At 59.3% G+C, this 57,178-nt stretch carries 49 protein-coding genes, 2 pseudogenes and 1 riboswitch (2 of these 52 running past the window's edge); of the genes and pseudogenes, 23 read left to right on the top strand and 28 right to left on the bottom strand.

The window, feature by feature from the left end:
* A protein-coding gene (locus D1224_RS10225) for a zinc-dependent metalloprotease (RefSeq protein WP_182482231.1) crosses the window boundary here: on the top strand, positions 1 to 1,615 show its 3' portion. 779 nt of this gene lie to the left of the window's left edge; the window shows 1,615 of its 2,394 coding nt (coding positions 780–2,394); its start codon lies off the left edge, out of view; the stop codon is at positions 1,613 to 1,615.
* A gap of 3 nt (positions 1,616 to 1,618) precedes the next feature.
* On the opposite strand, the gene D1224_RS10230 is transcribed toward D1224_RS10225, so the two are convergent.
* On the bottom strand, positions 1,619 to 2,431 hold the full coding sequence (locus tag D1224_RS10230) for a hypothetical protein (RefSeq protein WP_233350478.1): 813 nt from the start codon (positions 2,429 to 2,431) through the stop codon (positions 1,619 to 1,621).
* 60 nt (positions 2,432 to 2,491) lie between these two features.
* On the opposite strand from D1224_RS10230, the gene D1224_RS10235 reads away from it, so the two are divergent.
* Positions 2,492 to 3,409 carry a fatty acid desaturase family protein gene (locus D1224_RS10235; RefSeq protein ID WP_119379770.1) on the top strand — a complete coding sequence of 306 codons (918 nt, stop codon included), beginning with the start codon at positions 2,492 to 2,494 and terminating at the stop codon, positions 3,407 to 3,409.
* A 6-nt stretch (positions 3,410 to 3,415) separates the two neighbouring features.
* On the opposite strand, the gene D1224_RS10240 is transcribed toward D1224_RS10235, so the two are convergent.
* From D1224_RS10240 to D1224_RS10255, 4 genes are read right to left on the bottom strand one after another with little or no spacing between them, the layout of a single operon-like run.
* Positions 3,416 to 4,177: an ABC transporter ATP-binding protein gene (locus D1224_RS10240; protein WP_119379771.1), complete on the bottom strand. Its 762-nt coding sequence runs from the start codon at positions 4,175 to 4,177 to the stop codon at positions 3,416 to 3,418.
* Positions 4,170 to 5,162 carry a FecCD family ABC transporter permease gene (locus D1224_RS10245; RefSeq protein ID WP_119379772.1) on the bottom strand — a complete coding sequence of 331 codons (993 nt, stop codon included), beginning with the start codon at positions 5,160 to 5,162 and terminating at the stop codon, positions 4,170 to 4,172. Before D1224_RS10245 ends, D1224_RS10240 begins: the two co-directional genes overlap by 8 nt.
* Positions 5,159 to 6,007 (bottom strand): ABC transporter substrate-binding protein, encoded by an 849-nt coding sequence (locus D1224_RS10250; RefSeq protein ID WP_119379773.1) that lies wholly within the window; start codon positions 6,005 to 6,007, stop codon positions 5,159 to 5,161. Before D1224_RS10250 ends, D1224_RS10245 begins: the two co-directional genes overlap by 4 nt.
* 2 nt (positions 6,008 to 6,009) lie before the next feature.
* Positions 6,010 to 7,887, bottom strand: coding sequence for a TonB-dependent receptor plug domain-containing protein (locus D1224_RS10255; protein ID WP_233350479.1), 1,878 nt, complete (start codon positions 7,885 to 7,887; stop codon positions 6,010 to 6,012).
* Positions 7,888 to 8,010: 123 nt separating this feature from the next.
* Positions 8,011 to 8,200: riboswitch (cobalamin riboswitch) on the bottom strand.
* Between the two features lie 123 nt (positions 8,201 to 8,323).
* Between D1224_RS10255 and D1224_RS10260 the strand changes: the two genes are divergently transcribed.
* A complete protein-coding gene (locus D1224_RS10260) occupies positions 8,324 to 12,877 on the top strand; it encodes a DUF7933 domain-containing protein (RefSeq protein ID WP_182482232.1) in 4,554 nt (1,517 codons plus the stop codon).
* 28 nt (positions 12,878 to 12,905) lie between these two features.
* Here the strand turns inward: D1224_RS10260 and D1224_RS10265 are convergent, their stop codons facing one another.
* The 3 genes from D1224_RS10265 to D1224_RS10275 form a co-directional block, all read right to left on the bottom strand.
* Positions 12,906 to 13,532 carry a response regulator transcription factor gene (locus D1224_RS10265; RefSeq protein WP_119379775.1) on the bottom strand — a complete coding sequence of 209 codons (627 nt, stop codon included), beginning with the start codon at positions 13,530 to 13,532 and terminating at the stop codon, positions 12,906 to 12,908.
* On the bottom strand, positions 13,529 to 14,653 hold the full coding sequence (locus D1224_RS10270) for a sensor histidine kinase (RefSeq protein WP_119379776.1): 1,125 nt from the start codon (positions 14,651 to 14,653) through the stop codon (positions 13,529 to 13,531). The genes D1224_RS10265 and D1224_RS10270 overlap by 4 nt, the downstream gene beginning before the upstream one ends.
* Positions 14,654 to 14,767: 114 nt before the next feature.
* Positions 14,768 to 15,031, bottom strand: coding sequence for a hypothetical protein (locus D1224_RS10275; RefSeq protein ID WP_119379777.1), 264 nt, complete (start codon positions 15,029 to 15,031; stop codon positions 14,768 to 14,770).
* A 278-nt stretch (positions 15,032 to 15,309) separates the two neighbouring features.
* Here D1224_RS10275 and ccoN point away from each other — a divergent pair, with 278 nt between their 5' ends.
* The 9 genes from ccoN (at position 15,310) to hemN (ending at position 24,470) form a co-directional block, all read left to right on the top strand.
* Positions 15,310 to 16,869 carry a cytochrome-c oxidase, cbb3-type subunit I gene (ccoN, locus tag D1224_RS10280; protein WP_407647460.1) on the top strand — a complete coding sequence of 520 codons (1,560 nt, stop codon included), beginning with the start codon at positions 15,310 to 15,312 and terminating at the stop codon, positions 16,867 to 16,869.
* A gap of 14 nt (positions 16,870 to 16,883) precedes the next feature.
* Positions 16,884 to 17,651, top strand: a complete 768-nt coding sequence (gene ccoO, locus D1224_RS10285; RefSeq protein WP_119379779.1) for a cytochrome-c oxidase, cbb3-type subunit II — start codon at positions 16,884 to 16,886, stop codon at positions 17,649 to 17,651.
* An 11-nt stretch (positions 17,652 to 17,662) separates the two neighbouring features.
* On the top strand, positions 17,663 to 17,824 hold the full coding sequence (locus tag D1224_RS10290) for a cbb3-type cytochrome c oxidase subunit 3 (RefSeq protein WP_119379780.1): 162 nt from the start codon (positions 17,663 to 17,665) through the stop codon (positions 17,822 to 17,824).
* Positions 17,817 to 18,701, top strand: coding sequence for a cytochrome-c oxidase, cbb3-type subunit III (ccoP, locus tag D1224_RS10295; RefSeq protein WP_119379781.1), 885 nt, complete (start codon positions 17,817 to 17,819; stop codon positions 18,699 to 18,701). Before D1224_RS10290 ends, ccoP begins: the two co-directional genes overlap by 8 nt.
* Positions 18,702 to 18,712: 11 nt before the next feature.
* Complete coding sequence (ccoG, locus tag D1224_RS10300; protein WP_119379782.1) at positions 18,713 to 20,170, top strand: cytochrome c oxidase accessory protein CcoG; 1,458 nt, start codon at positions 18,713 to 18,715, stop codon at positions 20,168 to 20,170.
* A 3-nt stretch (positions 20,171 to 20,173) separates the two neighbouring features.
* Positions 20,174 to 20,680 carry a FixH family protein gene (locus D1224_RS10305; RefSeq protein ID WP_119379783.1) on the top strand — a complete coding sequence of 169 codons (507 nt, stop codon included), beginning with the start codon at positions 20,174 to 20,176 and terminating at the stop codon, positions 20,678 to 20,680.
* On the top strand, positions 20,677 to 22,887 hold the full coding sequence (locus D1224_RS10310) for a heavy metal translocating P-type ATPase (protein ID WP_233350481.1): 2,211 nt from the start codon (positions 20,677 to 20,679) through the stop codon (positions 22,885 to 22,887). The genes D1224_RS10305 and D1224_RS10310 overlap by 4 nt, the downstream gene beginning before the upstream one ends.
* 1 nt (position 22,888) lies before the next feature.
* A complete protein-coding gene (gene ccoS, locus D1224_RS10315; RefSeq protein ID WP_119379784.1) occupies positions 22,889 to 23,041 on the top strand; it encodes a cbb3-type cytochrome oxidase assembly protein CcoS in 153 nt (50 codons plus the stop codon).
* An 82-nt stretch (positions 23,042 to 23,123) separates the two neighbouring features.
* Positions 23,124 to 24,470 (top strand): oxygen-independent coproporphyrinogen III oxidase, encoded by a 1,347-nt coding sequence (gene hemN, locus D1224_RS10320; RefSeq protein WP_119379785.1) that lies wholly within the window; start codon positions 23,124 to 23,126, stop codon positions 24,468 to 24,470.
* A 30-nt stretch (positions 24,471 to 24,500) separates the two neighbouring features.
* Here hemN and D1224_RS10325 read toward each other — a convergent pair whose 3' ends face one another.
* From D1224_RS10325 to D1224_RS10345, 5 genes and pseudogenes are all read right to left on the bottom strand, one after another.
* Entirely contained in the window at positions 24,501 to 25,646 is a 1,146-nt protein-coding gene (locus tag D1224_RS10325; protein ID WP_119379786.1) for an acyl-CoA dehydrogenase family protein, read from the bottom strand.
* Positions 25,647 to 25,832: 186 nt separating this feature from the next.
* The gene (locus tag D1224_RS10330; protein WP_147372366.1) at positions 25,833 to 31,712 is read right to left on the bottom strand and encodes an autotransporter domain-containing protein; all 5,880 of its coding nucleotides are present in this window, start codon (positions 31,710 to 31,712) and stop codon (positions 25,833 to 25,835) included.
* Between the two features lie 214 nt (positions 31,713 to 31,926).
* Positions 31,927 to 32,163: pseudogene (locus D1224_RS10335) on the bottom strand (S46 family peptidase); the annotation flags it as partial.
* 41 nt (positions 32,164 to 32,204) lie between these two features.
* Positions 32,205 to 32,717 (bottom strand): curlin-associated protein, encoded by a 513-nt coding sequence (locus tag D1224_RS10340; protein ID WP_119379788.1) that lies wholly within the window; start codon positions 32,715 to 32,717, stop codon positions 32,205 to 32,207.
* Between the two features lie 230 nt (positions 32,718 to 32,947).
* Entirely contained in the window at positions 32,948 to 33,460 is a 513-nt protein-coding gene (locus D1224_RS10345; protein ID WP_119379789.1) for a curlin-associated protein, read from the bottom strand.
* 218 nt (positions 33,461 to 33,678) lie between these two features.
* Here D1224_RS10345 and D1224_RS10350 point away from each other — a divergent pair, with 218 nt between their 5' ends.
* The 6 genes from D1224_RS10350 to D1224_RS10375 are packed head-to-tail and all read left to right on the top strand — an operon-like array spanning position 33,679 to position 39,086.
* A complete protein-coding gene (locus D1224_RS10350; RefSeq protein ID WP_119379790.1) occupies positions 33,679 to 33,921 on the top strand; it encodes a hypothetical protein in 243 nt (80 codons plus the stop codon).
* Entirely contained in the window at positions 33,918 to 34,190 is a 273-nt protein-coding gene (locus D1224_RS10355) for a hypothetical protein (RefSeq protein WP_119379791.1), read from the top strand. The genes D1224_RS10350 and D1224_RS10355 overlap by 4 nt, the downstream gene beginning before the upstream one ends.
* A complete protein-coding gene (locus D1224_RS10360; protein WP_233350482.1) occupies positions 34,183 to 35,880 on the top strand; it encodes an N-acyl-D-amino-acid deacylase family protein in 1,698 nt (565 codons plus the stop codon). The genes D1224_RS10355 and D1224_RS10360 overlap by 8 nt, the downstream gene beginning before the upstream one ends.
* The gene (locus D1224_RS10365) at positions 35,877 to 36,839 is read left to right on the top strand and encodes an alpha/beta fold hydrolase (RefSeq protein ID WP_119379793.1); all 963 of its coding nucleotides are present in this window, start codon (positions 35,877 to 35,879) and stop codon (positions 36,837 to 36,839) included. The genes D1224_RS10360 and D1224_RS10365 overlap by 4 nt, the downstream gene beginning before the upstream one ends.
* Positions 36,836 to 38,356, top strand: coding sequence for an FAD-dependent oxidoreductase (locus D1224_RS10370; RefSeq protein ID WP_119379794.1), 1,521 nt, complete (start codon positions 36,836 to 36,838; stop codon positions 38,354 to 38,356). The genes D1224_RS10365 and D1224_RS10370 overlap by 4 nt, the downstream gene beginning before the upstream one ends.
* Before the next feature lie 28 nt (positions 38,357 to 38,384).
* Positions 38,385 to 39,086, top strand: a complete 702-nt coding sequence (locus tag D1224_RS10375) for a TetR/AcrR family transcriptional regulator (RefSeq protein ID WP_119379795.1) — start codon at positions 38,385 to 38,387, stop codon at positions 39,084 to 39,086.
* A gap of 70 nt (positions 39,087 to 39,156) precedes the next feature.
* Here D1224_RS10375 and D1224_RS16855 read toward each other — a convergent pair.
* Positions 39,157 to 39,432 (bottom strand): annotated as a pseudogene (locus tag D1224_RS16855) (hypothetical protein); the annotation flags it as partial.
* 73 nt (positions 39,433 to 39,505) lie between these two features.
* On the opposite strand from D1224_RS16855, the gene cls reads away from it, so the two are divergent.
* Both cls and D1224_RS10390 read left to right on the top strand, forming a co-directional pair.
* Positions 39,506 to 40,864: a cardiolipin synthase gene (cls, locus tag D1224_RS10385; RefSeq protein WP_119379797.1), complete on the top strand. Its 1,359-nt coding sequence runs from the start codon at positions 39,506 to 39,508 to the stop codon at positions 40,862 to 40,864.
* Complete coding sequence (locus D1224_RS10390; protein ID WP_119379798.1) at positions 40,864 to 41,580, top strand: endonuclease/exonuclease/phosphatase family protein; 717 nt, start codon at positions 40,864 to 40,866, stop codon at positions 41,578 to 41,580. The genes cls and D1224_RS10390 overlap by 1 nt, the downstream gene beginning before the upstream one ends.
* Before the next feature lie 118 nt (positions 41,581 to 41,698).
* On the opposite strand, the gene D1224_RS10395 is transcribed toward D1224_RS10390, so the two are convergent.
* The 4 genes from D1224_RS10395 to D1224_RS10410 are packed head-to-tail and all read right to left on the bottom strand — an operon-like array spanning position 41,699 to position 45,890.
* Positions 41,699 to 42,160 carry a response regulator gene (locus D1224_RS10395; protein ID WP_119379799.1) on the bottom strand — a complete coding sequence of 154 codons (462 nt, stop codon included), beginning with the start codon at positions 42,158 to 42,160 and terminating at the stop codon, positions 41,699 to 41,701.
* Positions 42,157 to 44,151 (bottom strand): sensor histidine kinase, encoded by a 1,995-nt coding sequence (locus tag D1224_RS10400; RefSeq protein WP_119379800.1) that lies wholly within the window; start codon positions 44,149 to 44,151, stop codon positions 42,157 to 42,159. Before D1224_RS10400 ends, D1224_RS10395 begins: the two co-directional genes overlap by 4 nt.
* A gap of 3 nt (positions 44,152 to 44,154) precedes the next feature.
* The gene (locus D1224_RS10405) at positions 44,155 to 44,802 is read right to left on the bottom strand and encodes a response regulator (protein WP_233350483.1); all 648 of its coding nucleotides are present in this window, start codon (positions 44,800 to 44,802) and stop codon (positions 44,155 to 44,157) included.
* Positions 44,799 to 45,890: a sensor histidine kinase gene (locus D1224_RS10410; protein WP_147372367.1), complete on the bottom strand. Its 1,092-nt coding sequence runs from the start codon at positions 45,888 to 45,890 to the stop codon at positions 44,799 to 44,801. The genes D1224_RS10405 and D1224_RS10410 overlap by 4 nt, the downstream gene beginning before the upstream one ends.
* 188 nt (positions 45,891 to 46,078) lie before the next feature.
* On the opposite strand from D1224_RS10410, the gene D1224_RS10415 reads away from it, so the two are divergent.
* Positions 46,079 to 46,651 (top strand): phosphoribosyl-AMP cyclohydrolase, encoded by a 573-nt coding sequence (locus D1224_RS10415; RefSeq protein ID WP_233350484.1) that lies wholly within the window; start codon positions 46,079 to 46,081, stop codon positions 46,649 to 46,651.
* Between the two features lie 89 nt (positions 46,652 to 46,740).
* Positions 46,741 to 47,493 carry a hypothetical protein gene (locus tag D1224_RS10420; RefSeq protein ID WP_119379802.1) on the top strand — a complete coding sequence of 251 codons (753 nt, stop codon included), beginning with the start codon at positions 46,741 to 46,743 and terminating at the stop codon, positions 47,491 to 47,493.
* A 129-nt stretch (positions 47,494 to 47,622) separates the two neighbouring features.
* Here D1224_RS10420 and nhaA read toward each other — a convergent pair whose 3' ends face one another.
* The 6 genes from nhaA to D1224_RS10445 form a co-directional block, all read right to left on the bottom strand.
* A complete protein-coding gene (nhaA, locus tag D1224_RS10425; protein WP_119379803.1) occupies positions 47,623 to 48,849 on the bottom strand; it encodes a Na+/H+ antiporter NhaA in 1,227 nt (408 codons plus the stop codon).
* Between the two features lie 84 nt (positions 48,850 to 48,933).
* The gene (locus D1224_RS16490) at positions 48,934 to 49,110 is read right to left on the bottom strand and encodes a hypothetical protein (protein WP_182482233.1); all 177 of its coding nucleotides are present in this window, start codon (positions 49,108 to 49,110) and stop codon (positions 48,934 to 48,936) included.
* A gap of 131 nt (positions 49,111 to 49,241) precedes the next feature.
* A complete protein-coding gene (locus D1224_RS10430) occupies positions 49,242 to 49,547 on the bottom strand; it encodes a DUF190 domain-containing protein (RefSeq protein ID WP_119379804.1) in 306 nt (101 codons plus the stop codon).
* Positions 49,548 to 49,550: 3 nt separating this feature from the next.
* Positions 49,551 to 50,537 carry a sodium-dependent bicarbonate transport family permease gene (locus D1224_RS10435; RefSeq protein WP_119379805.1) on the bottom strand — a complete coding sequence of 329 codons (987 nt, stop codon included), beginning with the start codon at positions 50,535 to 50,537 and terminating at the stop codon, positions 49,551 to 49,553.
* A 139-nt stretch (positions 50,538 to 50,676) separates the two neighbouring features.
* Positions 50,677 to 51,051, bottom strand: coding sequence for a hypothetical protein (locus D1224_RS10440; protein WP_119379806.1), 375 nt, complete (start codon positions 51,049 to 51,051; stop codon positions 50,677 to 50,679).
* Positions 51,052 to 51,148: 97 nt separating this feature from the next.
* On the bottom strand, positions 51,149 to 52,063 hold the full coding sequence (locus D1224_RS10445) for a hydrogen peroxide-inducible genes activator (protein ID WP_119379807.1): 915 nt from the start codon (positions 52,061 to 52,063) through the stop codon (positions 51,149 to 51,151).
* Between the two features lie 488 nt (positions 52,064 to 52,551).
* Here D1224_RS10445 and D1224_RS10450 point away from each other — a divergent pair, with 488 nt between their 5' ends.
* A complete protein-coding gene (locus D1224_RS10450; RefSeq protein ID WP_119379808.1) occupies positions 52,552 to 54,246 on the top strand; it encodes an alpha/beta hydrolase in 1,695 nt (564 codons plus the stop codon).
* A gap of 127 nt (positions 54,247 to 54,373) precedes the next feature.
* Here D1224_RS10450 and D1224_RS10455 read toward each other — a convergent pair whose 3' ends face one another.
* The 4 genes from D1224_RS10455 to D1224_RS10470 all read right to left on the bottom strand — a co-directional run.
* Positions 54,374 to 55,783, bottom strand: a complete 1,410-nt coding sequence (locus D1224_RS10455; protein WP_119379809.1) for an SEL1-like repeat protein — start codon at positions 55,781 to 55,783, stop codon at positions 54,374 to 54,376.
* A 322-nt stretch (positions 55,784 to 56,105) separates the two neighbouring features.
* Complete coding sequence (locus tag D1224_RS10460; protein WP_119379810.1) at positions 56,106 to 56,810, bottom strand: IS6 family transposase; 705 nt, start codon at positions 56,808 to 56,810, stop codon at positions 56,106 to 56,108.
* A gap of 10 nt (positions 56,811 to 56,820) precedes the next feature.
* On the bottom strand, positions 56,821 to 56,973 hold the full coding sequence (locus D1224_RS10465; protein WP_233350485.1) for a hypothetical protein: 153 nt from the start codon (positions 56,971 to 56,973) through the stop codon (positions 56,821 to 56,823).
* A gap of 31 nt (positions 56,974 to 57,004) precedes the next feature.
* Positions 57,005 to 57,178 carry the 3' portion of a hypothetical protein gene (locus D1224_RS10470; RefSeq protein ID WP_147372368.1) on the bottom strand. Its footprint extends 87 nt past the window's final position, so only the last 174 of its 261 coding nucleotides appear in the window; its start codon lies beyond the right edge, outside the window; the stop codon is at positions 57,005 to 57,007.

Raw genomic sequence — 57,178 nt, forward strand, 5'->3', positions numbered from 1 at the left:
TGCCCGCCGCTACCGCCTGCAGAAGAACGAAGCAGGCGAGACGCTCGACCCCATCGTTTTTTATATCGACAGTGGCGCCCCGCCGCAGATACAGGACGCACTTCTGGACGGTGCCCGCTGGTGGGCCGATGCGTTCGCAGCAGCCGGCTACCCTGATGGCTACCGTGTCGAGATCCTGCCAGAGGATGCCCACCCGCTCGATATTCGCTACAATGTGGTTCAATGGGTCCACCGGCAGACGCGGGGCTGGTCATATGGCGGTGGCATCTCCGACCCGCGCACAGGCGAGATGCTGAAAGGCCATGTCATTCTTGGCTCGCTGCGCGTGCGACAGGACCGGATGATCTTTGAAGGTCTTGCAGGCACGGCCGACACGGGTACCGGCTCGGAAACGGACCCGGTTGAGCTTGCGCTCGCCCGTATCCGTCAATTGTCAGCGCACGAGATCGGCCACGCGCTCGGCTTCCAGCATAACTTTGCGGCAAGCACCTATGGCAAAGGCTCCGTTATGGATTATCCCGCTCCGGATGTGCGGGTGCGGCGCGGCGCGCTTGATTTCAGCAATGTCTATGGCATCGGCATTGGCAGCTGGGACAAGTTCACAGCGACCTGGCTCTATGGTGACCTGACAGAGGAAGAGCGCGATGAGCTCGTGCTTGAGGCGCGTGCCGATGGTCTGATCTATGTCGCCGATCAGGATGCGCGCAGCGCGTCGACGGGTCATCCGCTTGGTAATATCTGGGACAATGGTCCAGATCCTGTCGCTGCGCTTCGAGAGGCGCTCGAAATTCGCCGCATCGCGCTGGAGAATTTCGGCGAAGACCGCGTGCAACAGGGCCAGCCTCTGTCCGACCTCAATGACGTCATTGTGCCGATCTATCTATATCATCGGTATCAGACGGCGGCGGCCGCGAAGATCGTGGGCGGCATGAACTTCAATTATGGCCAGCGCGGCGACGGTCAGCCAGCTGCTGAGATCGTCTCGCCGGAACGCCAGCTTGAGGCGCTCGACGTGCTTCTCGAAACAGTGTCACCGTCGCGTCTTGATCTTAGTGATGAGGTTCTCAACCTGTTGACGCCCGGCATGGCGAACTACGCGCTCGCTGATTGGGACCGGGAACGGTTTGCCGGATCGGCGAGCCCCGCTTTCGACCTCATCGCCGCAGCCGATACGGCCGCATCGACGACTTTCGGTATCCTGCTGGAGCCTCGGCGTGTCGCGCGCCTGGTTGAGTTCAACCGCCGTGATCCAGCTAATCCCGGTGCGGCCGACATGTTCGCCCGTATCCAGCAGACAGTCATGGCGACACCGAACTCATCTCGCACGCGCCCAATCGCGGAGGCGGTCCGGGCGCGCTACGCTTTTGCCCTGATGGACCTCGCGGCCACTGACACAACAGCGGCGGTCAAGGCGTCCGCCGCTGCTGGTCTGCGTGATCTTTCGCGGGCGCTTGATAGCAAGCGCGATAATCATGCGGTCTGGCTTAACAACCGGATTGAGGATTTCCTTGATGCACCGGCCGATATCGACCCGCCAGCCGTGACGGCCAAGGCGCTGCCGCCGGGCGGGCCAATCGGCTACACGCCTTACGAAACTTGCTGGCACTGCGACTAGGCATCAGCCCGTCGCGAAGAAGGCCTGCCAGCTCTTCTGGCCCGCTTCATTATAGCGGCGCATGGTTTCGACCATGTTCAGAAACCCCTTCTGATCTGCCAGTTCTGGCGGCAGAAGCGGGTCATAGTTGATGAGGCGGATGACGGCCTGCCCGATGAGCAAGGACTCACGGGCAGCGTCCGGCAGTTGAAGAGAGCCGAGCCGCTGGAGGCTGTCCTCCATGGCCCGGGTCGCCTCGACATAAGTTGCGGCGAGCTCATCGGCGGACCAGAGACCTGGCCAGGCTGACGCATCGGGCATTTCAATCGCATCAGCGTGGAGCAGAAGGATATCTTCATCCGCGCCGATAGCGATCAGTTCGCGCCGATGCTCATCCAGAGGCTTTGACAGGTTCGCGGGACGTGCCCATACGCCTTCCGGCGTGCGTCTATAGCCTGACAGGCCCAATGCGCGCTCGCGGGCTGTGAGCTGCTTTCGGTCGGTTCGTCCGAGATGCTGGGTCAGGGCGATCAGCCAGCCGCCCTTCCAGTGCACAATCTTGCTGTCCACTTTCTGCCAATCCTGCAACCGGCGTACGAGCGAGCGTGATTTCGGACCAGGCTGATAGAGGCCTCGCGATGGACTTTCGAGCAATCCGTCCTTGATCAGCCGGGTGACGGCCACGCGCAGGGTGGATGCCTCAATGTCAAAAAGGCTCGCCGCCTGAATCAGGCGCGAAATTGTCTCCGGCTCACTCCGGCGACTGGCGAGCAGGGACAGCACCATGGCGCGGGCCGTCATGCTGCTTCTGTCGAGAGGCTGAAAATAATACGACATTTGACAGAAGCTGCTTATAAACGTAACAAACGAGAAAGGCTAGGCATCAGGAGTCCGCTCATGCAACAGGGAATGAAGCTTTCGCAAGCGCTGTCAAAGAGTGAGCTGCGAGCCTTTCAGAAGAAATCGGATCTCCGAGCCCTTGGCGGTCTTGCCTTCAATTGGGGTATGATCGTCTTTGCCTTTGCAATCGCGATCAACTGGCCGAACCCGGTAACGATCCTGGCGGGCATCATCCTTCTTGGTGGACGTCAGCTTGGCCTCGGTGTCGTGAACCATGACTGCGCCCACCATGCTTTCTTCAAAAGCCCCAAAGTCGATGAGTTCGTTGGTCACTGGCTGGCTGGCGCGCCCATGAACACCTCGCTGAAGGCCTACCGGGCCTATCATCTGAAGCACCACAAGTTTGCGGGCACGCCAAACGATCCGGACATCGGCTTTGTGAAGAATTACCCGGTTTCGAAGTCGAGCCTGAAGCGCAAATTCATGCGTGACTTCACCGGTCAGACGGGCTTTCGCGACACGATGAATGACCTCAAAAAATTCAAGCTATCGCGCAATTACCCCTGGCTGTTGTTCCACGTCGCGCTGCTTGGCACACTGACACTGGTTGGTGCGCCTTGGGCATATCTCATGTGGTGGGCGGCGCGTCTCTTCGTTTTCCCGGCGATCGTGCGGCTTCGTCAGATTGGAGAGCATGGCACGGCGCTGGACCGCACCAGCCTCGATGCGCGGCTTAATACCGGCACGACCGTCGCGCCGCTCTGGCAGCGTGTGATCGTGGCGCCGAACGATGTGAACTATCACCTGGAGCATCACCTGCTTGCCAGCGTGCCGCCCTATCGGCTCGGCCGCCTGCACAGGCTGCTCAGCGAACGCGGCTATTATGATGGCTATGACTGCATCTCGAAGGATTATTTCGATGTGATCCGACGGGCTGTGCGGCCAGATGAACCGCGCATGGTCGCTGCCGAATAGACAGGCCTAGGCCGCGCCTTCGATCTCGACCGCCCGGCCATTCACTTTCGCCCTGACACCGAACACGTCTGCCATCCGCTCTGCGGTTAGCGTGTCCTCGACCGGGCCGTCGCAAATGATGCGGGTGTCCTTCATCCAGATCATGCGGCTCGCATAGCGGGCAGCCAGCGATATGTCGTGTAGAACAACAAGCGCGCCGCCGCCTGCAGCGACGTATTGATGGATGATATCCATAATGCGGAACTGGTGACGCGGGTCGAGCGCGGCGACAGGTTCATCGGCAACCAGAAGTCCGGCGTCCGACGCCAGCGCGCGGGCAAAGTGCACACGGGCCAACTCGCCCCCCGATAGCGTATCGGTGTGGCGAGAAGCCAGTTCCTTAAGTCCGCATTTCATCAGCGCGCGCTCAACCGCGTCTGCATCCTGGTTGCCGAGCCGTCCCGGCGCTGCTCCATAAGCATAGCGGCCGAGCGCGACGACATCGCGGACGGTGTTTGGCCATGCGAGTGGGCGCTGCTGGGGAAGATAGGCGACGCGCCGGGCCCGCTGCATCGGGGCGAGTTCTGCACAGTTATCACCGTCTATGCTCGCGCATCCACCGTTGGCTTTTTCCAAGCCGAGAGAGGCGCGCAGAAGGCTTGTCTTGCCTGCGCCATTGGGGCCGATCAGCGCGACGAACTCGCCTGCGCCAACGCGGAAATCAGCTTGCGCGACGAGCGCGGTCTTGCCTGCATGGACGCTAAGTTTTTCCGCGACGAGTTCAGTCATGGATCGCGCGCCTTCCCATCGCAATCCAGATAAAGGCGGGCGCACCGATAAGCGCAGCGACGACGCCCAGCTTCAGCTCATTCACGGTCGGAAGAATGCGCACGCCTATGTCGGCGAGTACCAGGATGAGACCCGCGAGCAGGGCCGATGGAATGAGGGAGCGCGCTGGATCATGGCCGACGAAAGGGCGGACAATATGCGGCGCGACGATGCCGACAAAGCCGATGGCGCCGGCAAGCGCCACTGACCCGCCGGTTGCGATGCCAGCCCCCAGCACTGTCAGGATACGCTGATTGCGCAGATTAAGGCCGATGCCACTTGCCGCTTCCTCGCCGAGCGTCAGGGCAGAGAGCCCCCGGCGTGAGGCCAGCAGAATTGCGCTGCCGCCAAGGATGAAAGGGGCAGCAAAACCAAGCTCCCGAAAACTGCGATTGGCGACGGAGCCGAGCATCCAGTTGATCATATCGGACAGGGTGAAGGGCGTCGGCGCAAGATTCATGAGAAGGCTCATCGCGGCGCCTGCGAAGGCAGAAATCCCAACGCCAACAAGGATCAAGGTCACCACCGACCGGGTCTTGATGGCTGCCAGCGCGATAAGTGCTGTCGCTGCCAATGCACCCAGCATCGCTGCAATTGGCAGGACCCAAGGCGATAGCGCAACCAGCCCATAATAGAGCGAGAACGTTGCAAACAGCGATGCTGACGCTGACACACCGAGCACGCCCGGCTCTGCCAGCGGATTGCGCAACAACCCCTGCAGCGCCGCCCCACTGATGCCGAGCGCTGCTCCGGTTGCGAAGGCGGCTAGGGCTCGGGGGAGGCGGATTTGCCAGATGACGATCTGGTCGCTGACGTCGCCGCTGCCGAAGAGGGCGAGTAGGACGCGATCGATGGGCATGGGGGTTGAGCCGAGCAGGCAGGCGATGAAAACCGCTATAATACAAGCGACTAGAAGCGCGGGGGTGAGGGCGCGGTTTGCGGTCATGACGCGTCACTATCGGCCAGGGTTTCGATGGCGTCCATGAGGAACCAGCCCCCGCAAGCGGTCCAGGAACCCGGTACAGTGACGGTGTTTCCACGGTGCAGCAGACGGTGTGCGACAGGGTGGCTTGCGGCGCTCCAGTAATCGGGCGTGAAGCCGCCTTGTTCAGAAAATTGCGCGGGCACCACGATATCAGGTTGTTCGCGTGTCAGCCGCTCAAGCGGGATCGGATTCCAGCCGGGGGTATCCTGAAAATTGCTTAGACCGGCCGCCTCGATCATCTCGTGCACGAGGGAGCCCGGGCCGGAGGTCACACCGCCCGACGCCATGTAGAGCGCGGTCTTTTCACCGCTGCGGGCCTGAACGTCTTCGAGTCGTTGGCGAAACTCCGCGATGAGCGCTTCGCCTCGCTCGCTATGGCCGAGGCCGTCGGCCATTTGCTGGATGACGCCCGGAATTGAGGTGGAGCTCTCTCCGTCGATCGTGGAGGTCCAGCCGACGTTGAGGACCGGAACACCTGCCTGTTCAAAGAAGGCTTCGGCGTTCGGTCCGCCGCCATAAGAGCGGACGATGAGGTCAGGCTTCAGCACGAGGACGCTCTCTGCATCCGCGCGCACCGTCGGGAAGTCTCTGGCGGCTTCGCGCATATAGGAAAAGCTACCGGTGCCACCGGGAGAGATGGCGAGGATCTGCTTCGGATCGGCGAGTTTCAGGACATACTGGTCAGCGCAATAATCGAGGCTGACAATCCGCATTGGACGCTCACCAGACTGCGTGCCGGGCGCCTCAACGGACGCGCTGCAGGCAGCGGCGAGACAGGCCAGAAAGGGGATCGCCAGCCTCATCATTGCTATCTCAGCTTCAGTCCGATGAAGGCACCTGCGCCCGGCCCGCGATAGCCATAGACGTCTGTGACCTGCTCATCGAAGAGGTTGCTGCCGCGCAGGGTAATGGCGAGGCGTTCGGTGACCGGTATCTCTGCCGTAAGGGATGCCAGCGTATACGCGTCCAGTGTCACGCGCCGGGATGGGAATGACCCGAAGTCGAAATCATCCTGCTCGCCGACATAGTCCAGCGCTGCCCCGATGCGCAGGCCATTGTCGTTGACCCGCCAGTTGGCGGCGATGCTGGCTGTGTCTGCAGGGACGCGGATTTCGTCGCTGCCATTATCGGCTTCGCTGTCGATGGAGGTGAACTGCCCTGAAATGTCGAGACGGTCGGTCGGTGTCCATTTAGCCCCGATTTCGATGCCAGAGCGTTTGCTGTCACCCGCCCGGTTGGCGGCGGTCGACATGAAGGTCGGGGTGAAGGCGGTATAGATTTCGTCTCCGAGTTCGGCTTCGAAATAGGTGATCGACGCGCTGAACTGTTCCCATGCCTGGTCCCAGCCGATTTCCCAGCTTGTCGACGTTTCAGGCTCAAGGTCCGGATTGCCGATGAAGCTGCCGGGGTAGAAGCCGAAGAGTTCGGTGAAGGTCGGGTTCTTCACGCCGCTGCCAGCCGAGGCACGAAGGCGCCCGCCAAAGTCGAAGCCATAGGCCGCCCCGGCGCGCCAGGTGACGGCATCTTCGAACTGGCCGTCATTGTCGTCAAAGCGGGCCGATGCGTTCACCTGCAGGGCGTTGAGCGTGAGGCGGTACTCGCCCGCAATGCCGAACGTCTCAAAGCTCTGGCTCTGGTTCGGATCACCGAAGGCGAGGTCCGTTGAGCGGCGCTCATAGTCTTCGCTTTCATGGTCGACGAGGGCGCTGAATGTCTGGACCAGGTCACCTTGGCCGATTGTGACAGATGGGCTCCAGGAGAGTTTGGTGCGTTCACCATCCGTGGAGTCTGTATAAGTGCCATCCGCGCGATTGGTGCGGTCTACTTCATTGAGATTGGCGCGGAAGACGTGATCGATCTGTCCGGTCTTGCCTGTCAGAGCTGCGCCAATAATGGTCTGTTCGCTATCGGTTGTCCGGTCGACATTGTTGAGGAGCCCGTCGAAATCGGTGTCGCTGTCGAACTGGGATTCGGCTTCGCGATAGGTGGCGAGGAGCGACAGGTTCCAGCCCGTGCCAAGCTCCACTCCGCCGCGTGCGAGGAAAGCGAGGCTGTCAGAGCCGTCCTTTTCGCCGCCCTGGCCAGAACTGTCGACGCCTTCTGTCGTGAAGCCGGACACAGCGCCGCCAAAACTGAAGTGTTCAGAGGCTGTGTTGAAGCCAGCCGAGCCGTTCACGGTTTCGCGCGACCCAGCCTCAATTTCGGCATTGAAGCCGGGCTGGGCGGAGGTCTCAATGGCGAGAACCCCGCCAATCGCATCAGAGCCATAGAGTGAGGACTGCTCACCGCGCAGCACTTCGATACGGGCGATATCGAGACCAGAGAGAAGGCCGAAATCGGTTTCGCCAGTGACCGGGTCCGAGAATTCGATTCCGTCGAGAAAGACGAGTGTGTGGTTTGCCTCGGCTCCGCGAATGCGGACCTGCGTTAGCCCGCCGAGTGAGCCTGAGCGCGAGATGGCGACACCCGGAACGGCGCGCAGCTGGTCCGCAACGAAAGGTGTGTCGCGCACGGCAAGGTCGTCTTCGGTCAGGATGGCGACGTCTTCGGTCAACGTCGCCGGATCAACAGGCTGAAGGCCAGACACGGTGACGGTATCGAGGCGGCGCTCATCAGCGGTCTGGGCAAAGGAAAGGGGGGCAAGGGCGAGTGTGGCGACAGTCGCCAGCAGGATTGGTCGACGCATAGTTACGACTCCGATGGCGCGCCGCAGCGCGCATACAATACGAAACCACGTGCATTGCGCGCGCGGCAGACGGATTGTCGAAAAACGGAGATACTCCGCGCCCGCTGGCTTTTCCCGGCCATGGGCAAACGACAGGCGATGGCAGGTTTCCTGGCTTGCCGATCACAGCGTCTGGCCGCCTTCCCAAAGCATTGTGCTTCAGTGGCTTGGTGGCCATCAGCTCCTGGCTGACAGTTGCGGGTACAGCACCGGATTTACACCGGCTTCCCTCTTAGCCCCCTGTTAGAAGGGCACCATCTGGCCGCGGTGATGTTCCAAGCGGCCGAGCCTGTCAATAGAACGAAATAAACCTTCCCGACCACCCGTTCGGGTGATGCGGCCCATTTCTGGCCCGCCTAGCATGGGCCCCGGGACCATATTGGGTGGGGGGACGCACGTGAAAACGATTCAGCAGAAACTTGGCGGTTGGGCGCGTGCGATCGTGCGTGCTTGCGGTCTCGCATTGGGAACGAGCGTATTGTCACTGGGTGCGCAAGCGTTCGAGCCTACTGTGCCATTAGACTTCTCGCTTCAGTTTCTGAACGCATCCGACCAAGAGATAACAACCGCCAACGTAAATGAGGCGGTGACGGTGTTGTACACTCTAGAAAACCCGAACCGCACTTCTGCTACGTTCGAGTTTGACCATTATCTAGCCGCTGGGCGAAGCATTGCTACACCATCGAATGTATCATCGACCTGTCCGAATTCGACGCTGGTTCCGGGTCCCAACTATCTGCAGGTCGACGCGTCAATTAACGGAGCGTCGTCATGCACGATCAGGATAGATATCGTTTCCACGATACCGGGTAGTTTCACCACCAACACGAACTCGATTGATGGCAGCCTTGGATCTGGCGCCTCGGCCCAGGGCACTATCAACTTTGTGGCACCACCTCAGTTCAGCATGGTGTTCAATCCGTCTTCGACGACCAATAATGACAGCGCCCAAGTCACTTATACGATCAATAACGTCCAGAATCCCAACCCGGCGACAGGTGTGAATTTCTCACATAATTTCAATGCAGGGTTGAAAGTGTACCAGACGCCGAACGCTTCCACGACTTGTGTCGGGGGCACCCTGTTCGCCAATGCGGGCGCAGGGTCCATTTCTTATGTGGGTGGTTCGGTCCCAGCGAGCTCGAGCTGTACAATCAACTTGTTGGTCGGGTCCAAGGAGGCGGGTACGTTCATTGAAACCACCGGCGCCCTTTCGTCTGGGTTCGGAAATAGCGGCACCGCTTCTGACACGCTGACAGTCACTGACGTAATCGCGCCGCGTATCCGAACTATCGAGCGTGCTAATCCAACGAGCGGAAGCACCGATGCTGATATCCTTACATGGAGGATCCGATTTACGGAGGCGATGGATATCGCAACGTTCACGGCCGATCAGTTCGTAGTCACCGCTTTGGGGGGTGGGCTAACGGCAGACCTGACAATCGTCAATGCGGATGCCACGCAGGTCGAAGTGCGCGCAAGTGGCGGGAATCTGCCAGACTTCAACGGACTTGTTACGCTCGCCTTGAACTCACCGTCATCCATCGCGGATGTGGCTGGAAATGTTCTGGTTAGCTTCAATCCCACAGAGATGAGGCAGGATACCTTTGAGCTGATCAACGACTCCACCCCGCCAATGGTGACAGCCTTTGAGCGCTACACGCCGCTGCAAGAAAACACCAATGCGGACGAACTGGTCTTCAAGATTACATTCAGCGAACCCGTTCAGAATGTTGGACCTGAAAGCTTTCAGGTAACCGGTACGAGCGCGACGGGCACGGACCTCCAATCTTTCGGAAAAAGTGGGGATATTAGAAAAGACAAGATCGGCGCGATTCGACTCGCGCAAGAAATGGGCGGTGAGATGGGTTTTCCGGTGCGTGGCCTGTCCGGACAGACGTTCCTTCTGACTGTCTCAGGCGGCGACCTTGCAACCTATAGTGGCGTTGTCGGTCTGGATCTGGCGCTTGGCGGCGGACAAATTAATGGGAGGGCTGATCCCCCGGCCCCTATTGTTATATTCCGTCGCATATCGGATTTTGCGGGTAACGGGCTGCTGTCCGGAGAGCCTGCCACGGATGAAACCTATACGGTGGACAATCGCGGCCCTGAGCTTGCTTCCATTACGCGGCGGACCCCGGACACCGAAGTGACCGACGCCGATACGCTGACCTGGGACTTCCAGTTTAGCCGGATTTCGCCGCTATATGCCATCGAACCCAGCGCGTTCACGCTAACCGGTACGACTGCGACCCTTTCCGTCGAACGTTACAGCATTGGCTTCTATGTGACGGCTTCGGGCGGCGACCTGGCCGATCTTAATGGACCTGTAACAATCGCTCTCAGCGCTGGCTCCGTCGATGAGTTCGGCAATGCGCTGACGAGTGGCGAGCCGTCCGGCGCGAATGAGAACAGCTATACGCTACAGCAGACGCCGCCCGATACGGATGGCCCGAACGTGTCGATTGCAAGCACATCGACCGGTCCTGTTTCGGGGGTGTTCCCGGTCACTTTTACATTCACTGAGGATGTAACCGGATTTGCTGCTGAAGACATTACGCTCGGCAATGCGACGCTTGCCAATTTCGAGGCGACGGACGCGAAAGTGTATACGGCGGACATTACGCCTTCAGGGGATGGTGCAGTAACCATTGATGTCGCCGCGAATGTTGCGGCAGACGCGGCTGACAACGGCAATGATGCAGCGCCGCAGTTTACCATTGTGGCAGATGCAAGCCCGCCCGGGCTATCAATCGAGCTTCCTGGGACCGAAACAACGGGCGCATTCACCGCGACCTTCACCTTCACGGAAGATGTGACGGGTTTCGAATTGGCGGACATTACGCTTGGAAACGCAGCCGCCAGTGATTTCGCGGCGACGAGCGGGTCGGTTTACACCGCGCGCATCACGCCATCGGCACCTGGCACGGTCAGCGTCAGCGTCGCTTCAGCGGCGGGCAAGGATGCGGCGGGCAATGATAGTCTTGAGGCGAGTGTCTCGCTTGAGGCTGTCTCTGAAATTCCCGAAGTTGTGATCGATTTGAGTTCCGACATCGCTGACCCTGAACAGGCTGCATCGGTGGCGACAATCTCCAACCCTGGCAGTGCGCCATTGCCGTTCACCGTGCAGGTCGATGTGCCGTGGATCACCGTGACGCCGCTTTCGGGCACGATTTCGCCGCTCGGAACGTTCGATCTGTCCGTCAGCCTCAACGATGCCGTGAATAGCTTGAATCCTGGCGATTATGTCGGGACAGTCACCGTGACGGTGGGCGATGCGCCGGTTGCGCTTGCGTCTATGGGCGGCGCGAACGGCCAGCCGGTTCAATCTGGCGGGAATGGCGGTGCGGTTGGCGTGGGCCTGAGCGCCGGCACGATCCTCGTGGAACTGCCCGTTAATGTCGCGGTGCAGGAGCGCTTCGGCAACGTCCAGCTTGTTGCAACGACGCAGGAGGGGCCATCCGGCGAAGCGAGCTTCACCTATGCTTCCGACGTGCCGGCTTTCGACAATCTGACGCTCTCGACAAGCAATAACCGGGCGAGTGCAAGTAGCGGGGACATCCTGTTCGGCAGCTATGACATCACCCAGATGGCGCCTCCGGGCTGGCGGGTGAAAGCGTTGAATTGTTCGGGCGACCTTGATGGGGCAACGACCTATGACGCGGCGAGTGACACGGCGACAGTTGATGTCGATCCGGGTGAGAGCATTGTCTGCGTGTTTGAGAATGTGCGTGATGAAGATGCGGTGCGCCTTGCGACACAGCGCGCCATCCGCAACTTCATGCTCCGCCGGGCTGACCGTATCATCGACGCGGCACCGGAACTGTCGCGCCGTTTTGCTGATCGCGATTCAGCCCAGCGCGGCGGCATGTCCGCCAACGCATCGGGCGCGGGCTACTACCAGATGGACTTCAGCGTCTCTCTGTCGGGGGCTCGCAATGCCGTTGCCGCCGATGAGGCCAATACGGGCGCCCGCTTCAACAATTCAGAAGCATCCTTCCTTGATGGCTGGGATGTCTGGCTGGCAGCCGAAGCGTCCGGTATCCGGGATGACCGCGCGGGCGAACGGTCCAGAACCGACTTTGCCACCGTGCAGCTCGGCGTCGACTACCTCCTGCGGGATGACGTTATCGTCGGTGCGATGGCCCAGTATGACTGGATGGAAGATGAGGCGCGCGAGGTCTTCACCGATGCTGGCGCGGTGCGCGGGGCGCAGGTGCAGGGTGAGGGCTGGATGGCCGGTCCGTATGCAGTCTGGCGCGTGAAGGACAGCCTGGTCGTCGACGGCCTCGCCATGTTCGGGGAATCCGACAACCGGGTGAACCCGCTCGGCCTCTACAGCGATGACTTCGAAACCGAGCGCTACATGGTCCGGGCGAATGTAACGGGGGAAATCCGCTCTGGCCCATGGACAGTGCGTCCGCAGGCGGGGATCACCCAGTACAAGGAAACCCAGTCGGCCTATACGGACACGCTCGGCATCAAAATCCCATCTCAGGATATCAGCCTCGGCCGCTTCCGGGCGGGACCGGAGGTCGCCTGGCGCAACGAGTTCCGCGATGGCAGCTGGCTACAGCTGAGCGGCAGGCTCAATGCGGTGTGGGACTATGATAGCGCAGATCTGCTGACCGAGCGTGGCTTCCTGAGCACTGACGATACCGACCTTCGGGCAGACGCGCGGATTGGTTTGGCCACGCAGACCAAGTGGGGCCCGCTGGTGCGCCTCGAGGTTGGTATCGCAGGTGTTGGCGCCGGGGACTTCCGGGCGGAGACGGCCCGGATAGAGATCCGCGTGCCATTCGGTTCGGGTGGGCTAGGGCAAGGTGTGCAGGCGCTGGCTTCTGGCGCGGGGGGAATGGGACTTGGTGGCCGCTGTGATGTGCCAGGCGGCGGCGTGCACAGCTCCTTTGCGAGCCAGTCCGGCTGCAGTGCCGGTATGCGGGGATACTAGGCGCGGTCCTGTAATCCTGACGTGCCGCCTAGCTGCTGGCGCCAAGGCCTGCGGCAAAGGCGATCCGAAGGGCGGCAGACAGGCTGTCGACGCCGAGCTTGTCCATCATGTTTGCGCGGTGAATCTCCACTGTACGCGGGGAGATGTCGAGCGAGTTGGCAATGCCCTTATTGGTCAGCCCTTCGACCAGACCATTGAGAATGTCGCGCTCGCGCGGGCTGAGATGAGCGAGCCGCTTTTCCGCTTCGGCCTTCTGGATCGCGCCCTGATGAAGGCTGTCTAGGTGTTCGACGCCTTCAGTAATCGCCTGGAGTAGGACCTGCTTTTCGTAAGGCTTTTCAACGAAATTGACCGCGCCGGCCTTCATGGCCTGAACCGCCACCGATACATCACCATGTCCTGTGAGGACAATGATCGGCATCTCGCAGCCGCGCTCATTGAGCTCTTTCTGGACCGCGAGTCCATTCATCTGCGGCATCTGGACATCCAGGAGGATACAGCCTGATTCGAGCTCGTCGAGCTTTGCCAGGAAGCTTACTCCGTCCGGATGTGTCTGAACGCGATAGCCCGCGAGCCGGAGCATGAAGCTGGCTGAGTGACGGATAGCCTCATCATCATCTACGAGGTGGACTAGCGGCTTTTCAGAATCAGTCATGCCTCGGTTTCTACAGGTTCAAGCGTGAAAGCGAAACGCGTGCCCGTGTCGCCTGCAGGTATCGCTTCGATCGTACCTCCATGCGCTTCGACAATGGTGCGGCAGATGGAAAGCCCAAGACCCATGCCGGTAGACTTGGAGCTGGCCAGCGGACGGAAGAGGTGTTCAGAAACCTCACGGTCTATTCCGGGGCCATTATCCTCGATAGTGACAAGCACCATGCCATTGCTGCCAATCAGGGCGCGGATATCGATCTTCGGCTCTACCTGCGGTCCGATAGCTTCGATGGCATTACGGACGATATTGATGATGACCTGCTGTATCTGAATCGGATCGATCATCACAAACGGCGTGTCTTCCGACACGCTGACAGAGATGGCGCCTGACGCCGTGCCCATTTCCGTCTGGACGAGGGCGACCGCATCACCGAGCAGGGGAACCAGATCCGTGGGGCGTTTCTCGACTTCGCCGCGAGAGACATAGTCGCGCAGCTTACGGACGATCTGACCCGCGCGGACAGATTGTTTGGCCGCTTCGCCGAGCGCTTCCTGCACCATTTTCATTGTCTCTTCGTCCGGCGCATCGAGCAGGTCACGGGCGGCTTCGAGATAATTTGTTACCACGGTGAGCGGCTGGTTCAGCTCATGCGCGAGGGCAGACGCCATCGTGCCGACTGAGCTCAGCCTCGAAAAATGGACGAGCTCGGCCTGCAAGGCCTTCATGCGCGTTTCATTGCGCCGTTGCTCGGTCAGGTCCCGCATGAAAGCCGTGAAGAGGTAATGGTCGCCAATCTTTGCCTCGCCGATCTTGAGATCGATCGGAAACAGAGTGCCGTCGGCGCGCCGTGCGGTAACTGTGCGGCCAATGCCGATAATCTGGCGCTCACCGGTGCGAAGATAGCGCGAGATGTAACCGTCATGCTGCGACTTGTCGGTTGGCGACATGAGGATGCTGACATTGCGTCCAAGCAGTTGGTCCGCTTCGTAGCCAAACAGGGTCTCTGCTGCCTTGCTGACAGCCGTGACGATCCCGGCGTCATTGATGACCACCATGGCATCCGGCACCGACTGGAGGATGGACCGGAAGTGGTGATGGAGCGCGTCAACGTCCATCTCCGCCATATCGTAGATCTGGTCCGGACCCTTCAGTGTTCACACCCCTGTCGTCTGCATAACCGCAATGCGACAGGCAGGGCCGGGTGGTCAACAAATAGCGTGAGGAGAGGTGCTGAATTGTCATGGCATGACCCGGGCGAGGCGATGCGCCAAAGTCCGAGCATGCTGCAGGAACGGGCTGATAACCATGACGGCGACGCCCGACACGAAAACCGGGCACCAGACGCAGTGCATGCCGAACAAGCTGGATGTACCGGGCGCCTGACCTGTTGAGGAGCACCACGCAAGCTGCAGCAGCTCATTTCGCAAGTGATGCGACTGAACTTGCGGCCACGCGATCATCGCGATGGCCAGCCCGACGGTAAATATAATGACACGGTTCATTCGGAGGCCTCCTGATGCCCGCAATCTAATGCGTCTGCGACAGGCTGGCCCATACGTATGAGCCCGTATACCGAACACTTCCGAGCTTCCGTAATCCCTCTGCCATGATGAGACAGCCGCCGCTTCCGGCGGAGTTTGAATGTTGAGGGGTAGGCAAGTTGAGCACCAGCATCCTTAAAAGAGGGGCGAGGGACAGCAGCACCGGAATGGTGTCGGCTTTCCTTTGCGTCTTTGCTGTCCTGGCGATCCTGATCGCTGGCAATGCAACAGATCATTTGATGGGCGTTCATGCGCTCCTGTTCTTCTCCGCGATCGTCGCCTGGCTAGTGGGTATCGCGCTCTGGGCCGGCAAGCTGGGCGACCGCGACCCCTTCGACGAGACGGAGTATGAAGACACGCTGGTCAAGTTCGGCGTGGCCGCATCCATGTTCTGGAGTCTCGCTGGCTTGCTCGTCGGCGTGATCATTGCCTGCCAGCTGACATGGCCGAACCTCTTCTATTTCGAGGAGCTCGGCTGGACGAATTTTGGCCGGCTCCGTCCGCTTCATACGTCCGCCGTGATCTTTGCGTTCGGTGGTAACGTTCTGCTCGCAACCAGCTTTCATGTGGTTCAGCGCACGACCCGCGCGCGCCTCTTTGGCGGTATGTGGCCGTGGTTCGTGTTCTGGGGCTACCAGCTCTTCATCGTGCTTGCCGCGACCGGCTATCTGATGGGGATCACCCAGTCCAAGGAATATGCTGAACCTGAATGGTATGCCGACCTCTGGCTGACCATCGTCTGGGTCGCCTATCTGATCATTTTCCTCGGCACGCTGTGGAAGCGCAAAGAGCCGCATATCTATGTGGCGAACTGGTTCTACCTGTCCTTCATCGTGACCATCGCGATGCTGCACATCGTGAACAATCTATCGCTGCCTGTCTCGCTCGGCTCGGCCAAGAGTTATCAGCTCTTCGCAGGGGTTCAGGATGCGCTGACCCAGTGGTGGTATGGCCACAATGCGGTCGGCTTCTTCCTGACGACCGGCTTCCTTGCGATCATGTATTATTACATTCCGAAGCGCGTGGACCGGCCGGTCTATTCCTACCGCCTGTCGATCGTGCACTTCTGGTCGCTGATCTTCATCTACATCTGGGCAGGTCCGCACCACCTTCACTACACCGCGCTTCCACAGTGGGCACAAACCCTCGGCATGACCTTCTCGATCATGCTGTGGATGCCAAGCTGGGGCGGCATGATCAACGGCGTGATGACCCTGTCTGGTGCCTGGGACAAGCTGCGTACCGACCCCGTTGTCCGCATGATGGTCGTCTCACTCGCCTTCTACGGTATGGCGACATTCGAAGGCCCGCTCATGTCCGTGCGGGCGGTGAACTCTCTCAGCCACTATACCGAGTGGGGCATCGGACACGTTCATTCAGGCGCGCTAGGCTGGGTTGGTTTTATTTCCTTCGGCGCGCTCTATTGCCTGACGCAGTGGCTCTACAAGCGCAAAAGTCTCTATTCGATAGCGCTGGTTGAGTGGCACTTCTGGCTCGCAACGATTGGCATCGTTTTCTATATCGTGGCGCTCTGGTTTGCGGGCATCATGGAAGGCCTGATGTGGCGTGCCTACAATGACTTCGGCTTCCTCGAATACAGCTTCGTGGAAACGGTCGAGGCCAAGCACATCAGCTACATCATCCGCACGGTAGGCGGTCTGCTCTATCTCAGCGGCGCGTTGATCATGTCCTACAACCTGATCCGCACCGCGCTGGGCCATGAGCGCATCAACCAGCCCACTGATGCCAACCCTGTAAGCCAACCGCCGGCAGCCGCTGAGCTGCAGCCGGCCGAATAGGAGCGTCGAGAACAATGGGACTGCTCAATAATCACGGCGTGTTCGAACGCCACTCGCTTCTCCTGACCATCGGCATCCTGATCACGGTCTCGATCGGCGGGCTCATCCAGATGGCGCCGCTCTTCTACATGGAGAATACGATCGAGAAGGTGGAGGGCATGCGCCCCTACACCCCGCTCGAAGTGGCTGGCCGCAACATCTATCTGCGTGAAGGCTGCTATGTCTGCCACAGCCAGATGGTGCGCCCGCTGCGCGACGAAGTAGAGCGCTACGGCCATTATTCGCTGGCAGCCGAGTCAATGTACGACCATCCGTTCCAGTGGGGCTCCAAGCGGACAGGGCCAGACCTCGCACGCGTTGGTCGCAAATATTCCGATGAATGGCATGTTGACCACCTGATCGACCCGCGCGCCCTGGTGCCGGAATCGATTATGCCGCCCTATGCCTTCCTGGCAGAGAAGTCGCTCGACTTCCGCCACATCCAGGATGACCTGAAGGCGCTTCGTGCCGTAGGCGTTCCTTACACCGACGAGATGATCGAGAATGCGAGCATGGACCTTCGGGCCCAGGTTGACCCCGACATCTATTTCGATGAGCAGGACGCCCTGGTGGCTCGCTACACGGAAGCATCCGGCCGCGAGGGCACCGTCCAGATCCGCGATTTCGATCAGGACCCTGACCGTATCACCGAGATGGATGCACTTGTCGCCTACCTTCAGATGACCGGCACACTGGTGGATTTCTCCACCTACGAAGCCGAAGACCTGATGAACGCGCGCTAGGGGAAATTGAGATGTACGAGACACTATCCAGCTTCGCCCAGACCGGTGGCCTGATCTACTTCGTAGCCATTTTTGGCGCCGTCCTGGCCTACGCGCTCTGGCCAAAGAACCAGAAGAAATTCGACAAGGCGGCAAGCCTTCCACTTTCAGACCGGGAGCCGGGCGATGAGTGAACACGACAAGGATATCGACCAGCCAACCGGCGTTGAGACCACGGGCCATGAATGGGATGGCATCAAGGAGCTGAACAATCCGCTGCCCCGCTGGTGGCTCTACATCTGGTACGCGACCATCGCCTTCTCGATTGGCTATATGGTTGTCATGCCAGCCATTCCGGCCCTGCCGGGCATGGGCACCAATACGCGCGGTCTTGCGGGCCAATCGGACCGGATGGCGGTGGCCGAACAGGTAGAAAGCCTCCGCACGCAGCGGAGTGCGTCGGGTGCGGCTCTCCTCACAGCGAGTCTTGAAGAAATCGAAACTGATCGCGAGTTGCAGCAATTCGCGATGGCGTCTGGCGAAAGCGCCTTTGGCGATAATTGTGCCACCTGTCACGGTGCGGGCGGACGCGGCGCCAAGGGCTATCCGACGCTTGCCGATGATGCCTGGCTCTGGTCCGGCACGCTCGAGGGCATCCAGTACACCCTGCAGCACGGCATCCGGCATGAAGAAGACCCTGAAACGCGGTTCTCGCTCATGCCCGCCTTTGGCCGCGACCGGCTTCTGGAGCGCCAGCAGATCGACGATGTGGTCAATCATGTCCTGTCGCTGTCTGGCCGGGAGGTCGACGAGGCAGCCAGCAGTCGGGGTGCGGACATATTTGCTGCGCAGTGTGCGTCCTGCCATGGCGAAGATGGCGCGGGCGACCGGACCTTCGGTGCGCCGAACCTGACGGACGATATCTGGGTGTTCGGTAGCGAGTACCGCGATGTCTATAACAGCGTCTACGATGCCCGGAACGCGCACATGCCTGCCTGGGGTGAGCGACTGGACGAGGCAACGATCAAGTCGCTGGCTGTCTATGTCCACTCGCTCGGCGGTGGGGAGTAGGTCTTCAAGCCATGAGCCGCGTCACCCTCATAACGCCAAAGTCCCCGCCACCGGCACCGCCGCCGCAGGATCTCTATGCCAAGCGCAAGCAGATCTATCCGAAGCTTGCCCACGGCAAGTTCCGGACGGTGAAATGGGCGGCCATGGTGGGGATGCTGGGCATCTATTACCTGGTGCCCTGGCTTCGCTGGGACCGCGGGACTGGCGTGCCAGACCAGGCGGTGCTGGCAGACTTCGGCGGGGAGCGGTTCTTCTTCTTCGGCATCGAGATCTGGCCACAGGAAGCCTATTACCTTGCTGGCCTGATGATCCTTGCCGCGCTCGGCCTGTTCCTTGTGACATCTCTCTTCGGCCGGGTCTGGTGTGGCTATGCCTGTCCGCAGACGGTTTGGACGGACCTCTATATCTGGGTCGAGCGCGCCTTCGAAGGTGACCGGGCAGCGCGTATGCGGCTTGATGCCAAGCCTATGAGCTTCAACAAGGCCTGGCGGAAGGTTGGCAAGCATGCGGTCTGGTTGCTCATCGCTTTCGTGACGGGCGGCGCTTTCATTCTCTACTTCCATGACGCGCAGATGATCGCGCAGACCTTCTTTATCGGCGAAGCGCCGCTCTCGGCCTACTGGTTCGCCGCCATCCTGACGTTCACGACCTATGTGCTTGCCGGCACGATGCGTGAGCAGGTCTGCACCTACCTCTGCCCATGGCCGCGCATTCAGGCCGCTCTGACCGACGAGCACGCCCTCAACGTCACTTATCGCTATGATCGTGGCGAACCGCGCGGGCCGCACCGCAAGGGTGAGAGCTGGGAAGGGCGCGGCGACTGCATCGACTGCAAGCAGTGCGTTCAGGTCTGTCCGGTGGGTATCGATATCCGCGACGGCGCACAGCTTGAGTGTATCCATTGCGCGCTCTGCATAGATGCCTGCGATGATATGATGAAAAAGGTCGATCGCCCCACCGGCCTTATCGCCTACGACACTGATATCGCCGTCGCGCGGCGTGCAGCAGGCATGCCGACGCAATACAGGCTGATCCGCGCGCGGACGGTGCTCTATGGAGCGCTGATGGTCGCGATCGCTGCGCTGATGGCATGGGGGCTGCTCAATCGCGGTACGTTCGAGGTCAACGTGCTGAAGGACCGCTCGCCGCCTTATGTGCGCCTGTCCGATGGCGATATTCGCAATGGTTACACGCTGAAACTGGTCAACAAGTCCGGAGAAGCGCGTGAGATGACCCTTGAGGCCAATGGCATTGATGGGCTGGAGCTCGATGTGATCGGTCTCGAGGCGACAGAGGCGGGCCGCATGTTGTTGCCCGTCGCCGCGCACGGTGTGGACCGCTACCGCATCTTCGTGACCGTACCGAAGGAAACCGCAGGCGGGCGCGACCATTTCACCCTTCTTCTTCAGGACACAGCGACAGGCGAGCTCCATGGAAACCGTACGAGTTTCATGGCGCCAGGAGACTAGGACATGACGACGGCTACCCTTAACGACACCCCACGCGAACGTCAGCTAAAGGGCTGGCACGTCCTCGTCATAATGCTCGCTTTCTTCGGCGTCATGTTCTCGGTGAATGGCTTCTTCCTGTACTCGGCGATCACGAGCTTTCCGGGTGAGGATGTCGAGAAATCGTATCTGCAGGGGCTCAGCTATAACGAGACGCTGGAAGCGCGCCGCGCACAGGCAGAGCTTGGCTGGACAGTACGCGCAGGCTTGTCTGGTGCAGACACCGTTGCGGTCGAAGTTGCTGGCGCCGATGGTGCGCCCGTCGGCGGGCTCAACGTGGAGGCCAAGCTTCGCCGGCTGGCGACTGGCGCGCAGGATGTCACGGTTGCACTGACGCCCGCAGGCTCTCCAGGTTTCTACAGCGCTGAGCTGCCTGGGCTTGATACCGGTCAGTGGGAAATGATCGTCACCGCCACCGATATCTTTGGTGAAGTAACACTCGAAGCACGCAAGGATGTGAGAGTGCCGTGACCACAGCGGGTAATGTCACCTCCGGTTGTCCTAGCGGACTCGCCCCTGCTGAACAGGCCAATGCTGGCGACATCAGCGCATTCGTGCGCCGGTCGGCTGAAGGCAATATGCTCCAGCTGACCGTGCGCGGGGCAAAGTGTGCTGGCTGCCTCTCCAAGATCGAGAAGAATGTCCAGGCCCTGCCAGGTGTGACGCAGGCGCGGCTGAACCTCTCTAACGGGCGGTTCGATGTGCGCTGGCGCGGAGAGCTTTCGGCAAACGACGTTGCTGGGACGGTTTCCGCGCTTGGTTATGGGGTTGCCCCCTTCGCCCCCGACGCCGCAGACAGCGCAGCCAAGAGCGAGGAGCGCAAGCTTCTCATCGCCATGGCCGTCGCAGCCTTCGCGGCAGCGAATGTCATGCTGCTCTCTGTTTCGATCTGGTCGGGTCATGGAGAAATGGGCGAGACGACCCGGCGGGTCATGCATGCGATCTCTGGCGCCATTGCGCTTCCGGCCGCGCTCTTTTCGGGCCGTATCTTCTTTCAGTCGGCCTGGTCAGTGCTTCGCCGGGGCCATGCCAATATGGATGTGCCGATCTCGCTCGCCGTTCTGCTCGCGCTCGGCGTGAGTGTCGCAGAGACGATCCGGGGCGGTGAGCATGCCTATTTTGACGCCGCCGTCATGCTACTCTTCTTCCTGTTGATCGGCCGCTTCCTCGATGCGCGCCTTCGCAGGCGGACACATGCCGCTGCGCACGACCTGGCTGCCCTGCAGGCGCGAACGGTGACCCGTCTTGAAGGCGATGAGGCCCGCTCAGTGCGCGCCGACGAGATCGTGGCCGGCGATGTTGTCCTCATCGCGCCGGGTGAGCGCCTCACGGTCGATATTGACGTACTCGAAGGTGTCAGTGAGGCTGATGAGAGCCTCGTCAGCGGTGAGAGCCTGCCGCGCGCCATTGCGCCCGGAACGCGTCTGTTCGCAGGCTCAGTCAACCTGACACAGCCCCTGCGTGGGCGAGCGATCTCAGCTGCGAGCGACTCTCTCCTCGCCGATATTGCGCGTATGCTGGAGGCGGGTGAGCAGCGTCGCTCGAAGTATCGCCGCATCGCAGACAAGGCGGTCTCTCTATATATTCCGCTCGTCCATACGACCGCTGCGCTCACCCTGATTGGCTGGCTTCTGGCTGGCGCAGGCGTGCGCGAGGCGATCATGATCGCTGTCTCTACGCTGATCATTACCTGTCCGTGTGCGCTCGCGCTCGCCGCGCCTGTCGTGCAGGTGGTGGCCTCAGGTCGCCTGTTCCGCAAGGGTGTCTTTCTTCGCTCCGGCGATGCGCTTGAACGGATCGCAGAGTGTGATCACGTCGTCTTCGACAAGACCGGCACGCTGACCCTCGGGGAGCCTGAGCTTGTCCGCAGTTCCCACGATCAGGATATAGTCCAGCGCGCCGCCCGCCTTGCGCGCGCGTCCCGCCATCCGCTGTCACGCGCGCTCGTCGCTGCGGCTGGCGCAGGAAGTGTCGCTGCCCATGTTAAGGAGCATCCAGGCCTTGGTCTCGAAGCTGAGATTGAGGGCGTGCGCTGCCGCCTAGGGTCTGCCGAATGGGTTGGCGAGGAAACCTCTTCCGCCACCACCAGCCTTCAGCTCTGGTATGTTGAGGGTGATGCGTCACCTTATCGCTTCCTGTTTGAGGATGCGCTGCGCCCCGGCGCGGGCGATGTCGTCGAAACGCTTCGTCGCCGCGGCATCAGTGTCGAGATCCTGTCGGGCGATCGCCCAGATGCTGTTGCCACGATTGCATCTGCGCTTTCGGTGACCGACTGGCGCGCGGGCGCAAGCCCGGCCGACAAGGTTGAGCGACTGGAAAAGCTGCGCGCGGCAGGCCGCAAGGTTCTGATGATCGGCGACGGCCTCAATGACGCTGCGTCGCTTTCGCTGGCGCATGCCTCGCTCGCGCCAGGCGGTGCCATGGATGTCAGCCAGTCTGCGAGTGACGGTGTCTATACAGGCGCAGGCCTCGGCGCGATCCTGACCATGATCGACGCGTCGAGCCTTGCCCGCCGGCGGATGGTGCAGAACTTCTCACTTGCTGCGGTCTATAACTTCATCGCGGTGCCGATTGCTGTGGCCGGATTTGCCACGCCTCTCGTTGCTGCGGTTGCAATGTCCGGCTCATCCATCATTGTGACGCTGAATGCGCTTCGCCCCGGCTGGAAGAGGTCCTGATATGGAAATGCTCGTCTTCCTTATTCCCGTTGCCTTGATGCTGGGACTGGTTGGCCTGGTCGGCTTCATCTGGGCGGTGCGCGAAGGCCAGTTCGATGACCCGGACGGCGCCGCGGCCCGCATTCTGATCGATGAGGATCGCCCGGCCGATTAGCCCTGTAGGTAGGTCTACCTAAAGACCCTCAGCCTTGCCGCAGCTAGTGTTCTGCCAAGACCGAAGCAAGGGATTGGCAAGCATGAGAGACGACTGGCTCGAGTTCGCTGGCGCGCAGGTGCCTCGCTATACAAGCTATCCGACTGCTGTTGATTTCGACGAATCCGTGACCGCTGAAACCGTGAAGTCATGGCTGTCTGCAATCGAGGAAGGCGACGGCCTCTCCGTCTATGTCCATATCCCGTTCTGCCGGAAGCTGTGCTGGTATTGCGGCTGTGCGACCTCTGTCCCGAACGGCTATGACCGGATCGCTTCCTATTTCGATGTTCTCCTGAAAGAGGTCGATCTCTGGTCGGAACAGATCGGTGAAGGCGAGGTCCATCATCTTCATTTTGGCGGCGGCACGCCAAACGCGTTGTCCCCAGACGATTTCCGGCGCCTCACACGGCATATCCGCTCACGGTTCCGGGTCGCGGAGGATGCCGAGTTCTCGGTCGAGCTAGACCCCCGCGTCCTGAGTGACGGGATGATTGAGGCGATGGCCAGTAGCGGTGTGACGCGCGCCAGCCTCGGCATTCAGACGCTGAGCCTGCCAGTCCAGAAAACGATCAACCGGATCCAGCCACGCTCAATGATCACCCGGCATATCGCATCGCTTCGCCGAGTCGGCATTCGGGCGCTGAATGCTGACCTCATGTACGGCTTGCCGCTTCAAACAGAAGCCGATGTGGCGGAGGCCGCTGAATACTGCGCTGAAACCGGTATCAACCGCATTTCGGTCTTCGGCTATGCGCACGTACCATGGTTTGCCAAGCACCAGCGCGCCATTGCCGAGACTGACCTGCCGGGTCTGGCAGAACGTATGCGGCAGGCCGAGATCGCCGAACGCATCTTCGAAAAGGCAGGCTATGCGCGCATCGGCTTTGACCACTACGCGCTGCCCACCGACAGCCTTGCCATCGCAGCGGCCGAAGGGCGGCTGCGGCGTAATTTTCAGGGCTATACGGACGATCAGAGCCGCTACCTCATCGGTATCGGGCAGACCGCCATTTCGGCTTTCCCGCAAGGCTATGCCCAGGGCCAGAAGGGCTTGCTGGAATGGCGTGATAGCGTTCTGGAGGGCGAACTGCCCATCGCGCGTGGAATTGCAAAGACTGGCAAGGACGAGATGCGTGCCTATGCAATCGAGCGGCTGCTCTGCGATATGGAAATCGACCTTGGCGATGTGCTGCACCGCTTTGGATATGACCGCCATGAGTTTGACGCCGCGCTGGCGCGTCTGCGCCAGCTCGAAGCGCACGACCTCTGCGTGATCGACGGTCTGAAAGTTCGCGTGCCTGCGAGCGCGCGCCTTCTTATTCGCAATGTGGCGGCCGCCCTCGACCCGCGTCTCGTCCAGGCTGCGAAGCGCCACGCCATTGCGGGTTAGGCGCTCAGCGGCTTTTCAATTTTCAGAAATTCAGGGGCAGCCGATTGCCCGGGCAAGGCTGTTGCGATGGATTTCGCTCGTGCCGGAATAGATCGTCGCGGCGCGGGTAAAGAAGTATTTCGCAAGCGCCTTTTCATCGTGCGGCGCAGCTTCCAGCGCCACTTCAGTGATTTCCTGATGCAGCTCGCTGGCGCGCAGTTTCATCATGGCTGAGCGAGCCGCGTCGTTGAGTTGGACGTGCTCCTTTGAGAGCCTCGCCTCCAGCGCCTCGAACCCGGTGATGTCTGCCTCGAGAAGGTGCAGACGCCGCTTGAGGTCGGGATCGTTCGCCACCGCAGCCACAAACCGTGCTGCAGCGCGCCAGGCCTGTCTCAATGTTCCTGTGGTCGTGTTATTCGACCGGGCGATCTTCATCAGGACCCGCGCGATGCGCCAGCCATCACCTGCCTTGCCGAGCGCGCTGCGTGCTGGCGCCTTCACATTATCAAAGTGGACTTCGCAGATCTCTTCGGAGCCGTCGATACAGCGGATCGGGCGAACCTCGATGCCGGGGAGCGACATGTCGAGCAGGAGGAAGACGAGCCCGTCGCGGCCGCTTGAGCCTGGCTCGCTACGGGCCAGCATGTACATGTGCGTCGCTATCTGGGCGAAGCTCGTCCAGAGCTTGGTACCATTCAGCAGGAAGTGGTCACCTATAAACTCTGCTTTCATCGAGAGGGCAGGGAGATCTGACCCCGCACCGGCCTCAGAGAAGCCCTGGCACCATTCATGCTCCCCGGTCAGGATGCGCGGCAGGTAGTGGGTTTTCTGGGCAGGGGTGCCTTCCTGCATAAGCAGAGGGCCGATGGTGCGAATGCCGGACGACATGATGAGGGGCGCGTCATTGGCGGCGCAGGCCTGCTCAAAGTAGAGCCGCTCCGCCGTCGACCAGCCTGCGCCGCCATGCATCCTTGGCCAGCTTGGCGCGAGCCATCCCTTGTCGAACAGCTTCTGGCGCCATTCCTTGCAGGCCCATGACGGGGACTTCAGACCGGTCGTCGCGCGCCCGGCCTCTCGGAGCTCTGGCGTCAGTTCACGTTCAAGGAAGCGATTGACTTCGCGCTTGAATTCTTCTGATGGGGTTGGTGCGTCGACGGCGTCCAGCACCCCGAAATCGTGAGAAAATGATCCATCCATGGGCCCGCGCCCTCATGCTGCCTCACACAGCAGCAAACGCGCCTAACAGCCGACAGCCAATGAGGAACACTACCTAGCGCGGGGTCAGCCGCATTTGCGGTTGTATTCGCCAGAAGCCGACTTCTAAAGAAAAAGCCCCCTCCCGGTTAGGAGAGAGGGCTTGAATCAAAGGCGAGGTCAGAAACCTCAGAAAGTGAAGGCGACGCTGGCATTTACGCTCTGCTGCTCGGTTCTATCGCCAAACTGTCCTTGATAGCCGAGACCCAACTTCGTCCTGGATGAGATCTCAAGATCGAGGCCAGCTTCGACGACACCCGCGTCTCGCGCAGCGGTCGCGCCTTCGACCTTGAACGCAGCGCTATTCGCGAATCTGTTGGTCGAGACGGTATCCAGTGCGTCAAACGCGTGCTGCCATCCGACGGAGGCGTGGAATCGGCCCGTCATATTCGAGAGTTTGAAGGTAGATGAGGATAGCCGGGCGCCCAACGTCGAGAGTGTTGTGTCTACGGTGTCGCCCTCCACGGTAAGCGCACTTGGCCCGCCCGCTTCGGTGAAGCCGTCTGTTTCGACATTGACATAGGCGATGCTCGCGAAAGGTTCGATTTCTGCTCCACCCGTGGCAAAGCTGTAGCCGATTTCGGCGAAGGTCTGGGCTGTGCGAGCATCAGTGCTGCCCTTCGTGCGGTCGGTCAGGTTTGCACTGGCTATGTTCCGCGTCGTCTCGCCGTCATGCCATGAATAGGTCGCGCCACTGCGAAGCGACAAGGCGCCCCAGCTCTTGCTGCCATACAGGCCGAGGTGAGTGGTTTTGTTCTCCCCGGATGACGACCGCAAGTCCACATCATGGCCTGATTGACTGAAGCCGCCCATGACGCCCGCGCGCCAGCCGCTGGAGAAAGCTCGGTCCGCCCCCAGCAAAACCCCTGCGGCATCCGTGTCGACGGAGGCGATGATGTCGGTGCCTTCTATGTTGCCCCAGCCGCCGAAAACCGTTGTCCAGACAGTGTCGCTCTGACTGCCGCTGACCTGCTCGACGGGCTGACGCAAGCGAAGGTTTACAGCGTCGCGCGTGAGACGGCTTTGCGTGATGTAGGCAGCTTTTCGTGAGGCGTAGATCTCACCGGATAGAAGATCATATGAGGCGCGCGCAACTGAAGCATCCTGCACGATGACTGCGCCGAAGAGGGCATCGCTGGTCGCGAGACCAGCAAGGCTGGTTGCGACGGAGAGCTGGTTCGCGGTCTGGGCGACATCTGTCAGCGCCACACCGTTTCGGGTGAGCGTGAGAGCGACGGAGTTGGCGTCATACTCCAACGCGGCATCAAGGAAGGCGAAGTCTGTGGCTACGCTGTCAAAAGTTCCTGTAACGCCGCCATCGGCCGTCAAGATCGTGTAAGTGCTCGTCGGGGCGTAGATGCCGTCGAGGCCGATGTGCTGGACCGACGCACCGCTATAGATATTGGCAGTTCCAGACACAGCAATCAGGTCGCTTGCAGAGCCCGCCGGGTCCACTTCGACTTCATAGACAGATCCAGCGCCAAAGCTTGCATCGCCCGCGACGGTCAGCGTTCCAATGGAGTTGCCAGGCGCGATGGTGCCGCTGACATTCAAGCTGCCAAGCGACCCGCTTCCACCCAGCGCGCCACTTTCTCCGATGGTGATGTCGCCGCCGAGTCCTGGCTCGGTTGCCGTGCCACCATTGATAATGAGTGTACCCTCAGAGATGAGCGTATCGCCAGTGAAGGGATGCAAGCCGTTGAGGGTCACTGCGCCGCCGCCTGTCTTCTCAAGCGAGCCTTTGCCCGATAGCGTGCCGTTGAATACATCATTCCCGTCCTGATCGAAGATGAGCGTGCTCGCATTCAGGATATCGCCGAAAAGGGAGCCGGTATCGCCAATGAGTGTCCCTGCGAGGATTTGGGTGCCGCCCGTATGCGAACTGGTTCCGCTCATGCGCAGGCGAGCACTGCCCTCTTTTATCAAGAGGCCTGTGCCTGACAGGTCGCCACCATATTCATTATCCACGTCCTGGTCGAAAACCAGTACGCCCTCATTCGCGACTGGACCGACCAGTCTGCTGGAGTCGATAATCAGTGTGCCAGCGCGGATTTCTGTTAAGCCAGTGTATGTGTTGAAGCCGCTGAGCCGCAGGCGCCCATCGCCGATCTTGATGAGGCCACCTTCGCCCTCGACGCTCTTGGTGAACCCGAGTTCAGTTCCGTTGGCGACATCGACGATGCCGTCTGCGGTGAGGATAACCTCCCGATCGGTGTCAAAGGGCGCGGTGGTAAAGAGCCCGCCGCCAGCAAAAATCAGCGCGCTGGAAACGTCGCCAAGATGACTGTCCTCGGACACCAGCAGGGTACCTGCTTCGATAATCGTTCCGCCTGTATGGGTGTTTTTGCCTACAAGGCTGAGGACGCCATCGCCGCGTTTGATGAAGGCGCCGCTGCCCGACACGCTATATCCATATCGACCACTGGCACTCTGGTCGAAGACGAGTATTCCAGAATTGGCGATGTCGCCCTGGATAGAATCTTTATCACCGATCAACGTGCCTTCGACAATTTCATGGCTGAAGGAGGAATTCGCGCCGGTCAGGCGCAGCGTGCCACCGCCGAGTTTCCGGAACTGTCCTGACCCGGTCACCTTGCCTGAAAGGTGAAGCTCGGTGTCGGCAGCGACTTCAACGCTGCCGCTCGTCGAGATCAACACAGGGCGCGCGCTTTCGAAGCTTTCCGTTGTAGCCAATGTGCCCCCGTAAAGCCGCACGTCAGCGGTGCTACCCCCAAGATTGGCATCAGACGAGACTGAAACGGAGCCGCCCTCGATGCGGGTTGTACCGGTATAGGTATTCTGGCCCGAGAGGACGAGGGTGCCCGCCTCTCTCTTTATCAGGCTCGCGGGTCCGGTGAGACTCGACGAGATGGTTGCGGTCATATCTGGATCGCCCGATCCGTCACCAACCCTGAATATGTTCTGGCCGTTCGAACCAGCAAGCCGTACAGCGCCGCCCTGAACCAGGATGCCATCACTGGCGAACTGCATGCCCGATGTAGAGATGTCGCCGTTCGAATTATCGACAGTTATCGTGATGTCTCGGCCCTGGATGACAGCAAAACCGCCTTGCCATTCATCATTCGTATTTCCGTCTGGTCGGGTCCAGTTGGTCTGCCCAAGGCTCCAGGTACCAGATCCTGTATCGATTGCGCCATTCGCCTCAGTCTGCGTTCCGTCCCAGAACTGAACCGTGAGGACATCGGGGTCTGGACCCGGAGCGGCCGTGTCGACAACAAGATTGACGCGGTTTGCCAGCGCGGTTTGCACGATGACACTGTTTGTGCCGCTTGGCACAGATCCGACCTCCAGACCATTGTCGGTGAGTGACCCGCTATAATCCATCAGGCGATACACGCCGGGGCCGAATTGGCCTGCGTCGGAGACGTTTACCGTGCCATCAAGCGTCAGATCCCCAGATACATCGAACAGGGCAGAGTCTGAAGGTGGGCCCAAGGCAACATCGACATTCGAGCCCTCCGACAGTGTGAGGCTCCCGATTGAAAGGGTTTGGCCAGTATTGCCTTGCAGCACGCCGCCATCTGCGATGGTCACCAGTCCGCCCACGCTGCCGGCACCCGAAAGACTGGCGCCTGTGCGGACATCGGCATCACCTTCTATGGAGCCGTCAACGATCAGCGTGCCGTTCTCGACGGTCGTGCCGCCTGAATAGCTATGGTCTGCGGTCAGGCGGAGAGTGCCGGTGCCTGTTTGCGAGACACGTCCGCTTCCGGTGATTTGCCCATCAAAAGTTAGCGCATCGCTTCGGTTGAATATCAGCGAACCGTCATTGGTGACAAGACCTGTGATGGAGCCGCTGGTGCCGCCATCGCCAATCTGGAGGGTGCCGCCCGTAATCAATGTACCTCGAGTATAGGTGTTCTCGCCCGTTAATATCGTGGTGCCGTCATGTTGGAAAACTGCTCCAAACCCGCTGATGTCCGCGGCGAGGACATAATCGTCTTCAGTATGGTTGAATGTGATGAGACTGAAGTCTCCACTCATGACCAGAGCGGCGGCCTCTATAGTACCGGCGCCGGTTGGGTCGCCTGCACCTGATCCGATATTAAGTATACCGCGCGCAGACCCGGAATCTTCATTACCTACCCTGATCGTTCCAGCGCCATCGCCAGCGGAAATTGTTGCTCCGTCGCTGACTGTCAGGCTGCTGTCTCCTGCGCTTAACAGGCCGCCAATCGTAAAACGGTTCGCAACGGAGAGAACAGAGTTTGCGCCAGAGACTGTTGCTTCCCCCGTTGCATCAAAGCCCCCAATAGTGAGATTGGTCGTCTCAACGACACCGCCATCGGTAATGTCGAGAGTCCCGCCCGCTTCCGCTCCTCCGATATTGAGGGAAGACGTGGTGATCGAAGACCCTGCACCACTGACGATAATCCTTCCCGATTCGACCACGTCGAAGCCACCGGCGGTGATCGCGTTAGCAGTGACGGTGCCGCCTTCAATAACTGTGAGCCGTCCACTACTGAGGCGCACCGAATTCGTATAATAGGAAGCGCCGCTACCGGTCACTGTCACGCCGCCGCCGCGGCTAATATCTCCAGGAAACTCGGATACGCCGATCCGGTCGAAGCCGGATGGACTGGACAGCGTGCCATTTTTAATGATGACTTCGCCGCCGTTGATGGACATTCTCGATGCAGTCGTCAGTGTTGTATTGTCGATGATGACGTCACCCCCCGTGACGATAAAATCATCGCTGAGTGTGCTGGTGCCTGTCAGGGTGAGCGTGCCATCGTCCTCTTTTTCCAGCGTGCTGATATTCGACAGCCCATTGACCGTTGTGTCGCCATCTCCCCGAATGGTGAGCTGCTGGTCAGCCCCATTTCCCGTCACTCCGCCAGACAGGGTCAAGGATCCGTTGAAGGACAGGATATCCGCCGAGCCACCAAGATTGACCACACCGGTAAAAGAGTTGTCGCCGGTATCGCTTTGGATAAGCGCCAACGCCGTGTTGTCACCGATGGAGTTGAGCGCTTGCTTGTCGATTGTGACGCCACCTCGAAGCAATAGCCTCCCGTCAGATAAAACATCGACGCTGCCCGATGCGGCGCCAAGCGAACTGTCGCTCTGAGCGACGATGGTGCCGCCGGAGATAGAAGTATTGCCAGTATAGGTGTTGTTACCAGAAAGCCGCAGGATGCCTGTGCCCGACTTCGAAATGGATCCCGACCCAGAGATTTCGTTTGAGAGCGTGTAGGTTTCCTCAGTTGATATATCGAGCGCTCCATCGGTCCGGATACCGCCCGTAATCACGCCGGTCCGGTCGAGGGACAGCGAATTTGTGCCGCCCGTAAAGTGGAATGCGTTTGCCGTTTCCGTGCCTGCGCCGTTGGAACCGCCTGCCACCGTGCCGGCAAGCGTGACATCCAGATTTGCGCCCTCAATTCCGGTGCCGCCAGCACCGCCACCACCTGCGCCGTCGCCATCAGCACCGCCATCGCCGCCGCTGACTATAGAGCCCGCAGCGATCGTCACGGTTTTTGCGGATGGATCGGTAAAAACGATGCCCTTGCCGCCATCTCCGCCAAGGCCAGCGGGCTGTCCGCTCCCGCCAACGCCGCCATTCCCGCCGGTTACATTTGCTGACAGTGTGCCTAGGGAGCCTGAGCCGGTGACAACATAGCCATAGCCGCCAGCGCCGCCGCCTCCACCCCCGGAGCTGGCTCCGCCGTTTTCTCCATCGCCGCCGTTGGTGCCAGTAGCGGATGCTATGGGCAGGCCAGCCCCCACACCACCATGTGCACCGCCATCGCCGCCCGCCGCTGGGCTAGCGCCTGCGCCAGCACCGCCATTTCCGCCAACCTCTCCGGCACCGCCGCCGCCGCCGCCCGATGTGCCAGACCCCGCCGTTCCGTTGTTGCCGCTTCCCGTAGCGGCGCTCTGACCACCTGCTCCGGCGTTGGCGCCGCCTCCGTTGCCGCCTTTTTCCGCGTGCGCCAACGTCATCGGAAACCCTGCGATGACCGCCGCCAAAGCGGTAGAAACCATCAGGCGATCCCTGCGAATTTTGTTTGAGATAGAAAGCACTGCCAGTCCCCAATCCAGTGAATTGACGCAGACTGCGATGGCAGTGCGCCACACGACGTTTCAGAACTATTCTATGTTTGCACCAGAAGAGAGTGCAAGTTTTATCTTGGGTAGAGAGAATTGGTGGGAGCGACCCCGGCCTGCGCTTTCCGAGGCCAGGGTCGCTCCCTGATGCTTACTCGCCGCTGACGATGTCCATCTCCTCGATGAGGCGGTCAGCGCCGTCGACCTTGTCCATGACCCAGAGCATGTAGCGGGAGTCGACATGGATGGTGCGCGGGTCGAAGTCCCAGTCGGAATTCACACTCTCGAACGTGCCGTCGAAGAGAAGGCCGACCAGTTCGCCTTTGCTGTTCATGGTTGGCGAGCCTGAATTGCCGCCGGTCGAGTCGAGATCAGACAGGAAGTTGACCGAGAGCGGAGTGCGCTCCCGGCCAACGGCTGACTTGGTAATTAGTGGTCGCCCTGGATGACGAGGGTCACATTGCCCCGGCCGGACTGGCGCACATTTGCGTGCTGACCTTCGCCGACCTGGATCACACCGAGGCCATTATATGCGCCGGTTTGCGTCGTAACTGCGGTGTGGCCGTTTCCGATCTGAGCGACACCAGTCGTGCTGGCATAGGCGTTTTGATAGGTGTCGGCGTAGTTGTAGGCGCCGTTCTGGCCAACGACGGTGGAGTTGCGGCGGCCATGCTGTGCGAGGACCGCATCATTGCTTCTGCCATACTGGCCAACGGTTGCGCCATTACGTGCGCCGTTCTGATAGGTGCTGATGAACTGGCCATAGCCGTTCTGGCGGACGGACAGCGACTGCTGGTAGCCGGTCTGACGGCCTGCAATCTCATTTGAATAGCCGGACTGCTTGATGCGGACATTGTTGCGCGACTGGGCGTCAGCGGTCGAAACAGTGGCGGCGATGGAGACAACGCTGAGCGATGCGGCGAGAAGAATACGAAGGTTCATGTTCAGGTCCTTTCAGGGTCTAGTGCACGCGATGACCGCGTCACAGGATCCTGTTTAGGAAGCCCCCACTTAACCAAAACGGAGTGTGTCGTTCACTTTCCGCTCACCGATTTGAATGCCAGCTTGGCGCTTTGATCTGGGCGAGGTTTCGGGCGATAGAAAAGCAAAAAAGCAGGAAAGGCGTCCGGGCCTTTCCTGCTTTGTCTGGTGGTTTGAGAGACGGTGCCTGTTCAGAAGCCACCCTGGATGACGAGCTTCACTTCTCCGTTTCGTGTCTGGGTGACATTCGTCGTCTGACCATTGCCCACCTGAATGACGCCGAGCGCGCTGTAGGAGCCAGTCTGGGTCGTCACCGCCGTATTGTTTGAGCCCATCTGGGCGACGCCGGTAATATTGTTGCTCCCGGACTGGTAGGTGCTGTTGCGATTGTAGGCGCCGAGCTGACCGATGAATGAACGATTGCGCCAGCCGTCCTGCGTCAGGGCCGCTTCGTTTCGAGCGCCATACTGGCGGATTGCGGCAACGGTCCCGGCACCTCGCTGGGCCGCCTGAATGTATTGCCCATATCCGTCCTGCTTAACAGAGAGCGAGACCTGATAACCGCTCTGACGACCTGCGATCTGATTGTTGGTACCGCTCTGTTCGATGCGGATCTGGCTGCGTGGCTGTGCATCAGCGAGTGGGGCGGCGGCAGCAACAGAGGCGAGGCTGGCGGACGCGGCGAGGAGAAGACGGAGTTTCATTTTCAGTTTTCCTTTCAGGGTCGAAGGCGCTCGAGGGACGCCCCATAAACCCTGTCTAGGATCGCAGCACTTAACCAAGCCGGACCCCGTCGTTCAGCCTGTGGTCACGTCACACGCCTCGGCCGAACACCCCCAGTGGCGCTTCTGACCCGGCGAAAACGCTTGTGCGAAATATCAGAACATGTTCTAAATTTCTCAAAATATGACGGGAGCGAAACATGACTGATGCCAACCTATCGGTTGTCCGGAAATTTATCAGGCCGCAGTCTGGCGACAGCTGGGCCACGATTGCCGAGCGGGAACTGCCGAAGCTGAAAACCGAAGAGGGCGTTTCCAGCCTGCAGAGCTGGAACCTTCACGTCTACATGCGCGCACCGGCCCCGGAAGGTAGCCCGCGCGCTGGCAACCCGATCCTGCCAAGCGATGTGATCTTCATCGAGCCGCCAATGGCGGCCGCATGAGCGGCGCAATCATCAAGCACGTCCAGATCGCAGCAGCGCATGATGGTATTGCCGAACTAATTGTGACGCTCGCCTTCGAGAATGGCGGGCAGTCTCTCGTGACGCTTGATGAGTACGCGACAAGCCAACTGATGGAGTCGACAGGCGCAGACCAGCCGGAAGACCTCACAGGAACCGGGTGGGAGCATGTGCGCGACGCACTCGCTGCCTCTTCGGCCCGGTATCTCAACGAACAAGAACAAGACCAGAGGGAAACGCCCCATGTATGATCTGATTATTCGCAACGGCACTGTCGTCGATGGCTCCGGCCTGCCAGGCTATCAGGCCGACGTCGCCGTCAAAGGCAATCGTATCGCCAAGATCGGCAAGATCGCTGAAACCGCAGACAAGGAAGTTGACGCATCCGGCAAGATTGTTGCGCCTGGCTTTATCGATCCGCACACCCACTTTGACGCCCAGCTTCTCTGGGATGGCGCGGCAAAGCCTGCTCTGTCGCACGGGGTAACAACCATCGTTCCGGGCAATTGCTCGCTCTCGCTAGCGCCTCTCAAGGCAGACCATCGCATGCGTCTCGTCGGCATGTTCAACCAGATCGAAGAAATGCCCTACAAGGCGTTCCGCGAAGGTGTCGTCTGGGACTGGGAGACCTTCTCCGAATACATCACGCGGATCCGCAAGGGCCTCGCGATCAATGTCGCCCCGCTTGTTGGTCACAGCGTCATCCGTCTATGGGTGATGAATGATGCGGCGACCGAGCGCACCGCGACAGACGCAGAAATCGCAGAGATGCAGGACGTTCTGCGCGAATGCCTCGATGCTGGCGCGGCGGGCCTTTCGACCAGCTATGTCGACATGGACGAGACGCTCCAGCCCGTGCCAAGCCGCTATGCCGATGCTCGCGAAGTGGAGGCTCTCGCTGCTGTGCTCGGAGAGTATGGCCGCATGCTGCAGATCGTGCCGGAATTCTACGATCCTGACCTGACAATCGCGCGGCTTGATCAGCTCGCAGAGCTTTCGATCAAGTACCAGATCCCGACGACCTTCTCTCCGCTTTTCGTGAATTCGGACAATGTGGACGCGGTCGATAGGGTCATGAATCGGGTCGACGAGCAGTTCACCCGCGGCGCCCGTGTCTGGCCGCAGGTGCAGACGCGCCCTATCGATATCTCATTCTCCTTTGCGGTGCCGAGCCTTCTCTTCATTCGCTACCCCAACTGGTACCGGATCATGCGTTTCGGCACCCCAGAAGAAATCAAGGCGCACTTCGCGGACCCGGAGAACCGGAAGGCACGCGCCGCAGAGGTCGCTGATGCGAACGGTCTCTGGGAGAAGCTTGTGCTGCGGCAAGTGAAAACGGAAGCAAACCAGAAATATGTGGGCCAGACCCTCGCTGGGATCGCCGCTGACCGGGGTGTCACGCCGGTAGAGGCAATGATCGATATTTCAGTCGAAGAGGATCTGGAGGCGCATTTCCTTGCTGCCGATATGGGCCACAATGATGATGAGAAGGTTGTCAGACTGCTCAAGCATCCGCGTGTGCATATTGGCGCGAGCGATGGCGGGGCGCACATCCTGTCTTTCTCGACCTATGGTGACACCGGCTACCTGTTCGCCCATTTCGTCCGCGACCTGAAGACCATGCGGCTTGAGGATGCGGTCAAGAAAATTACGTCTGATACCGCCTCGATCTGGGGCATTCCAGAGCGTGGTCTTCTGCGCGCAGGCTATATCGCTGATATCACTGTCTTCGACGCCCGGACGGTCGACCGCGGTGTCGAAAAGTTCGTTCAGGATGTACCGGGTGATGGCAGTCGCTATGTCCGCGATTCTCATGGCGTTGATACCGTCATCGTCGGTGGCGGCATCGCTTGGTCGGCAAAGGGCGGCTATCAGGAAGCTCGCGGCGCTGTCCTGCCAGGCGAGGCGGCTGATCGGCCTCAACTGGTTGCGGCCGAATGAGCTGGCCGGGGGTGAGTGAGCGCCGGATCGCGACGAACGGGATCGAGCTCAATATAGCGGAAGCAGGGGAGGGGCCTCTTGTCCTGCTTCTGCATGGCTTTCCGGAGTCGTGGTATTCCTGGCGCCACCAGTTCGAGGTGATTGCGGCTGCTGGCTATCATGTCGTTGCGCCAGACATGCGCGGTTATGGCAAGTCCGACAAGCCGCATGAGATTGAGGCCTATAATCAGGTCGAGGTCCGCAAGGATATTATCGGCCTGATCTCTGCACTTGGGTATGATCAGGCGATTGTCGTCGGTCATGACTGGGGCGCGCCGACAGCCTGGGCGACGGCGCTGCATCATCCTGACAAGGTGCGTGCAGTAGGGGCGCTTTCTGTCCCCTTCATGCCGCGCTCGCCAGTCCAGCCGATGCCAGTCATGCGCGAGATGTTCAAAGGCCAGTTCTTCTACCAGCTTTATTTCTTCGAACCCGGCATTGCCGAGGCTGAATTCGAAGCCGATATCCGTACCTCTCTGAAGAAGTTCATGGTGCTTGCAGGGGGTGAGACTGACCTGACCCAGCTGCCCGTGAAGGGTCCTGACGATGATATGTTCTCTGGCCTGCCTGATCCGGAGACGCTTCCCGCATGGCTAAGCGAGGAAGATCTGGATTTCTATAGCGCAGAGTTCACCCGGTCGGGCATGCGTGGTCCGCTTAACTATTATCGCAACCACGATCTCGCCTGGAAGCTAACCGAAGGCGCTCCGGAGCACATCGACCAGCCCGCCTTTTTTCTCGGGGGGGCGAATGATGGGGTGATCATGATGGCAGCGGAGGCGTACCAGGCGATGCCAAGCTATGTACGTGATCTGCGTATCAATGAGCTGATCCCCGGCATCGGCCACTGGACGCAACAGGAAGCGCCAGAGAAGACGAATGAGGTCATTCTCCGGTTCCTTAAGGAGGTGGATGGATGACTGAGTCCGTTCTTGTTATCGGTGCCGGCATCGGCGGGCTATGTACGGCGCTGTCGCTCGCGCCTACCGGCCGGACTATCACCATACTGGAGCGAGACCAGCCTCCGCCGGCTGATGATCCGGACGTCGTATTTCTGGACTGGCACCGGCGCGGGGCAGGCCATGTTCGCCAGAGCCATGCCTTCCTTGCCCGCCTTCGCAACATCATCAAGCAGCACCACCCGAAGCTGCTTGAAGAGCTGAAAGCGCTCGGCACGCGCGATCTCACCTTCGACATGATGCTGACAGAGCAGCAGCGAGAGGTTTATGAGCCGCAGCCCGAGGACGCAGACCTCACCATCATTACAAGTCGGCGCACGACGCTGGAACTCGCCATTCGGCGCTATGTCGAGGGTCTGGATAACGTTACCATTCGCCCCGGCTTTTTTGCGCGAAAACTGACCACGCAGGAAAGCGAAGGCGGCGTTATAGAGGTTTGCGGCGTGAGCGGCGAAGAGAACGACGCGCCCGTGGCGCTGTCTGCTGACATTATTGTCGATGCGAGCGGCAAGTCGGGCTTCCTTATTCAGCAACTTATGGACGAGGGCGCAGCGATTGGCGAAGAGAGTGAAACGGCAGGCATTCTCTACTTCACGCGCCATTATCGGCTACGCCCCGGACAGGAAGAGCCTTCACGGACCGAAAACCCGCCAGCGAGCGGTGACCTTGGCTATATCAAGTTTGGCGTTTTCCCCGGTGACAATGGCTGCTTTTCGGTGACGGTGTCGGTACCCGAAGTCGAGCTTGAGCTTCGCAAGGCCATCATGAATCCGGACGTATTCCACGCGGTTACGCTTCAGCTTCCAGGCGTGGAGCCATGGACGAATGCGGCCCGGTCCGAGCCGCGCGGCAAGGTTCACGGTATGGGTGACCTGCACAGCCGTTGGCGTGACATGGTCGTGGAAGAGACACCGGCAACGCGTAACTACTATCCGCTTGGCGATACGCTGGTGCGTACCAATCCGCTCTACGGCCGTGGCTGTTCCTTTGCGGCCGTGAGCGCGGAAATGCTGCGCGAAACGCTTGAAGAAACGTTTGACGCGAACGAGCGGCAACGCGTCTATCACGCCAAGCTGCGTACGGAACTTCGCCCTTATTATATGAATCAGCGTGCACAGGACCGCTCTGCTATCAAACGCGCAGAAGCTGCCTTGACACTAGGCTATAAGAAGAGCTGGCGCGGCAAGCTCGTGGAGAGCTTCTTTGAAGACGGTGTCCGGATTGCGCTTCGCTCCGATGTTGATCTTCTGAGACAGGCCATGCGCGGCTTTCACATGCTGGAACATCCTAACAAATGGCTCGGCAAGCCAGCCAATTTGGGGCGGGTTCTCTGGTACTGGGCGCGCGGCCGGAAGCGCAACGCGGCTGCTTATCCGCCCAAGCCGGGGCCGGAGCGAGATCAGATGATGCTGGCGCTCAACCTCGACCCGAAAGCCGATATGCGGCAGACCTCCGTCGAGGCTGAACTTGCGGCCTGAGAGAGCGGCAGGGAAGGGCCTTGAAACTGTGGAAGACTTGGGCAAGCGCGAGCAGGCCAAGGCACGCCGGCGTAGCGATATCGTACGCGCCGCGCGCAACCTTATCCGTGAAACCGGCGAAACCGATCTTTCCATGCGGACGCTGGCCCAACGCGCCGGTGTCAGCCTGTCGACACCCTACAACCTCTTCGGATCAAAGCGCGCTGTCGTGCTTGCCGTTCTGGAAGATGAGCGCGATTTTGCCGAACGCTTTCGCAAGCTCGATAGCGGCAATAGTATTGATCGCATATTCGGGGCGCACGATCTTGCTTTCAGCTATTACACGAGTGATCCCGAGTTCTATCGCACGCTGTGGCGCGCGCTTCTAACGACGTCCGGCCAGGATGATACCGGGCTAGCGACGCCAGAGAGACTCGCCCAGACGCGTGCAATCTGGCTGGGGCTCGTGCGCAATGCCGTAGATGATGGCTCTCTGGCTAGCGACATACCGGTCGATCTGATCTTGCAGTCCATGGCACATGTCACGGGCGGCGCGCTTCTATCCTGGGCCGTTGGCAGCCTATCGACCTTCGCCCTGACGGCGACCGTTGGTGTCGGCTATGCGCTTTGTCTGAAGGGATCGGCGACGCCGCAAGGCCGCGTTCTTCTGCAAGCAAGGATTGAGGCATACCAGTCACAACTTGCCAAAGCAGGACCGCAGGTAAACGAACGCGCGCCTGAGACCATGTAACTCTTGATGTCGCCGTCAATGCGCGCGCGCCGAACCTTTCAGCGAGTTTTTCGGAGTTCTGGGTTATTGCTTTCCAGTCCGCGCGGCTCTGGAGATCCGGTGGTGCCAGCCATAAGACGCCGCCGGCAACCACGTCCGGAAGGGCAAGATACTCGCTGACATTGTCGAGCGTGATGCTAGCACTCGGCATCCGTTCGAGCGCGGCGAGCGGTACCTGAAGAGCCGCTATATACTTAGGCCCGCCCAGCAGGAACGCTACAAGCTGGGGGCCGCCACACGTCTCCGTGGATGCCGTGGACCTAGGAGTGGTAGGTATGTGCGGCTCAAGCGAAGTTCTTCTGGCAATACCCTTCCTTGCCTTCGATCAGGGAAATCCGTATCCCAGTGCTGGGCGCTGATCACACGGACAGGACGTGACGATGATTGGTCTAGGGATCGGTTTGCAGGCCGTGCTCGTGCTTGTTGGCATCTTGGTAGCCCGCGCCGCGATCACCACTGCGAGAACGCCTCAAGGTGCAGCAGCCTGGGTTGTGTTTCTCGTTTCTTTTCCGCTTCTGGCATTACCTGCCTTCGCGGTATTTGGCAGCGTTTCCCGCCTGTCATTCGGGAGGCGGGGGCATGATGTGCAGGCGTTCGCAAAACCCGAACAGGGGCGGCTCGACAGTTTCGCCAATCTTGCTGCGAACCCGCCGACAGATGGCAATACAGTCAAGCTCCTGGTGGATGGTCAGGCGACGTTCGATGCAATTTTCGCCGCCATAGACGCGGCAGAGCGCGAAATACTCGTCCAGTTTTACATTATCCGATCCGACGCCATCGGCCACAGCCTGAAGGAGCGCTTGATCCAGGCGGCTAAGCGGGGAGTGGAGATCCGCGTGCTTTGCGATATGGTCGGCTCATTGTTCCTGGGGCCCGGCTATGTCCGCGCCCTTCAGGCTGCAGGCATTGAAATACACGGCATTCCGGGGCCACATCGGGCGCTGGGCCGTGTTGGTGTAAATTTTCGCAATCACCGCAAGGCGGTGGTGATCGACGGTTCGCTTGGATTTACCGGGGGGATCAATGTCGGCAACGAATACATCGATGGGGGCAAGAAGTTCGACTCCTGGCGTGACACGCATCTAAGCGTCAAAGGCCCGATGGTGGCGCAGCTGCGCGATATCTTCGCGTTCGATTGGGAGGCGGTGACAGGCAAGAATCTACCATTCCTGCACTCCACCGCTCCGCCAGACGTTGATGGTACTCAGCGGGGCCTCATGATGGGGTTCGGTCCAACCGACAGGCTCGAACGCGGCAGCCTGCTACTCTGCGGGCTTGTTAATCTAGCCCGTTACAGGCTCTGGATCGCGACACCCTACCTGGTGCCGCATACCGATCTGTTGACGGCGCTCCAGCTTGCGTCACTGCGCGGCGTCGACGTGCGCATCCTGATCCCGGAGCCCTCTGACAATATCATAGCCTGGTATGCATCGCGCAATGCCGCGCGCGGCCTGAAGGAAGCGGGCGTTCAGATTTGTGCCTACCAGCCGGGGTTCATGCATTCCAAGGTTATGCTGATTGACGACGATATCGCGTCGGTGGGCACTGTTAATCTTGATATCCGCTCGGCCCTGCTGAACTTCGAACAGACTGCGCTGATTGAAGACCGGTCCTTCGCGCTAGACGTTGAGTCCATGCTGGAAGACGATTTTTCAAGGTCGCGCCCGGTGGCGGTTCCAGGGCCTTGGCATGTTCGATTACTGGCCCCGGTTGCCCGGCTGTTTGGTCCACTTCTCTGATGCAGTGCCTTCGGATTGTCAGCTGGAATATTCGCAAGGCCGTTGGCCTTGATTGGCGCCGCAAGCCCGAGCGTGTTCTGCGCGTGCTGAAAAGGCTCGAACCCGATATCGTGCTATTACAGGAAAGCGACAAACGTCTGCCACCGCGTCCGCCGGCCCTGCCCCTAGACCTTGTGCGGCGAGCAGGATGGACCGCCATCGACGCCGATCCCGATACCCCGTCGATTGGCCACCACGGCAATGCGATCCTGTTAAGGCCAGATATAACGCTGCAGGCGATGATCGCGCTCGATCTGCCAGGACTGGAACCGCGCGGCGCCGTACTGGCGACAGTGACCAGACCTGGGATGAGCCTGACCTTGGGCGGTCTTCATCTTGGCTTGCGACAACGAGACCGCCTGGCTCAGATGGCGCATGTTCTAGACGCCGCGCACCAGTTTGACGGGCCGATCGTGCTTGGCGGCGATCTGAACGAATGGCGTAAGACAAAAAGTCTGGTGCCGCCGGGATCAAACTGGACCGAAATCGCGCCCGGTCCTTCCTTTCACGCATCGGCGCCCCGCTTCAGCCTGGACCGGTTCGTGATCAACGAAGCGGTGACCATCGATGGGCATGGCGTGGTGTCGAGACAATCAGCAGAGCGCGCTTCTGACCATCTGCCGATCTGGATGGATATTGAACTAAGCGACCAAACAAAACCGAGAAATGGGTTTTAGGGTAATGCGAAAAGGCTAGTCGGGTCACGCTGGCTAATTTGGTAGATTATCAGGTCTGATCGTCAATTCCGGATGGGCGGCCGTATCGACTAGTACAAAGACTTTTCTGCTCGCCTCGTCACTTAAAACCAGGCGCACGCGCCGCCGGGTTTCGAACCCGCTCGTAAAGAATTTGGGTTTCAAGGAGATTGGAAATACGCAAAGCGATTTCAATGACGTCAAAGGGTTTGGAGACGAAGTCTTTCGCTCCGAGGGAGAGAGCCCGGCGACGCGCCTGAAGTGTCGTGTCAGCCGTCAGGACAAGGACGGGCCGAAATTCCTCAGGTCGGCTCTGCCGCCGGAAAGAGTCCAGTAGCTGATAGCCGTCTATATCCGGCATCATCAGGTCCAGCAGAATGATATGGGGGTCAAACTCCACCAGTTTCTCAACGGCCTGCATGGGGTCTGACAGGCAGTGGATCTGCGAATAGCCTTCGCGTTTCAGAAGTGTTTCCAGAAGCAGAAGGTTTGCCTCTTCGTCATCAATGATGAGGATGCGTCGTTGCAGGATCTCTTCGTAAGGAACCGTTGCGGCGGTCATGACGTCTCCGGAAGCGTTCTTTTTGAGGTATCTTTCCCAGCATTGCGGGCCTGCTGGCCTAGTTCAGCGACCTTCAGCGTGAACCAGAAGTCCGCACCTTTGCCGATATCGGACCGGTGGCTGTAGCCTATCTCACCCCCCATCGACTCTACGAGGCGCTTTGACAGGGCAAGACCAAGTCCAGTTCCTTCGACACCTTTGACCTTCTGGCGGCCTAGCCTGTCGAAGGGCGTAAATAGCCGCGAAATATCGGCATCCTTGACGCCATCTCCGTCATCTAGAACATGAACCTGGACGCGGTCGTCTACCCTTTCCGCTGTGATCTGAACGGATGTCCCCTCGCGATTGTACTTCGCAGCGTTGGAAACGAGGTTCAGAATAACCTGCACGATCCTGCGCCGGTCGCCGCGGATCTTCATATCTTCCGGCAGCAAGGAACGGTCATACTCCAGCTGGGCTGTTCTGAGAATTGGGCCAGACAGGTCGTAAGCCTCTGCAAGCACTTCATTGATGCTGAGAATTTCTTCTTTCAGTTCAGCGCCGCCGGCTTCGATACTGGATATATCGAGCAGGTCATTGATGAGCGATAGAAGGTGCCGCCCTGCCTTGAGGATCTGATCAACCGATGTCTGGTGCGTCGAAGAGAGTTCCTCCCGGTCGAGTTCAAGAACCTGAGCAAAGCCGAGGATGGCGCTCATTGGCGTTCGAAGCTCATGGCTGGTGCGGGACAGGAATTCGCTCTTGGCCGCGCTCGCCGCGACCGCCTGTTCGCGCGCCAGTTTCAGGAACTCCTCGGTACGTTTGCGCTCTGTCATGTCTCGCGTGACTTTCGCGAAACCTCTAAGCTCTCCAGTCTCATCTCGAAGGGCGGTAACCACGACATTGGCCCAGAAGCGTGTTCCATCCTTGCGTACACGCCAGCCTTCATCTTCTGTGGTTCCGTCCCGCCTTGCGCGTTCAAGTATCTCTAGCGGCAGGTGATCCCGCGTTTCTTCAGGATGGAAGGTGCCGAAGAAGCGCCCCAGGATCTCGTCGGCATGCCAGCCCTTGATGCGTTCGGCGCCAGTATTCCAGCTGGTGACATTGCCGTCCGGGTCGAGCGCGAAAATCCCGTAATCTCTGACGCCTTCAACGACCAGCCTGAAGCGTTCTTCGCCTTCGCGCAGGTCGCGTTCGCGGGCTCTGAGAAGCTGGCTTGCCCGATCTACCTTTTTTGCCAGCCTGCCGATTTCATCGCGCTCATCTGGAAACGGGTTGAGAGGGTCACCCGCCTGAAGCTTTTCCGCGTTCACCTGAAGCATTCGGATGCGCCGTACAATGCCTGTCGAGAACAGGAAGACGGCGGTGAGACTGCCAAGCAAGCCAACAACGGCGCTTATCGCGGTGAGGGCCAAAAAACGGGCGCGAACCGTATCGACACGCGCGCGCCGGGTGTCGAGCAGGATGCCCTCCTGGCGTTGAATCTCTTCGATCTGGCTGCGCAGATCATCAAGGACTGCCTTATTCGCAATCAGGGCCGATAGCACAGCGTCCGAGCGCGCCGGGCGTTCACCTTCGCTGCGCGCCAGGGAGATAAGGGCGTCTAGGCCTTCTTGTTTTTGTCCGGTGATCTCAAGAAAACGCTCAAACTCGCGCCTCACGCCTTCATCCTCAATCGCGTCATCCAGTCTCGCGATGGTCGGGGGCAGTTCGCGTTCGGCTTTGTAGAACGGCTCCAGAAAGCGGTTCTGATCGGTGAGAAGGTAGCCGCGCACACCGCTGGCAGCCTCGGCAAGCAAGGCGTGAACCTGATAGATGTCGCGTTGAATGGCGAAGGCCCGGCGCACATCGTCTTCGGCCCGGGCCTCGGCATCGCTTGCAATATAAAGGCTACCAAGCGAGCCAATCAAAATCACAAGCGGCAAGGCCACCAGGACGAGCCCTTTGAAGGGCAGCGAGAGGTCGGCCCAGTAGCGACCGATGCCTACCTTGCGTGCAGAAGCCTCCGCCATGGTTCAGCCCTGCCTTTCGCGCCAACGTGTGGCGAGGACGGCCGCCTGCGTGCGGTCGGCGACCCCGAGTTTCGCGATCAAACGCTCGACATGCGCTTTGACCGTTGCCGGGCTGATCGATAGCTCTCTTGCAATCGCCTTGTTCGTCATGCCTTCAGCGACATGATCAAGGACAGCCCGCTCGCGCGGCGTCAGTCTGCTGAGTGCAAGTTCATCGTCATGCTGGCGATCCGGCCGCGCCAGCAGCGAGGATAGCAGGGCTGCAGGTATTGCGGTTCCGCCCGCCATAACCTGCCGGGCCGCTTCGCAAAGCTCATTGAGCGACGCATCCTTGAGAACATATCCGGTGGCACCGGCATCCAGAGCGGCGCGTACATAGTCTGGATCATCATGCAGCGTGAGCATCATGATTTTTGGTGCCTTCAAGAGCTTCGACACTTCCTTCGCAACGCCAAGACCATCCATGCCATCACCAAGCCTTATATCGAGGACCACGAGGTCGGGCTCATGCTCGGCAATTAGTTTCAAAGCTTCGGCGCCATTCTTCGCGGCGGCGACGACATCCATCCCGCCGCGTATGAACGCTGATTTCAGGCCCTCTCGCGCCAGTTCATGATCGTCCACGATCAGAAGCCGAATTTGATCCTTCACCGTATTCCCTCGATTTCCGCTCGGACCTGCACGCCCCCGCCGTGCATATCGCTAACGGTCAGGCTGCCTCCGATTGCGAGCATTCTCTCTTTCATCATTTCAATGCCGACCTGCTCGCCGGGAAGCTGGGCGGAAGCTTCATCCTTTCGAAGGCCAACTCCATGATCACGAATGGCCATGGTCCAACGGCCTGCGCCGGGTTCAGCCTTCAGCAAGATATCGACCTGGCACGGACCGCCAGCATGTTTTCGGACATTGGCGAGCGCTTCCTGGGCGATCCGATAGTAGGCCGTCGATAGGCCTGACGGCCAGTCTACGTCCTGTTTGACATCGACGAATATGTCGAAGCCTTCAGTCCTCATCTGGTCGCTCATGACTTTCAGCGCGGAGGCGAGACCGAGATCGTCGAGAGCTGTCGGCCTCAGCCCGGCAATCACGGCGCGAAGTTCGCGTATGAGCCCTTGCGACATCGAAATTAGTTGATCGCGCTCTTCGACAGAAATCGCCTCATCGGTTGGAACGGCTTCGAGGCGGCGAAAGAGCGCGCCGGCAGTTTGCGCGACGCTGTCGTGCAGGTCCCTTGAAACGCGGCGGCGCTCTTCTTCCTGCGCGCTAAACAGGTTTCCGATTACGTGTTCGAGGCGGCGCTCGCGTTCCTGCACTGTTTGCAGCAGAAAATCGTTCTCCTGCTGCTTGGCGACACGCTGTATCGAGGATGCCATGAGCTGGCAAAGAAGAAAGAGCGCCTGGCGGTCTTCCTCATCAGCAAGTGTTTCGAGACTACCGAGTTCAGAGAGATGAAGCGTGCCGACCCGCTGATCCGTGGTGCCCGGCGCGATCAGGGGGATACCCGCTGTCTCTGCGTCGATAGAAACGACGCCTTCGCGGCTGCCAGCGAAGTGAGCAGCGCGCATCGCGCTTTGCTGCAAGATGTCCGACAGCGTATTATCTTCTGCGGTCGAAAGATCTCTGCTCGCCTCGACCAGAAGCCGCAAGCGCGCGGCACGGGCCTCTGCAGACCTATAAAGATCTCGCAGTTCCGCCACGGTTTCCGGTTGGCCGGAGAATGATGAATTCTGCTTGGACACCTGGTTTATCTAGGGCGGCCCGGCGCAAAGGCATAGGCCATCCGGCCTAGGCCGCGAGACCTGCTACCTGGCCGAATTCAGACGGGGTGCGAAAAGCCATTTCTTCGCCACGGGCAATGAAGCCCGCCAGAGATCGGCAGCAACGGGATAGGCCGTGCGCCGCCGAAACCAAAAGGCGAGTAATGACCATGATTAAACCAATTTCGAAGACAGCGCTTATCGCAGCTCCGCTGGCGATTGCCTTCCCTGCTTGCGCGCAAACCCAGGCAACCAGCTCCAGCGCATCCACGGCATCTTCAGCACCAATCACTAAGGCTGACGTCGCAGAAGCGCAGCAGGCCTGGGGCGAAGGCATCGTTACTATCGGCGAAGCCTTCTCTGAAGGCGAGGACTACGCCGAGGCGGCTCAAGAGCATATTGAGCGCTTCTACGCCTACGGCTCGCATCCGATCCTCTTCAAACCGACTCTTGCTGCTGACGAGCAGTTCCGCGGCGATTTTGACGGCGCGCTGTCCTACTTCGTCGGTGGTTCGATCGCCGAAGACAACGGCTTCGCCATCGCGCCTTACACCGATGTGCGTTGGGAAAATGAAGGCACCTTCATCGACTCCGATAGCGCAATGGCCATGGGCAATTATTTCTTCACCCGCACGACCGGTGAAGAGGTGAAGGTCGAGTACAGCTTTGGCTATGTGCGCGACAATGAAGGCGAGTTGAAGATTGTCCTTCACCACTCCTCACTGCCCTACGCCCCAGAATAAATAATCCCCACCCCTGAGAACTTGGCGCGCCAGAGTGTTCCCCTCACTCGCATTCTGGCGCGCCTTTTTTATTGAGGTCAGAAATCGAGATGTCGAAGATCAATTTATTTGTAGCGCCCTTCACAATTGGTGCCGGCGCATTGTTTTTCACTGCAGCCGCTGAGGCCCAGTCCCTGACGGGCAATGTCGGCTCTGCTGGTGTGTCCGACGGCGAACAGTCGCTTGAGACCCGTTTCGGGATCAACGACGACGGCAAGTCGGGTGCGCGTGTACACTACGACTATGCCGCGACGGATTGGTACCAGCTCAGGCTTATCAGCTCTTTCTCCAAGCCAGACGCTGAAGACTGGGATTTCAGTGCTTTCACGGTCGAGAACTGGTTTCAGTGGAGCGAAGAAGCGCGCTCTAACGAAGGCTTCAATGGCGGCCTGCGGTTTGCTTATAGCTTCGCAGATGGCGGTGGCCCTGACGAAGCTGAAGTCAGGCTGACAATTACAGACAAGTTCGCAGGTGCCTGGGAATGGCGTGCCAATGCGATTGGTGAAATCGAGACCGGTTCGGGAAGCGAAGGCGGCGTCGAGATAGAGACACGCGCTCAGCTCACCCGCGGGATCGACATAGGCATGTTTGGTGCGTCAGGCGCTCGTCTGGGCTTTGAAGTGTTCAGCGAATGGGGAAACAGCCGGGACATTGGCGGTATCGACGAGCAGGCCCATCAGATCGGGCCTGTCATCAAGCTCGACTGGTCCAGCGGTGTTTTCCTTCAGTCGGCGGTCCGTGCTGGTCTCACCGATGCGAGCGATGATGGGATGTTCAAAGTCTTTATTGGCCGCGAATTCTGACGCGACAATCCGCGCGCCATGGACCTGTCCGCAGCCGATGCACCTGTTCACCTCAAACGAAAACCGCCCGGGCCTGGTGCCCGGGCGGTTTGTTTTTGTCAGGCGTCGAAGGCCCGGTATGTGCCCTCATCAGGCCAGAGCTTTGGCGCCTTCCGGTTGGGCGGCTGGCCTCGTCTCGGCTGGCACTCCAATTCGCGCAGCAAGTTTGAGGGCCATTACGCCAGCGATGGCCGACAGGATGGAGCCTGCAAGGACACCGATACGGACCTGGTCGAGGCTGTCGCGTGAATCAAAGGCGAGCATGCCGATGAACAGGCTCATCGTGAAACCGATACCGGTAAGGCATGCGACCCCGTAGATGTGGGCCCAGTTCGTGCCTTCCGGTCGGCGGGCGATTCCAGCCTTTACCGCAAGGAAAGTCGCACCGAACACGCCGATCTGCTTGCCAACAAACAGACCCGCTGCGACGCCAAGCGTGATTGGCGCGGCAAGATCCTCAAGCGACAGACCGCTCAGTGACACACCGGCATTTGCGAAAGCAAAGATCGGAAGGACACCAAAGGCGATCCACGGGTGAAGCCCATGCTCCAGCTTGTGAAGCGGAGACTGCGCTTCCTTCGTCTTGCCGTGGATCGGGATGGCAAGCGCCGTCAGTACACCTGCAAGCGTCGCATGGACGCCTGATTTCAGCACGCAGACCCAGATGAAGACGCCGATGAGCGCGTATGGCGTAATCGTTTTCACGCCCGCCCGGTTGAGAACAACGAGCGCAGCAAGTCCGATCGCGGCCAGTCCAAGCACCATTGTCGAGAGGTCAGACGTGTAGAAAAGGGCGATCACGGTGATTGCGCCGAGGTCGTCGATGATGGCGATGGCGAGCAGGAACACTTTGAGCGATGTCGGCACCGAGCGACCCATCAGCATGAGTACGCCCAGCGCGAAAGCAATGTCGGTTGCCGCGGGGATCGCCCAGCCATTGAGCGTTTCCGGCGTGGACCAGTTGATCAGAACATAGATGAGCGCTGGCCCGGCCATACCGCCGACCGCCGCAATTAAGGGGAGGGCGGCCTTGTCGAATGAGGATAGTTCGCCCTCGAGGATCTCTCTCTTGATCTCGAGACCGATCAGAAAAAAGAATACGGCCATCAAGCCATCATTGATCCAGAGCAGAAGCGGTTTCGCGATCTCCAGCGCACCAATCTGAACGACGACAGGCGTTGTGAGGAAGCCGCCATACAGGCCGCTGAGAATGGAGTTGCTGGCAATCAACGCCATCAAGGCGGCAATCATGAGCAGGATGCCGGCGGAAGATTCCAGTTTGAGGAAGTTCTGTATCCTCGCGACAATCAGGGACATATTATCGGTCCTTCTAACAGAGCAAGCTAGCCAGGGCGCGCGCGGCACCCTGGCGGCGTTTGGGTTCAGAGATTTGGTGGCGAGTTACCAGTCGAGGTCGGGGTACTTGTCTGCGGCCCGTTTCTTCGAAGAGACCGGCGCCGACCGAGGCACGAATTCAGTACCTTCGTCAGGACGCGACTTGCGGTCGTTTTCGTAGGCGTCCTGCTCACCCATGACCTTGTCGGAGAATTCAGAGAACATCTCCATGAGCCAGTTCATTTCGGTAATCCTTCTTGCTTCTCCATGAAATGGCAAAACTGATAGATAACTTCCAATCAAACTTTTATCTTGCCTACATAGTGAAAGGCTATTGAATTGCGGGTCTCAAGCGTGATCGCCCAAGCCCTCCTCTAGAAGCGTTCGGGGCGCAGGACGTTGACATCGCTGACACTGAGGACGCCGATATGAGCGCCTAGAAGCTTCTGAAGATCCTGAAGGGCAACCTGCATCACAGAGTCACTGCTGATGGCGATCATGATCACCATGTCCTGGCTTGCCGACATGTCGCGGTCGCGCTGCCAGTAGCTGCCCTGCCCATAACCTGCGAGTGCGGGAACGACGGTGTAACCTTTGATGCCCGCGCTTTCGAGGACGCGACCCGCACGTTTCATGGCCATGCGTTCGATAATCAGTTCGAGCCGTTTCATTGCATGCATGATCTACGCGCCTCCTTGAAGCCACTGCGCCACTGTCAGGTATAATGGAATCCCGACGGCGATGTTGAATGGGAAGGTGATGCCAAGCGAAAGCGTTAGGTAAATGCTTGGCTTTGCCTCTGGCAGTGCAAGACGCATGGCGGCTGGCACGGCGATATAGGACGCCGATGCTGACAGCACCATAAGCAGGGTGGTGTCACCCGTATCGAGGCCGAGCAGGATGGAAGCGATTGCAGCCAGCGATGCAGATATGAGCGGCATGTAGATGCCAAAGCCGAGGGCTGCGGCGTCGAGCTGGCGCCAGCCATGCCGCAGGCCGCGTCCGGCCGACAGGCCCATATCGAGAAGGAAGAGGCAAAGAACGCCTTGGAATGGATCGACAAAAAACGGAGAAATCTGTTTTGCGCCATCCGTTCCGATCAGCGCCCCGATGATTAGTGCGCCGACAAGGACGACCACAGAGGCATTTAGAAGGACTTCCCGAAAGAGTTCACCGCTTTCAGAGCCGGCTACGGGTTCGGATTTCTGTTTGCCGCGCGATGCCAGGAAGAGGGCTGTAATGATGGCTGGAGCCTCCATCGCTGCAGCGACGGCGACCATGTATCCTGAACTTTCGATGTTCGCGGATGCCAGCAGCTGCGTCGCGGCAACGAATGTGACGATTGAGATGGAGCCATAGTGTGCTGCGGTCGCTGCGGCATCGATGCGACTGAGTTTACTAGTCACCCGCAAGGCACCATAGGCGATCGCCGGTAGCGAAAAGGACAATGCGATGGCGATGGCGAATACGCCAATCATTGCCAACGTCACTGGGCTTTCCGACATCGCGATGCCGCCCTTCAGGCCGATCGCCATCATTAAGTAGATGGCCAGACCCTTGGCAAACGCTTCGGGAATGCTCATCGATGAGCGAAGAAGCGCCGCGAGCAGGCCCAGAATGAAGAACAGGACGACAGGCGACAGAAGGGTGGTCAGGGCCAGATCGAGCATTGAGGCGACCTCTCTAAATTTTATCTGGGCGGCCGCGACCTGGGCGGCATTGCCTAACAGGTGCTGGATATCCAGTTTGAGCGCGTACCTACACGCTCACGCCATAAGAACAATTCGGAAAATAGTATTATTCCAATAGCTAGAGGCTATGGATTGGCACGGCCTGCCACCTTGCGAGCGAATTCAGAACGGTCTTCGCATTCTCGATGAGGCGGGCCCGATCCTTGATCGGTCCAAAATATCGAAACTTGCAAAGCCATTTGGACTGGTCTGTTTCATCGATGATCGGTGTCGGGCATTCGAGAATTTCTATCGGCGCCCAGCTGATCAACGACTCAGTATGGAATGCAAGGCTTTCGCCGGTGCGTGACCATTCTGCAATCATCCAGAATTCATCTTCCGATTGCAGCGTATCTGCGCTACCGGTAAAGAAATGCTCGGCGCTTTCTGCAGTGGCATAGGCGAGCCGGACTGCTCGTGCGGGCTGATTGTTGTGCTTTCTCGCAAAGCTCATGCTTAGTCTCCTTCGGTGCAGGAAACGTAGGCAAGCCAGAACATTCTGAGAAATCGAATAAAACAGGCAAGTGCATAGCTTTATGCTATGTTGAGGCTTAGCGGCGTCCGACAAGGACGGAGACGGCGGCCGTTTTCAACTCTTCTGCAAGCCTGACAAGACGGTCTCCAAGAGGTGAGGTCTGGCGCCAGATCAGGGAAATTTCGCGCCTTGCCAGTGGATCATCAATCTTCCTGACAACGAGATCTGGATCGCGCCTTGCTTCAGTCAAAGCATACAGGCTCGGTAGCACGGCGACGCCCGCGCCCATTTCTGCCATCTGTCGGATGGCATCGAGACTGGTGCCCTCATACTCGCTGCTCACATGAGCCCCCGCCGCTTCAGCGATGGACTGAATCTTCAGGTTAAACCGGTGCCCGTAGCCGAGTGTAAGCAAGGGCCTGTCTTTCAGGTCGGACAGTTTTACGTCGCCATAGCTTAGGGCGATGGGGTCGTCGGGGGCCGCGCAGATCCAGAGTTCTTCCTCGAAGAGCGGCATGTGCTCAGCGTTGGCGTGATCCTCAATCGTCGAGATCACAGTATCGAACCGGCCATCATGTAAGTGTTCTTCGAGATCGATCGTGCGTTCCTCGCGCACGCTCAGGCGAAAGTCAGGGTACCTTGCGTGCAGGTGCCGCGTCACGCCCGGCAGCAGGTAAGGGCCGATCGTTGGTAGCACACCAAGCCTGATCCGTCCTGTAAGGGCGTCGTCCTCCGATGCCAGTACCGCCTTGAGGTCTTCAACGTCACGAAGGATGAGCCTGGCACGGCGCACTGCCTCTTCGCCCAGCGGTGTGAGAAACGCGCCGTGGCGGCCGCGCTCTATCAGGACATTGCCCAGATAGGCTTCCATATCCGCTACCTGCGCTGAAAGACTGGGCTGACTCACATTGGTTCGCTTGGCGGCTTCGCCGAACTTTCCCGTATCCGCGATCGCGACAAGGTATTGAAGTTGTCGAAGGGTAGGTCGCATCCATAATCTCCGGCTATCAAGTGCAAAGATAATTACACTTTGAGCTATGATGCTACTTGGTCCAAATCAAGGGCGTCCGCCACGAGGCGGATCTACAAACGGAGAAAAAAATGAGAAATCTGCAGTCGCCCCCTCCCGCCTACGCTTCGGAAAAGGCCGGTTCGCCGGCACTGCTCGCGCAGAGCCCATCCTTCCTGCGTCGCCTGTGGCGTGAGCGACGGGCACGCCGATATGCGTCCTCTCGCAACTAGTGCTCTAGCGCTTCAAATACGCTGGGTTGGGCCTACCCACCCCTCATCCCCCCACCACCCAGCTGCCGCCCGGATTGAACATCCGGGCGGTTTTTGTTCGTATCGTAATGGATTTTCACGCTCTGGAGCCAGCTTTGCAATTCGAGTGCAAGGAAAGGGGCCAGAAGCGCCAAAATCAGCACTGCCGAGCGATTTGTATTAGACTGATATGTGAATTCATCTATTTATCTATAGCTGATGGATCGATCATTCCATGATGTGCTGGCCGCAGCTTACGAGTTGCCTGGAGAGCCTGAAGCCTTTGACCAGTTTCTGACCGAAGCCAAACGCTATCTCTTCGGCGACGAGGCAGGAGCGGTCATTGCAGATCATGTCGCCTTTGCTGAGGAAGATGATCCGTCGCTGGATCGACATACCAACCGGCTCGACAGATTGATCCAGAAGCTGGTCCAGTCTCAAGGTTCAACGGCCACGCGCTTTCACGCTATCCTCGACATTTCATCCTCAGGTTCGGTGATGGGCAATAGCGCGGCCGAGCGGCTATTTCGCTGCCAGTTTCCCACGACCCTTGATGCACTACCGCTGGACCATGAGGCGTTGAAGTTCATCCGCCGCTATCTTTCGATGACGCCCATCAGTCAGGCCGATGATCAGGTGTTTCTCGCGACCGTCGAAGCCGATGACACGCGGTCGTGTATGGCACTTATTCAGCGTCCTGCAGATGCCGACGGTCTGGCGCGTATCAGTGTATCGTATATCGACTGGTCCGAGCGGCTCCTGAGCCGGATCGGTGCGGCTTTCGGTCTGACATCGGCTGAATCGTCGGTGCTCGCCGGGTACCTTCACAACCAGACACCCGGTGACATTGCAGAGGACCGAGGGCGTTCGCTTGAGACGATCAAATCGCAATCAAAGTCGATCCTGAGGAAGAGCGGTTGCGCGCGGATGAGCGATGTCATTCACATCGCAGCAAGCATCGCCTATCTCCTACGCGAGATGCCTGACACGGCCGTGGAAAGTTCGGCGCCGCCACGCTGGGAAACACCAAAAAACGGGCTCCAGTTCTGCGAGGTTCGTAATGGACGCGAGCTTGCCTGGTACCGCCTCGGGAGCGGGACCCGTCCGGTGCTCTTTATTCATGGTCTCATCCAGGGTCCGTTTTTCTCAGAAGAGTTCGTCGAGCTACTCAATGAGAATGACCTCTTCCTGATCTGTCCCTCGAGGCCGGGTTTTGGGTACTCTCAGCCAAGTCCGACGCGGGCTGATTACAATCAGACCGTCGTAAACGACTGTGTCGATCTGCTGACGCATCTTGCGGTCTCCGCCTTGCCAGTTCTGGTGCATCAGGGCGGCTCCAGCCACGGCTTCCGTATCGCGACCGAGCTTGGAATTGCTTGCGAGGGCCTGATGATCGTCGATGGCGGCGTTCCAGTGCATGACGAGGCGAGCCTTCGTTATATGGATAGCGGTTCGAGGATGATGGCCGCCGCAAACAGGCGTTCGCCCGGCTTTCTTAAAATGCTGACCCGGCTTGGCCTCGCGACTTACCGCGTGCGGGGTGTCGAGACTTTCCTGCGCGAGCTCTATGGCAATTCGGCGCCTGATATGGCCGCACTTGAGGACGCTGAGATTTCTCGCCTCGCCGCTGAAGGCATTTTCCATGTTACCGAGCAGTCAGCCGAAATATGGGTCCGGGATGGCAATGCTGCGATGGAGAACTGGGAACAAGATTTTGAAGCCTATGGCGGCGCTCAGGTCTGGTTGCTTGGCGAGAATGCGAAGATCCTCGATCCAGCCTGGGTCCAGAAGCGCCTTGATACATGCGATCCGGAGAAGGTCAGCCTGTCGGTAATTGCAAACTCCGGAAACACCTTGCTGTACACGCACCCAGACGTGATCGTCGCCGAATTGATCCGTCTCCATCGATCCTGAGTCCGGACTTGCAGTCTCGGCCGGTGGCTCAGACGGCAACTGCCTTCATACCCTTTGTAAAAAAAAACAGCCCTGCCGAGGGGCAGAGCTGGTAGCTCGGTAACAACGCATCCTGATCAAACGCTTGTTAGTAGTCCGCACACTCCGGTCGCGTCGTGTAACGACCGTCCCGTGAGGTGATGGAGCTATTCTTACAGTAGCTCGGCTTCCAGTCTTTAAAGCTGTTGCCGAGCGTCTCGATCTGTTCACCGAGAGTTGGTGTACGCGGTATGGGTTGTACCGGCCGCTGGAGGTCAGCAATCATCTGCTCGTTGCGGCGGTCAATCTCCGCATTGCGCGCGGCGACAGCGTCGAGTTCTTCAACCATGTCGCAGCCAGGCGTGTAGCTTAGTGAACAGGCCTTGGCATAGAGATGGCGGTTGTGTCGGTCGCCATCCAGCCAATAGGTGGCGCTCGCATATGAATAACAAGACCAACCGTCGCCACGCTCACAGGCAGCCTTCGCGTACTTGGTCGTGTTGTTATGGTCCTCGCCGAACGCGAAATAGGCTGTGGATGCGGCCATTGTGCAATTATTCTCGCTTGGAACCGCGTCGCAGGCCTGGCTGTAAGCGGCGAAGCTTACCGGGTAATCTTGGTCGGAGTACGCGAAATTGCCTTCCATTTCGCACGCAACCATGCTGCCCAGTTCGCACCCCCGCTTGGCCATGGCCCTAGCAGAAACAGGATTCTTCTGAACACTGTTTACGCCGTGATGAAAGGAAGATGCGGCTAGCTCACAATTTTCGGCATCGCCGATGTCGCAGGATCGGTAGAGTGCATGTTCAGCCTGGTCAGGCTCCGCAGCTACGCCTTCCCCGCCTTTCAGGAAATGGTAGGACATATAGCAGCCGAAAGCGACGTCTTCTGCATCAAACAACTGATCGTCGCCCGGTTCGGAAATACACGCGCGGCGATAGCCTAGAAGGGATTTTTCGGCTTCGGCGGTGACGCCCTCTACCGAGCCAAACGGACTGAACCAAAGGCCCTGGGAAAAACAGGCCGACGCCAGGCCGCGATCGCAGCCGATGGAGTAGGACCTGCCGACATAGTCCGGATCGTAGTTGGGCTTATCCTCATCCCGGAAGGGACCGACGCCAGCGATGCAAACAAGAGGGTCACCTGCAACACATCTAATTGCGATAGCCTCCTTGAAAATGCTTGGCGCGCCTGGTTCCTCCGCGAGATTGCCAGCATCATCATACACCATCCCGACGGCATACTCGCACATCTCAAGATTGCCATAGCGGCAGGCCTTGAGGAGATAGTAGCCCGTATAGGTGCGGCTTACCGGGACGCCGTCTAGCCCCTTCAGGTGTTGATTGGCGAGGTTTTCGCAAGCCGCGTAACCGCCTTCCTCACCGCATTGCGCAATCCACTCCGGATTGCCGCGGTCGGGCAGGCTGGCAGGCTCCATGGCCATCGCAGTCGGCTCGAGAACACCGTGCATCGCGATGATCGACACAACCGCTTTCCAGTGGCGGGTAAAAGGCGTCATCTACATTCTCCATCAAATGAGTGAAGCGTAGACCTCGTTTATCCTTCTCCGCCTCACCCCAGAGGGTGAAAGCGCATTCAGAAGGCATCACAATCTGCAATGTTTGTGGGCATCCTGGCATCGCTTGGCGCTGAAGCCACGCAACTGACAGATCGCGCCAGCCTATATGCCCGCCAAGAAACATGAGACAATAGTACTTGAAATTGCCCGCTAGTGGCGGGCGTTTCGGGAATTTTCCAGATCTGGGCTTCAATATTGGGGTGGCTGGCGGTGTCGTCAGACAAACGCAAACTCGTCTCTGCTGTCTGCGGATGAGCCGCTGTCAGGCGGCCAGAAGTTGTCGCCATTCTTGAAGCGCGGCGTCTCGTTTAGATTTGAATATCGGGCGGCGGTTGAGGTGGCGATCAAGATTAAAATGGTTGTAGAACGAGGCGTGGGTCGAGGCGAATTTCTGCAGGTTCGACATTCTTCTGAATCTCGACATGGCCCGCTCTCGTCGCCTGAAAGGTAAGTGGCTGTTCTCGGCCCGATTGTTGAGATGGCGACCAACCTCCTGACGGTCTGCATTTCCGATCTCCTTCATCGCAGCGCCATAAGATCTGAGGCGATCCGTAACGACGGTCCGAGGGACGCCATAACGCTTCATAGCCTTCTTCAAAAGCCGCAAGGCCGCTGATTTATCTCGTGTTTTCGTGACATAGCTTTCCAAGACTTCGCCTTCGTGATCGACTGCCCGCCAAAGGTAGTGGGTTACGCCGTTGATCTTCACGTAGACTTCGTCGAGATGCCATCGCCATTGAGTGATCTGGCGAAGTTGCTGAGACCGGCGCTTCCTGATTTCACCGGCGAACATCGGACCAAACCGGTTCCACCAGTATCGAACCGTCTCGTGGCAGACCTCGATCCCGCGTTCATGGAGAAGGTCTTCCACATTACGAAGCGATAGCGGAAACCGGACATACAGCATCACAGCGAGGCGGATGATCTCCGGCGACGATTTGAAATAGCGGAACGGTGACTTGGCCATGCTGGCGAGATTAGCGAACCAGGGCGTCGCTACTCAAGCCAAGTTCTTCTGACAATCCCTCTTCGACATTTCGAAGCGACAGTGGAAATCGAACATAGAGCATCACCGCAAGCTGGATGATCTCAGGCGAGGTCTTGAAGTAGCGGAAGGGGTTTTTCGTCATGAAATGACGCTAGTCGGGATAACCGACCCGCTCAATTATCAGTTTGCGCTGACAATCCCAAATTGGATGGTCCCGTCATGTCGGTCTTATTCAAGCCGTCGCGGCAAAAATCATTCCACGATGCATTTGCGGCGGCTTCATTCGCTAGCGCGTTCCGTGCCGAAATAACAAGGATGGCGCCTGCCGCTGCCAGGCCTTTATTCAT

The organism is Henriciella barbarensis, assembly GCF_003576345.1.
GTDB lineage: Bacteria > Pseudomonadota > Alphaproteobacteria > Caulobacterales > Hyphomonadaceae > Henriciella > Henriciella barbarensis.

Excerpts from the sequence above, each read along its gene's own strand:
- D1224_RS10230 (WP_233350478.1), bottom strand. The coding sequence starts at position 2,431 with ATGTCGTATTATTTTCAGCCTCTCGACAGAAGCAGCATGACGGCCCGC.
- D1224_RS10235 (WP_119379770.1), top strand. The coding sequence starts at position 2,492 with ATGCAACAGGGAATGAAGCTTTCGCAAGCGCTGTCAAAGAGTGAGCTG.
- D1224_RS10240 (WP_119379771.1), bottom strand. The coding sequence starts at position 4,177 with ATGACTGAACTCGTCGCGGAAAAACTTAGCGTCCATGCAGGCAAGACC.
- D1224_RS10245 (WP_119379772.1), bottom strand. The coding sequence starts at position 5,162 with ATGACCGCAAACCGCGCCCTCACCCCCGCGCTTCTAGTCGCTTGTATT.
- D1224_RS10250 (WP_119379773.1), bottom strand. The coding sequence starts at position 6,007 with ATGATGAGGCTGGCGATCCCCTTTCTGGCCTGTCTCGCCGCTGCCTGC.
- D1224_RS10255 (WP_233350479.1), bottom strand. The coding sequence starts at position 7,887 with ATGCGTCGACCAATCCTGCTGGCGACTGTCGCCACACTCGCCCTTGCC.
- D1224_RS10265 (WP_119379775.1), bottom strand. The coding sequence starts at position 13,532 with ATGACTGATTCTGAAAAGCCGCTAGTCCACCTCGTAGATGATGATGAG.
- D1224_RS10270 (WP_119379776.1), bottom strand. The coding sequence starts at position 14,653 with ATGGCGGAGATGGACGTTGACGCGCTCCATCACCACTTCCGGTCCATC.
- D1224_RS10275 (WP_119379777.1), bottom strand. The coding sequence starts at position 15,031 with ATGAACCGTGTCATTATATTTACCGTCGGGCTGGCCATCGCGATGATC.
- ccoN (WP_407647460.1), top strand. The coding sequence starts at position 15,310 with ATGGGCGTTCATGCGCTCCTGTTCTTCTCCGCGATCGTCGCCTGGCTA.
- ccoO (WP_119379779.1), top strand. The coding sequence starts at position 16,884 with ATGGGACTGCTCAATAATCACGGCGTGTTCGAACGCCACTCGCTTCTC.
- D1224_RS10290 (WP_119379780.1), top strand. The coding sequence starts at position 17,663 with ATGTACGAGACACTATCCAGCTTCGCCCAGACCGGTGGCCTGATCTAC.
- ccoP (WP_119379781.1), top strand. The coding sequence starts at position 17,817 with ATGAGTGAACACGACAAGGATATCGACCAGCCAACCGGCGTTGAGACC.
- ccoG (WP_119379782.1), top strand. The coding sequence starts at position 18,713 with ATGAGCCGCGTCACCCTCATAACGCCAAAGTCCCCGCCACCGGCACCG.
- D1224_RS10305 (WP_119379783.1), top strand. The coding sequence starts at position 20,174 with ATGACGACGGCTACCCTTAACGACACCCCACGCGAACGTCAGCTAAAG.
- ccoS (WP_119379784.1), top strand. The coding sequence starts at position 22,889 with ATGGAAATGCTCGTCTTCCTTATTCCCGTTGCCTTGATGCTGGGACTG.
- hemN (WP_119379785.1), top strand. The coding sequence starts at position 23,124 with ATGAGAGACGACTGGCTCGAGTTCGCTGGCGCGCAGGTGCCTCGCTAT.
- D1224_RS10325 (WP_119379786.1), bottom strand. The coding sequence starts at position 25,646 with ATGGATGGATCATTTTCTCACGATTTCGGGGTGCTGGACGCCGTCGAC.
- D1224_RS10330 (WP_147372366.1), bottom strand. The coding sequence starts at position 31,712 with ATGGTTTCTACCGCTTTGGCGGCGGTCATCGCAGGGTTTCCGATGACG.
- D1224_RS10340 (WP_119379788.1), bottom strand. The coding sequence starts at position 32,717 with ATGAACCTTCGTATTCTTCTCGCCGCATCGCTCAGCGTTGTCTCCATC.
- D1224_RS10345 (WP_119379789.1), bottom strand. The coding sequence starts at position 33,460 with ATGAAACTCCGTCTTCTCCTCGCCGCGTCCGCCAGCCTCGCCTCTGTT.
- D1224_RS10350 (WP_119379790.1), top strand. The coding sequence starts at position 33,679 with ATGACTGATGCCAACCTATCGGTTGTCCGGAAATTTATCAGGCCGCAG.
- D1224_RS10355 (WP_119379791.1), top strand. The coding sequence starts at position 33,918 with ATGAGCGGCGCAATCATCAAGCACGTCCAGATCGCAGCAGCGCATGAT.
- D1224_RS10360 (WP_233350482.1), top strand. The coding sequence starts at position 34,183 with ATGTATGATCTGATTATTCGCAACGGCACTGTCGTCGATGGCTCCGGC.
- D1224_RS10365 (WP_119379793.1), top strand. The coding sequence starts at position 35,877 with ATGAGCTGGCCGGGGGTGAGTGAGCGCCGGATCGCGACGAACGGGATC.
- D1224_RS10370 (WP_119379794.1), top strand. The coding sequence starts at position 36,836 with ATGACTGAGTCCGTTCTTGTTATCGGTGCCGGCATCGGCGGGCTATGT.
- cls (WP_119379797.1), top strand. The coding sequence starts at position 39,506 with ATGATTGGTCTAGGGATCGGTTTGCAGGCCGTGCTCGTGCTTGTTGGC.
- D1224_RS10390 (WP_119379798.1), top strand. The coding sequence starts at position 40,864 with ATGCAGTGCCTTCGGATTGTCAGCTGGAATATTCGCAAGGCCGTTGGC.
- D1224_RS10395 (WP_119379799.1), bottom strand. The coding sequence starts at position 42,160 with ATGACCGCCGCAACGGTTCCTTACGAAGAGATCCTGCAACGACGCATC.
- D1224_RS10400 (WP_119379800.1), bottom strand. The coding sequence starts at position 44,151 with ATGGCGGAGGCTTCTGCACGCAAGGTAGGCATCGGTCGCTACTGGGCC.
- D1224_RS10415 (WP_233350484.1), top strand. The coding sequence starts at position 46,079 with ATGATTAAACCAATTTCGAAGACAGCGCTTATCGCAGCTCCGCTGGCG.
- D1224_RS10420 (WP_119379802.1), top strand. The coding sequence starts at position 46,741 with ATGTCGAAGATCAATTTATTTGTAGCGCCCTTCACAATTGGTGCCGGC.
- nhaA (WP_119379803.1), bottom strand. The coding sequence starts at position 48,849 with ATGTCCCTGATTGTCGCGAGGATACAGAACTTCCTCAAACTGGAATCT.
- D1224_RS16490 (WP_182482233.1), bottom strand. The coding sequence starts at position 49,110 with ATGAACTGGCTCATGGAGATGTTCTCTGAATTCTCCGACAAGGTCATG.
- D1224_RS10430 (WP_119379804.1), bottom strand. The coding sequence starts at position 49,547 with ATGCATGCAATGAAACGGCTCGAACTGATTATCGAACGCATGGCCATG.
- D1224_RS10435 (WP_119379805.1), bottom strand. The coding sequence starts at position 50,537 with ATGCTCGATCTGGCCCTGACCACCCTTCTGTCGCCTGTCGTCCTGTTC.
- D1224_RS10440 (WP_119379806.1), bottom strand. The coding sequence starts at position 51,051 with ATGAGCTTTGCGAGAAAGCACAACAATCAGCCCGCACGAGCAGTCCGG.
- D1224_RS10445 (WP_119379807.1), bottom strand. The coding sequence starts at position 52,063 with ATGCGACCTACCCTTCGACAACTTCAATACCTTGTCGCGATCGCGGAT.
- D1224_RS10450 (WP_119379808.1), top strand. The coding sequence starts at position 52,552 with ATGGATCGATCATTCCATGATGTGCTGGCCGCAGCTTACGAGTTGCCT.
- D1224_RS10455 (WP_119379809.1), bottom strand. The coding sequence starts at position 55,783 with ATGACGCCTTTTACCCGCCACTGGAAAGCGGTTGTGTCGATCATCGCG.
- D1224_RS10460 (WP_119379810.1), bottom strand. The coding sequence starts at position 56,810 with ATGGCCAAGTCACCGTTCCGCTATTTCAAATCGTCGCCGGAGATCATC.
- D1224_RS10465 (WP_233350485.1), bottom strand. The coding sequence starts at position 56,973 with ATGACGAAAAACCCCTTCCGCTACTTCAAGACCTCGCCTGAGATCATC.